Origin of the sequence: Virgisporangium ochraceum (assembly GCF_016863655.1) — a bacterium.
Taxonomy (GTDB): Bacteria; Actinomycetota; Actinomycetes; order Mycobacteriales; family Micromonosporaceae; genus Virgisporangium; species Virgisporangium ochraceum.
In genome coordinates, this window is record NZ_BOPH01000145.1 from 57,218 (window position 1) to 101,268 (window position 44,051).

The window sequence follows — 44,051 nt, forward strand, 5'->3', positions numbered from 1 at the left end:
GATGTCGCCGAAGCCGGTGTGTGCGCGGATGTCGAGGGTGTGACCGGGTGCCGGCTCGATCGCGTTCTGCACGCGTCCATGACCGGTCTTGAGGGTGAAGCGGGCGGCGGACCCGGCGGCGACGCCGATCTCCAGGTCCCCGGCGGACGTGCGCACCGTGACCGCGTCGCGCGCGACCTCGCCGATGCGGATGGTGCCGTTGGAGGTCTTCGCGTCCACGGCGGCCTCGGCCCGGCCGACCGAGATGTCGCCGTTGGACGACCGCACCCGCAGCGCGCCGGTGACGGTGCCGAGGTCGGTGGGCCCGTTGGCGTTCTCCACGACCGCGGCCCCGTCGATCTCGCTGATCCGCACCCGGCCGCTGCCGGTCGCGACCTCGGCGTCGCCGACGACCCGCTCGACGGTGACGTGGCCGGTCGTGTCGAGCCGGAGCCGGCCGGTCCGGCCGAGGTGGAAGTGTCCGGCGGAGGTCGTGAAGCGGTACTCCCCCAGCACGCCCGTGCTGCCGACGTCGCCGGCCGCCATCTCGCCGCGCACCGTCGAGCCGGTCGGCAGCTCGACGAGCACGGCGACCGAGTGCGTCCGCCGGGAGAGGTCGAGGGTCCGCGGCCCGCGGACGCTCAGGGTGCCGTCGACGAACTCGACCCGCGTGCGCTGCGCGGCCCGCACGTCGGAGTCGTCCGACGCGTTGCTCGGCCGCACCTCGACGACGGTGTCGGTGCGGTCACTCGCCGCGATCCGGACGTCGCCGACGGACAGGTCGATTCTGAGGGAGATCGGGTCGGGGGTGGTGAAGACCGGCATCGTGTGCTCCTGTTCTCGGTGGCAGGTTCTCGGTGACACGAGAACGATGGCCGGCGGCGCTGACACGGCACTGAGCGCGCGCAGACAGCGGCGGTGGCCGCCTGTCAGCGCGTGCCGGTCTGCGATCATGCGCGGGTGCGCGTTGAGCTTCTCGGTCCCCTCGCCGTCGTCGCCGACGACGCCGCGCCCGTGGACGTGCCCGGTGCCCGGCTGAAGATGCTGCTGGCGCGGCTCGCCCTGGAGGCGGGCCGCCCGGTACACCCCGACACGCTCGTCGACGATCTGTGGGGCGAGCAGGCGCCGTCCGGAACCGCGGCGGCGCTGCAGGCGCTGGTGTCGCGGCTGCGGCGGGTGCTGGGCGGCGCCGGCGCGGTGGAGCTCGCGGCGGGCGGCTACCGGCTCGCGGTGGAGGCCGCCGACGTCGACGCGCACCGGTTCGAGGAGCTGGCCGGCCGGGGACGACGGGAACTGGCCGCGGGCCGGCCGGAGGACGCCGCCGCCACGCTGGAGGCCGCGGCCCGGCTGTGGCGGGGTCCGGCGCTGTCCGACGTCCTCGACGCGACGTTCGCCCGCAACGCCGCCACCCGGCTGCAGGAGGTACGGGCGGGTGCGGACGAGGACCGGTTCGAGGCGGAGCTGCGGCTGGGCCGGCACGCGGAGGTCCTCGCCGACCTGGGCACAGCGGCCGCGGAGCGCCCGCTCGGCGAGCGGCTGGCCGCCCTGCGGATGCGGGCGCTGGCGGCGGCCGGGCGGCAGTCGGACGCCCTCGCCGTCTTCGAGGAGATGCGGGTGCGCCTCGGCGACGAGCTCGGCGTCGACCCGTCCCCCGAGCTGCGGGAGGTGCACCTGGGGCTGCTGCGCGGCGAGCTGGAGCGCCCCGCGGCCCGGCCCCTGCCGGCGCAGCCGAGCCGGCTGCCGGCGAGCGTCAGCACGTTCGTCGGGCGCGAGGAGGAGCTGACCACCCTGTCCCGTTTGATGTCCGGGTCACGCCTGGTGACGATCGTCGGGCCGGGCGGGGCCGGCAAGACCCGGCTGGCGCTCGAGGGCGCCCGGTCGGTCCCACGGGTGTGGTTCGTCCCGCTGGCCGGCCTGACCGAGCCCGGCGGGCTCGCCGACGCCGTCGTGGGTGTGGTGGGTTCCTCCGGCGGCCGGCTGTACGACGGAGGGCAACCGGCGTCGGCCGTCGACCGGCTGGCCGAGCTGCTCGACGTCGGCGACGCCCTGCTGCTGCTGGACAACTGCGAGCACCTCGTCGACGCGTCCGCCGCGCTGGCCGACGAGCTGCTGCGCCGCCTGCCGCAGCTGCGGATCCTGGCCACGAGCCGGGAGCCGCTCGCCATCACCGGCGAGGCGCTGTGCCACCTCGGTCCGCTGGCGCTGCCCACCGCCGAGCCGGACCTCGCGGAGGCGGGGCGGGCGGCGGCGGTGCGGCTGTTCGTCGACCGCGCGGCCGGGGTGCGCCCGGGTTTCGCCTTCGACGAGTCCACTGTGGACGACGTGGTGGAGGTCTGCCGGCGGCTCGACGGGATGCCGCTCGCCCTGGAGCTCGCCGCCGCGAAGCTGCGCTCGATGCGGATCGACCAGGTGGCGCGCCGGCTCGACGACCGGTTCCGGCTGCTCACCTCCGGCAGCCGGGCGGCCCTGCCCCGCCAGCGCACGCTGCTCGCGATGGTCGAGTGGAGCTGGGACCTGCTCGACGAGTCCGAGCGGACCCTGGCCCGCCGGCTGGCCGTGTTCCCCGGCGGGGCCGACCTGCCCGCGCTGGAGGCGGTGTGCGCAGACGTGTCGCTGCCGGCCGACGACGTGCTCTACGTGGTCGACGCCCTGGTGGAGAAGTCCATCGTGCAGCAGGTCGGCGACCGGTACCGGATGCTGGAGACCGTCCGCGCCTACATGGCCGGACACCGCACCGAGGACGTCTCGGGCCGGTTCGCCGCCTACTACCTGGACCTGGCCGAGCGGCACGAGCCGAGGCTGCGCACCCGGGAGCAGCTCGACGCGATCGCGGTCTTCGACGCCGAGCAGGACAACCTGGTCGCCGCGCTGCGCGTCACCCTCGACGCCCGCGACGCGGCGACGGCCTACCGGTTCGTGAAGGCGCTGTTCTGGTACTGGGCGAACCGTGGCCTGAACACCCAGCTGGAGACGTTCACCGGCGCGCTGCTGCAGCTCGGTGACGACGTGCCGCCGCAGGCCAGGCGCGCGTTCGAGCTGCTGCGGTCGGCGTCCGGCGCGCGCGAGGTCCACCCGGCGCGCCTGTTGTGGATCACGCAGCACGCCTTCTCCTCCCGGGCCGACGACCATGTCGAGCAGGCGCTGGACTCGCCCGACCCGTGGGTCCGCGCCACCGCGAACTGGGCGCACAACTTCACCCTGGTCGAGGCCGGCGACCTCGACGGCGGCCTGCGCGCCCGCGAGCTGGCGCTGCGGGGCTTCGAGGAGGTCGGCGACCGCTGGGGCATCGTCATGGGTCTCCTCGCGCAGGGTCGCGGCCCGTCGCTGCGCGGCGACTTCGCCACGTCGGTCGCGTTGTTCGAACGCGCCGTCGCGGTCAGTGCCGAACTGGGGACCGAGGACTACCTCTACTGGACCAGGAACCGCCTGGCCCGCGAGCGCATGCGCGCCGGCGACCTGGAGGGCTCGTGGCGCGACCTGAGCGCGATGCGCGAGCGGACGGCCGCGCTCGGCCACCGGCGCCGCGACGCGGGCCTGCTGTTCAGTGTCGCCAACTGGCAGCGCCGCGCGGGCGAGCTGGACGCGTCCGAGGCGAGCCTGGACTCGCTCGAGGCGCAGGTCCACCGGCTTCCGTACCCCGAGCACATGGCCCGCGACCTGATCGCCGGCACCAGGATGATGAACCGCCTCATGGACCGCGACGCGCCGGCGGCCCGGGCCCTGCTGCCGAACGCCGTCCGCCCGAACTTCACGCGTGCGCAGAGCAACGGCCTGGCGTGGGCCGCGGAGCAGGTGGGGGAACTGCTGGCCCTGGAGGACCGTCCGGCGGAGGCCGCCACCGCGCTGGGGCTGAGCGAGGCCATCCGGGGCGCGTTCGACCATGGTGAGCCGGTGCTGCGGGTCCTGGTGGAGTCCCTGGTCGACCGGCTCGGCGACGCCGGCTACCGGGAGGCGTACGCCCACGGCGCCGGCCTGGCGAGGCCGGTGGCCCTGGACCGCCTGGCCTCGCTGACCGGCCGGGCGTAGCGGGGTTTTCCCCACCCGGTACCGGGGATTTCCCCACCATGAGCCGGCTGCTGGCCGGATGGAGGCGGGCGCGCGTTCTTCGTAGCTTGAGGAAAACCTCATTCGAGCTGTTCGGGAGACGACATGTTCCGCACCGGGATCACGGTGACCACGTTGGCGAGCGCGTTGGCGAGTGCGTTGGTGGGTGCGGTGGCGAGTGCGGTGGCTCTGCTGCTGCTGACCGGAGGCGTCGCACACGCCACCGGCACCCGGCACCGCTACGACCAGGCGCAGTTGCAGCGCGACCTCGACGCCATCCACGACACCGGGGTCTCGGGCGTGCTCGCCGAGGTCACCATCGGGTCGCGCCGCCTGCGCGGTACCGCCGGCGTCGCCGACCTCGACGCGGGCGGGCCGGTCGCCGCCGACGGCTACTTCCGGATGGGCAGCAACACCAAGACGTTCGTGGCGGTGGTGGTGCTGCAACTGGTCGCGGAGGGCCGGCTCTCGCTCGACGACCCGGTCGAGCGCTGGCTTCCCGGTCTGGTCGCCGGCAACGGCAACGACGGCGCGGCCGTCACCGTCCGCCAGCTGCTCCAGCACACCAGCGGGCTCCACGACTACACCGACGACCTGCTCGCCCGGATCGGCTCGGTCGAGGACTACCAGCGGTTCCGGTACGAGAGGTTCACCCCGCACCAGCTGGTCGCCATGGCGATGGCGCACGGGCCCGACTTCGCACCCGGCCGGGGCTGGAAATACTCCAACACCAACTACGTCCTCGCCGGACTGGTCATCGGCAGGGTCACCGGCCGCGACTGGGCCCGCGAGGTCCGCGACCGCGTCGTCCGCCCGCTCGGTCTGCGGCACACCTACGCTCCCGGCGACGCCACCGACCTGCCCGGCCCGCACGCCGCCGCCTACCTCTACTTCGACCGCGACACGCCGATCGAGACCGCCGACGCCAGCGTGACGTGGGCCGACGCCGCCGGCGCGCTGGTGACCACCGCCTCCGACCTGAGCCGGTTCTGGTCCGCCGTCGGCCGGGGCACGCTCCTGCGGGCCGCGCAGGCGAAGCAGATGCGCACCACCGTCGCGGGCAGCACGTTCGAGGAGGAGCGGCCGGGCGGCCGCTACGGGCTGGGCATCGAGTGGGCACCGCTGTCGTGCGGTGGCGGCTACTGGAGCCACGCCGGCGACATGCCCGGCTTCAGTACCCGGACGGGCGTCAGCGCCGACGGACGCAGGACCGTCGTCATCTCCACGTCGACCTCCGCCGAGTCCCCGGTGGACCGGGCCGCGTTCGCGATGATCGACCACGCACTGTGCGGCATCGGATAGCCCGCACACCCACGAGCCATCCGAGCCACCCGACGACGCGAGGCCCTGGCGCCTCGCGTCGTCGGCCCACGCCCTACCCCGTCGGGCCCGTCGGCCGTGGTCGGGGGGTCGTCGGCTACCGGCCGGTGTCGGTGGGGGTAGCGGTGTCGGTGGGGGTAGCGGTGCCGGTGGGGGTAGCGGTGCCGGTGGGGGTAGCGGTGCCGGTGTCGGTGGGGGCAGCGGTGGCAGCGTCGGCCGCGTCGGGTGCCGGTGTGCGGGCCTTGTCGCGCCTGCGGTTGCGGGCCGACCGGAGCTTTCCCACCAGCGCGGCGCCGACGCCAGCCGCGACGGCGATCTTCAGGGCCGTCGCGGTCCACCCGAGGCCCTTGAGGGTGAGCCAGAGCGCGACCGGCGAGGGGCGGTTGTCGTGCCACCGGATCGAGATCACGAGAACCGTCACCGCCAGGGCGGTGCCGCCCAGCAGAAGCAACACACGGGCGATCGGAGTACCGCCGAGCTGTCGTATCGTTCGCATGGATACGACAGTGGGCGATGCACCCGGCCGGGTCGAGTGTGAGTCGGATTCCGGGCAGCACATCATTGTCCCACAACGGTTCCGGGCGCGATTCATCCACTGTGGACACACCGGTGGTGTCACAGGGCCGGGGGGATCGTGTGGGTGGTCGTGATGGTGTATTCGAAGCGGCCACTGCAGTCGTCGATGTCCAGGGTCCGGGAGACGGTCCGGGTTCCGGTGGGCGTGGGTAGCGTGGGCACGGTGCCACCCGGTCCCGTCGGTGGGTTGTAGAAGCCTCCGGGATCGTCCTCGTGCAACCAGAAGTCGGGACGGGTCATCCGGGCGTTGGCTCCGACGGCGGTCTCCTCGCGCGCGAACCGCGCGACGAGGATCGTCTCTCCGGCGAGCATGCGGCTGTCCCAGACGCCCGTTCCGCGGTCGTCGGTCCAGGCGAGCACCATCTCGCTGTCGAACACCGGGTCGCAGTCGTCGAGGAGGGTGAACCTCAGCGGGCTGTACTGCACCGTGTACCACGGCTCGATGGTCACCGGGACGGTGAACCGGTAATCCGGGGCGCCGGACCCGTCGGTCAGCAGCACGACGATCACCACTTCGCGGCGCGCGAAACCGGTCTCCACCGGATAGTCGAAGGCGAACGTGTCGCCGGCCGTGGACGAGTACGTCTGGCGCTGCGCCTGACCGTCGAACACGACCTCGATCTCGGTCCTGCGCGCCACCGGCACGCCGGACGGCACCTCCAGCACGGCCCGCGTGCTCCCGCTGTCCACCGTCATGTTCCTGGCGACAGCCGTCAGCTCGACGGCTCCGCCGGTGCAGCCCGGGCAGGCCGGGCGGCTGGGAGGTGCACGCGATCCCGCAGTCGACCACCTGCTGCGCGTCGCCGCGCGTGCCGCGGGCGGTGCGGCGGTCACGACGACCGCGACCGCCGCCACGGTGAGCATCGTCAACGCCGTCAAAGTCGAGATGGTGCGACGCATCAGGGTGGCTCCGATTCCACTGTGGACTCCCGATGGTGGCGGCCCGCCCGCGGCCGCTCCCGGAAATGCGCGGATCCCACGTCCGACCGGGGTCCCGTGCGGGAAATCCCCACCTTGCGGGACGGTCGGACAATGACGGCGTGACCGGGCCAGCCGACGAGTTCCCGTACGGCGGCTACTGGGGGATGAACGAGCGGCGCGCTGCCGGTGTACTTCGTGCCGGACGGCTCGCGGCGCTTCGCCGAGCTGCGTCGCGAACTCGGCTGACCGGGCGCGGGTCCGGCGCAGGGGCCGGAGGCGGCGCGGGGCCGGAGGGGGCGCGGGGCCGACGGGCGCCGCGTGATCAGGCCGGGGGCGGCCCGTCCCAGATCCGGTCGAACCTGTCGGCGACACCGGGCTGCTGCCACACCCGCCGCAGACCGTCCTCGACCGAGTCGAGCCCCTCGGCCGACGGCCCGGACACGACGAAGTCGTGCGGGATGACCCTGCCGGCGGCGTCCCTGCGCTCCAGCGGGTCCGGGAAGCGCAGCGCGACCCTGTCGCCGACGCGGCGGCAGACCTCCGGCTCGTCGCCGACGCCGGAGAACGTGGCCTCGTACTCGCCGAGCGGGTCGTCGTACCCGCCGTCGAGGAGGAAGCGGAAACCCCAGGCGCGCCCGCGGGTCGCCCAGATGAGGCTCACCGGCGGCTCCTCAGCAGGATCTGCTCCTCCTCGCCCCGGTCGAGGTCGAGCCGGAAACCCGTCAGCGTCGCGGTCAGGTACTCCTTCCTGGACATCGCGTCGGCGTTGGCCTTCGTCAGCTTGTCTCCCGCCAGCCTGGCCGCCTCGTTCACCAGACCGGGGCCGATGCCGCTGAGCAGCTGACCCACCGGCCCGGGCAGCTTCACCTTGCGTCCGATCAGCGCGATGGCCAGCGCTCCGGCGCCGCTCAGCAGGTTCTCGGCCACCTTCCCCGGGATCTGCTTCGCCTGCGCCCACCGGACGTGCCGCTCGAACGGGAGCATCGCGGCCAGCGGCAGGAGCAGCTCCAGGCCCACGCGCTCGGTCACCGTGATCCTGTTCGCCTCGAACTTCGCCGACGACAGCAGCACGAAGTCCTCGCCCACCGACAGCGCGTCGCTGGCCTCCACGAGTCCGGCGAGCACCTTGCGCAGCTCGTCGATGTCGTCGCAGGCCTTCTCGACGAGAAGGTCCCGGAAGGTGTAGACGGTCATGGCCGGCAGGAGGTCCGACTTCGACAGCGCCATGATCCAGATCCGCGGGAACTCGACCAGCGGCCTGCCGTCGCTCAGCAGCTCGTCCTTGAGCGACAGCAGCCCGTTGCGGAGATTGCCGAACAGCGACTTGAGGTACCGCTCCTCCTCGCCGGCGTTGTCGAGCAGCCGCTGGCCGTCCACCAGCAGCAGCGCGACGTCGGAACCGAGCAGCGACCGGAACGTGTCGGTGCGTCGCTGTGCCTCCTCCGGCCCGCTCACCTCCTGTTCGAACCACTCCCCGGGATAGTCGTGCCAGACGAGCCGCAGCGCGTCGAACGGCCTGGCCTTCGTCGACGCGTCGGCACCGTCCTTCAACCTGACCGAGAACGAGTAGGAGGTGGCGGAGAACTTCGTGGCCGCCGGCACCCGCGCGGAATCCCTCATCCCGAGATAGTTGCGGTGCAGCCGGGCGCCCTGACCAATATCGTCGGCGATGACATGGAACAGACTCTTCTGCAGGTACTGGGGCTCCTGCGTGGCTCCGTAGAAGGACGAGAGCAGGACGGTCTTGCCGCTGCCGCTCTCGCCGAAGACGGCGACCTGCTGCTCCAGCACTCTGCTCAGTCGCATGAAGGGACCTTACGCCGGAAATACAATGCCGCCGGTGACCTACGACCTGTATTTCTGGCCGTCCGGAGCGGCGGAGGACGTCGTCGAACTGGCCGACCGGCTCGCCGAGGAGGAGGCCGACGTCCTCGCTCCCGACCCGCGGGTTCTCGCCTTCCGCGCCGACCTGCTGCGCCGGTGGCCGGACCTCGCCGACAGGATCGAGCCGTGGCACGGCGACCTCGAATGGCGCCTACCCGCGGGACGCACCGACCTGGCCGAGCGGTACGTGCTGCTCACCCTGCCGTACGGCTGGCACGGCACCCACGACCTGCCCGTCCTGGCCGCCCGGTACGGGCTCGACTGCTACGACCCGCAAGGCGGGTGAACGACCCCAGGACTCACTGCTCGTGCGCCCTGGTGATGTCCAGCACCAGGCGGGCGCTCACGGCCGCGGTGACCAGCACCAGCGCCAGCTCCACCGTCCACAGTGGATAGGCGGCGTTCCGGGTGTCCCAACCGGTCCCGTGCAGCGGGCCGCTCGCTGCGACCGCGGTCGGGTACCAGCGCATCATGAGGTTCAACAGCAGGGTGACCAGCACAGCGGCCGTCCAGACCTGCCAGTGCGCGCCCGTCCAGCGGGGGATGCGCCGGATCCGGAGCAGCCAGGCGACGAAGGCGACGGCCGCGGCGAGCGCCGCCACGGTCCAGACCCGGTCGACCGTGAGGTGCATGTCGCGCGCGGAGACGCCGTCGACGGCCAGCTCGTAGAACAGCCGGGACGGCTCGAGGTCGGCGCCGTCGTGGCTCACGACGACGATCCGGTGCTCGTAGCGTCCGACGATGTAGTGCCAGTGCAGGCAGTCGACGGCCACCCATACGGCCAGCGCGGCGACCGCCGTACACGCCGTGAGCCATGGCGGCGGGGAGTCGTCGGTCACGTAGAGGAGACGGTCGCGGTCCGTCGTTCGGTCACACAGCCCCGCGGGGGACCAGCGTCAGCTCGACCTTTCCGCCGGAACGCAACGAGGCGGCCGGCCGGGGAGCCGGGATGCCCGGCGTGTGCACGCGGACCCGGAAGCGGCTGAGGACGGCGGCGACGATCAGCTGGGCCTCCAGGTAGAACAGGTGCTGACCGATGCACTTGTGCGGACCGCCACCGAACGGGTAGTGGGTGTACCGGTGCCGGCGCTCGGCCGGGCGGGCGGCGAACCGGTCGGGGCGGAACTCGGCCGGCCGGTCCCAGTACGCGTCCAGCCGTTGGGTGATGTACGGGCTCACCAGCAGCGTGGCGCCCTTCGGGATGGGAACGCCGTCGATGACGTCGTCGGCGGCGGCGACCCGCGGGATGAGCCACCCGATCGGGTACAGCCGCAGCATCTCGTCGAGGACCATCCGGGTGTAGGTCAGCCTCGCCAGGTGCGACCGGTCCGGCGTCGCGTCGCCGACGACGTCGTCGATCTCCCGGTACAGGGCGGCCGCGACGTCGGGGTGGGCCTTCAGGTGCGGCCAGAGGAACGTGAGGAGGCGGTAGCTGGTCTCGGTGGCCGAGGCGAACATCGAGACGGTGTCGTTGCGGATCTGCCGCTCGTCGATGTCGCGCCCGTCGGCCGTCTTCGCCCGGCTCAGCGTCGAGATGATGTCGTCGCCGCCGTCGGGTTGCGCGCGGGCCCGGCGCACGGCCGGCAGCAGGATGTCGTCGATCAGCGCGGCGTTGTCGCGGAACGCGCGGTCGCCCGGCATCGGGACCGAGTTCGGGACGAACGGCGCCAGCACCCGCGCCACGACCGAGGCGGAGATGGCGTCCTGCGCCGCGACGATCCGCACCGCGTCGTCGACGGACACCTTGTCGCCGAACAGCACCCGGACGACGGCCCGGCACACGATCCGGGACATCTCCGCACTGGCGTCGAGGACCCGGCCCGCCGGCACCTCGTCGACCGCCCGGTAGATCTCGTCGGCCATCACGTCGACCATTGCGTCGACGCGTTTCGCGGTGAACAGGGGCTGCAGGATCCGCCGGCTCTCCTGCCACACCTCGCCCTCGGCCATGATGCCCTCGCCGAACAGCCGCTTCACCGCTCCCCACAGCATTCCACTGCCGTCGCGGAGATAGATCGCGGAGTGGTCGCGCAGGACGTGTTGAACATGCGCCGGATTCGTCACCAGATACGGCCGCAGAAGACCGAGCCCGATCCGGACGACCGAGCCCCGGGACGCGTTGCCGAATGCGACGAGCGCACCGAGCGGATCGCGGGCGAGCGCGGGAAGTGCCCGGTAGGCGGGAATCGACGACACGGTGGCGGATGCGGGTCCGTCGGCGACGGAAATGGGATTCTCTGCTTCGGACAACTCGGGTGACCCCCTCGGCCAGAGTCGTCCGTACTGAACGAGCGTTCCGGCATTCGCGATCATCGCATCGGGCGTCAGCCGGACACCAGGGATCCAATTAGATGGATCTATGTCCCATTAGTGTGAAGGATCTCCATATAACGAATTCTTCTCACGCGATTCATTCATGTTCACGTGGATGACCTTGGTCACCGCAAATGAGATCGTATTGCCATGATCAGTGTCGGCCAGGACATCGCCGCCGAATTGCGTCACCCCTTCTACCTGGACGCCGACGGCGTCAACCGGCCCACCGGACCGGACAAGCACCCGTACTACGCGCGGTTCGCCGCCTCCGGGTCCGGGGTGGTGCGGGTGCTGCGCCAGGTCGGTGGCGAGACGGTTCCGGCGTTCCTGGTCTGCCGGTACGCCGACGTCCGGGAGGTGCTGCGCCGCCAGGAGGTGTTCTCCCGCGCCGCCGCCGCGCCCGCCGACCAGACCGACGTGTCGGGAACGATGCTCGGCATGGACGGCGCGGAGCACGCGCGGGTCCGCGGCGCGGTCAAGGACGCCTTCACGAAACCCGCGGTGGCCGACCTCAGCGACGTGGTGCGTGCCGCGGCCGACGCGCACGTGTCGGCGCTCCTCGCCCGCGGCCGGCCGGCCGACCTGGTGCGTGACTTCGCCATCCCGTTCAGCCTCGACGTCATCTGCGACATCCTGGGCCTGCCCCGCGACGACCGGATGCAGTTCCGTCGATGGGGCGACATGTTCCTCGGCGCGGGCGACCTCAGCCGCGACGACGCCGCCCGGTCGGCCATGGAGATGGGCGGCTACCTGTGGGGCCAGCTCGAGGCGCGGCGCGGGTGTCCCGCCGGCGACCTGTTGACGCGGATCGCCAACGGCGCCGCCGACCAGCCGATGGACATCCAGATCAAGCTGCCGATCGCGTTGGTGGTGGGCGGCTGGGAGACCGTGGCGAGCGGCATCACCACGTTCGTCCACGTCCTGTGCTCCCGTGGGTACGAGCCGGGCCGGACGGGGTGGGAGTACCTGCTCGACCACCCGGACAAGGTGGACTCCGCGGTCACCGAACTGGAGCGGCTGTTCTCCCCCACCAACGGCGACGACATGCCGCGCCGCGTGATGGCCGACGTGCGGCTGCCCAGCGGGCACCAACTGTCCGAAGGGGACATCGTCATCCCCTCGCACGACGCCGCCAACCGCGACCCGGAGGTCTTCCGCGACCCGGAGCGGATGGACTTCGACCGCGATCCCAACCCGCACCTGTCCTTCGGGTTCGGCGCGCACTACTGCATCGGTGCCCATCTGGGCGCCTTCGAGGTCCGCACCGCCATCAGGACACTGCTGCGGGAGCTTCCCGGTCTCCGCCTCGCGGTGCCGGCCGACGAGGTGTCGTGGAAGCCCGGGCACACCATCCTCGGCCCGGTCGCCCTGCCCGTCGACTGGTAGCGCCGCGCGTAGGATCAACGGGCATGTCCGACGACGTGGTGCCCTTCCGGATCGACATCGAACCCGAACGGATCGACGACCTTCGCCGCCGGCTGCGCGCCACCCGGTGGCCCGAACCGGAGACGGTCGGCGACTGGTCGCAGGGCGCGCCGTTGGCGTTCGTGCGGGAGCTGTGCCGGTACTGGGCCGGAGACTACGACTGGTGGCGGTGCCAGGCCGCGCTCAACGCGGTCCCCCAGTTCACGACCGACCTCGACGGCCTGGACATCCACTTTCTCCACGTGCGCTCGCCGCGACCCGACGCGCTGCCGCTGGTGATGACGCACGGCTGGCCCGGTTCGGTCGTGGAGTTCCTCAAAGTGCTCGGCCCGCTGAGCGAGACGTTCCACCTCGTGGTCCCGTCGCTGCCCGGCTACGGCTTCAGCGGACGGCCGACCGGAACCGGGTGGACGGTCGAGCGGATCGCCGACGCGTGGGCGCTCCTCATGGACCGGTTGGGCTACCCGCGGTACGGCGCACAGGGCCACGACTGGGGGACCAGCGTCAGCACCGCCCTGGCGCAGCGGCACCCCGGGCACGTGGCCTGCATCCACCTGGTCCCCCCGCTGGCCCCGCCGGACCCCGACACGTTCGACGACCTCACCGACGACGAACACCGCGCCCTGCGCGACCTCGAGAGGGCGGGCGAGTCCGAGGACGGCTACTCGCAGGAGCACGCCACGAAGCCGCAGACGATCGGGTACGGCCTCGTCGACTCCCCCGCCGCGCTGTGCGCCTGGATCATCGAGAAGTTCCACTCGTGGAGCGACTGCGGCGGCGACCTCGACAGCGTGTTCACGCGCGACGAACTCCTCGACAACCTGATGCTGTACTGGCTGCCCGGCACCGGCGCGTCGTCGGCGCGGCTGTACTGGGAGAGCATCCGGCAGGTGCAACGGATCTTCCGGTCGGGCGCGACCGACACGGTCGACGTGCCGACCGGGTGCTCGGTCTTCCCGAAGGAGAACCCGCGGCCCTCGCGGCGCTGGGCGGCGAAGCGGTTCGTCGACATCCGGTACTGGAACGAGCCGGCGAAGGGCGGCCACTTCGCCGCGTTCGAGCAGCCCGCTCTCTTCGTCGACGAGGTCAGGAACTGCTTCCGCGCCCTGGAATGAGTTCTAGGTGGGCACCGGGGTGATCTCGGCGCGGAAGCCGTTGCGGTGCAACCACACCGTGAAGTACGCCGTGCGGGTGCGCCACGGCCGCGTCGCGGACAGCAGAGAGCCCGCCGTGGGCGGGTCCGACAACGTCCAGCCCCCGGCGACCGCCAGCGCGCGGTAGTGCGCCGTCACGGCCGCCTCGCTGCCGGGTGGGACCCCCTCGATGGTGCTGGAGACGCCGCCGTCGGCTCCCCAGCAGGTCGTCTGCTGCGTGGTGGGAGCGTGCAGCGTCGCGCCGGGCGGCAGACCGGGCGGAACGGTGGTCATGAGCGGGTCCACGCTGAACTCCGTGACGAACGCCGGGTCGGGCGTCGTGCAGGGCAGGGCGGGTCGACGCCCCATCGCCCCATCGTCCGTGACCGCGGACCGGTCGGTGGAGCCCCCGCACACGATCCGCACACCACCTTCACGGGCGGCCGCTAGCGGATCACCCCGGCCTGCGTCGCCGCGTGGATCCAGGTGGGGAACTCCGACAGCAGCCTCGCGTACAGCTCGGCGTCGGTGAGGGTGTCGATGTCGTCGACCGCGAAGAACCCGGAGTTGTCGACCCGCCGGCCGGTGAGCCGGTCGAGGCGTTCCAGGACGCCGTAGCGTGCCCCGTCGACGCCGACGAACTGCCAGAACATCGGCCGGTCTGCGCTCCTGCGCACGATCGACTCGATCTGCTGACCGCGGGACACGCCACCGTCGGACAGGAACAGCACCAGCACCGGCGGCCCTGGCGGCAGCTCCGCCACCGTGCGGACGATGTCCTTCATCACCTTCCACTCCTCGTTTCCGTAGCCGAGCGCCTCCCCGTCGAGGGTGCCGTCGGGCCGGAACATCGGGGGGACCGACGTGAAGTCCTGGATCCGGCCGGGCCGCAGGAACCGGCGGGTCCACTCGGGCAGGTCGGCGACGGTGAGGTCGGGCAGCCGCGTCATCTCGCTGGCGAAGATCCAGGCGGAGAGGACCCCGTCGGGGGTCAGCTGGGCACCGACGGCGGCGAGCCGCTCCACGACCCGGGCCATCGTGCCGTCGTGGTAGGCGTGTTCCAGGGACCCGGACGCGTCGAGCACGAGGAACACCCGGGCCCGCGCCCCGGCCGCGTTCCGCTGGGCGAGCACCTCGCCGACGAGCCGCTTGCGCAGCGACAGCCGCTCGCGCATGTCGGCGGGCAGCCGCTCCTCGCCGGGCGTCGCCACGACGGTCACCGGGGTCGCGGGAGGCGGGAGAGGAACGAACGGCTCGTGCGGCGTGGGAGGCGCGGGAGAGAGGGCGGGAGCGCCGTCGGCGTCCGCCTCGACCGCGACGCCGTAGGTCCGGGCCAGCCCGGCGAGCCCGTCCGACCACCCCTGCCCGACGGCGCGGAACCGCCATCCCGTGCCGCGCCGGTACAGCTCGCCCAGCACGAGCGCCGACAGCCTCGCGGTGTCCGGCGGGTCGAAGCGCAGCATCGGATCGTGCCCGAGCTCCTGCACCACCAGGTGCAGCCCCTTCACCGCATCGACGGTGCCGCTGTCCACCGACACCGCCAGCGCGACCGTCGCCACCTCCGCGGGCACCGCCGGCAGGTCCACCTGGAGCCGGGCCGCACCCGTGTGCAGGCGGACCGCGCCGGAGGCGTGCCGCTGGTGGTTGTAGAACACCATGTCGCCGTCGCCGCCGGCCCGGCCGTCGGCGCCCAGGAGCAGCCCGATGAGGCTCACGCCGGGCGTGCCGGGCGCGGCCCAGTCCCATTTCGCCTCGACGCGGATCGTCGAGTCGGGCACGGGAACGGCGGCGCCGCTGGTCAGCGCGGTCGGTGTCACCGGGGCAGCATAGGGCGTGCGCCGGCCGCGCCGCCGCGGCCGGACGGGTGGGTCACGCCGGCTGGAGGTGCCGGACGAGCGTGTCGGTGCCCGCGCCGGTGAGGTGTTCGAGCCCGGCCGGGCGGCCGGTGATCACCAGCAGGATCGACACGATCGGGCCCCGGATCTCGGGCCCCTCGCCGACGGACCAGTCGGTGTCGGTGGCGGTGAACCGGTACCGACGGAACGGCACGGTACGGAACACGCGCAGCTTCCTCCGGTCGCGCCGGCTCTCCCCGTAGGACCACATCCGGCTCGCCGCGATGGCCGCCGCCCCGGGTGGCACCGGCAGGTCGCGCGCCAGCGGCACGGCCATGTCCGCGCCGTGCACGACGATGTCGATGAGGGCCTCCCGGTCCGTCAGGCCGGGGTTGGGCCGGTGGTCGCCGACCGTCGCCCGGATGCCCGCGACGAGCCGGTCGGTCGGTTCGGCGGCCCGGTCGCGCGCCGTCGCGTGGATCATGTGGTTGACGCTGCCCGGGTGCCGGAGGAGCCCGCGCAGCCCGGCGCCGAACGTGACCGGCTGCATCGCGAGGTGGCCGGCCACGTCCCGGACGGTCCATCCGGCGCACAGCGAGGGCTGGCGCCACTCCGCCGGGGTGAGCGTGTCGAGCAGGTCGGCGATGCGCCCGCGCTGCAGGTCGACCGTGGACCAGACGTCCATGTCGTTGTCCTTTCGAAAGTCAGCCGTAGGTGGGCGGCTCGGTGCGGGTCCGCTTCAGTTCGAAGAAGGCCGGCGAGCCCGCCAGCAGGCAGAGGCCGTCGAAGATCCGCAGGGCGTCGGCGCCGCGCGGTACCGCGTTGAGCACCGGCCCGAAGAACGCCGCACCGCCGAGGTGGACGATGGGCGTGCCGGCGTCGGCGCCGACCGGGCCGACCGCCGCCTCGTGGCTGCGCCGCAGCGCGTCGTCGTACCCGTCGGAGTCGGCCGCGTCGCCGAGGGTCTCCGGCAGGCCGGCGTCGACGAGCGCGGCCCGGGTCGCGGTGTCGTACTCGCCGCGGTCCGGCATGCGCCAGTGGTCGAAGATCCGCGACCCGAACGCGGTGTGCCAGGCGCGCAGGCGGTCCGGTCCGTGGCCGGTCAGGACGGCGGCCGCCACGCGGGACGGCCCGGTGGAGGCGTCGACGTTCGCCCGGTAGCCCGGGTCGACCACCTTGTGCTCGTTGAGCATCCGCAGGCTCATCACGTGGTACCGCAGGTCGAGGTCGCGCAGCGGCTCGACCTCCAGCAGCCAGCGCGACACGATCCACGTGTACGGGCAGACCGGGTCGATGTAGAGGTCGACCCGCGGCGTCGGTCCGCCGGTCGCGGCCCGCAGCGCGCGTCGGGCGTCGTCGGTGGCGGTCGGGTCACGGGACGCGGGGAGCGGCGCACCGGCGGCGGTGCGCTGGTACGCGGTCCACACCGAGGTCCACCGGTGCGGGTCGGGCTGTGTCATCGTCGGCTCCCCTCCCGGCGGCGCCTGGCGGCTCCCGGCTGGGATCACCTTCCGTCACAGGGGTGTCGCCCGGCATCGGCGGAACTACTCATCCGCCTACTCATCCCCGGTGGCGGGTCGCCCAGGCGGCGAGCTGGGCCCGGTTGGTCAGCGCCAGCTTGACGAAGATGTGCTGCACGTGGTTCTGGGCGGTCCGTTCGGAGATGACGAGCCGCCGCGCGATCTCCCGGTTGCTGAGCCCCTCGGCGACCAGGGCGGCGACCTCCCGCTCGCGGGCGGTCAGCACGGTCAGCGGGGTCAGCGGGGTCGGCTCGGAGGCCGTCGAGGGGGCGGGCGAGAGGGCGGCCGGCGGGGCGGCGGTCGAGGGGGTCGGCTCCGGGCCGGCCAGCGCCTCCAGCCGGGCCACCCACGGGCTCATCCCCAGTGCCCGGGCGAGCGGCAGGGTCCGGTCCGCCAGCGCCGCCCCGGCCGCGCGGTCGCCGCCGGCCGCCAGCGCCGCCGCGAGGTCGCAGTCCGCCTCGGCCCGGAACCCGGAGGCGCCGATCTCGCGGCACCGCTCACCCGCCGCGGCGAGCTCGTCGCGGGCCACGTCCCACCGGCCGAGCGCCGCCGCGCACTTGCCGAGCGTGAGGTCGACCGGGCCGAGGAAGTTCGTGGCACCGGCGCCGCCGGTGATGTAGCGCCCCCGGTACGGCAGCAGCGACTCCCGCAGGAAGGCGACGTCCTCTGTCAGGCCCAGCGCCGCGGTGACCTGCGCACCGATGCCCCACGCCACCAGGCGGCCGGAGACCGGGAAGAACCAGCGCCGGGGCGACCCGCAGCGGCTGTACATCGCGGCCGCCTCGTCCAGCCGGCCGCTGTCGGCCAGCGCGAACGCGCGTCCCAGCCGCGCGTACAGGTCCCACCGGCTGTCGGTGCCGAAGTTCCAGGTGTCCGTGGCCAGGAACCCGTCCGGGTGACCCCGGTGGTGGCCCAGCAGCAGCCGGAACGCGACCGACGCGCCGCGGGCGGCGGGGTGCCCGATCCGCCGGAACAGGTCCAGCCCCTCCTGGAGGAACGCGTCGGCCTCCTCGAACTCGGCCCGGGCGAACGCGAGCGCGGCGCGGGTGACGAGCAGGTGCCAGCGCGGGTCGGGCCCGTCGAGCCGGTCGACGCACCGTTGCAGCGCCGTCGTCTCGGTGGCGACCGCGGCGAGCCGGCCGGCGAACCAGTGGGTGTCGATCAGCCACAGCCGGCCCCACAGCTCCACCTGCGGGCGCCAGGACGCGGTGCCGATGGCGATCATGCGCTCGGCGAGCGTCGCGACCTCGGCGGTGTCGTCGGGTCCGCTGCGGACGAGCTGGCGCGCGGAGAGGGCGGCGACCGTCGCGTCCGGGTCGCCGCAGGCCTCGGCGAGGCGCAGCGCCTCGGCGCTGGTGCGCTCGGCCTCCTCGGCCGGGCCGCAGTACACCGCCGCCTGGGTCAGCCGGGCCAGCAGCCGCACCCGGGTGGCGTCGTCGGGGTCGGCGACGGCGAGGGCCTCGGTGCACCACCGGTGGATGTCGCCGTCCCACCCCGGCTCCCCGACCGGCTCCAGCGTGAGCGCCGCGTCGACGATCAGCGCCGGCAGGCCGAGCCGCCGGCCGGCGTCGACGGCCGCGCGGCAGCTCAGGTGGGCGTCGCGGAGCTCGCCGCACGCCACCGCGGCGGCCGCGAGCGCGGGCAGGAGACCGGCGTGCTCGGCCGGGTCGACGGCGTCCGCGTGGTCCCGCGCCACCCGGTACAGCCGCAGCGCGTCGGGGTGGGCGAGCCGGCGCATCGCGTCGTCGCCGGCGCGGCGGGCCGACCGGTACGCCTCGGCCGACGGCGCACCCGCCGCGGCGGCCGACCAGTGGTGGGTCAGCACGCCGAGCTCGTCGGTGACCCGGTCGCCGGCGAGCTCCCGGATGGCCCGCGCGGCGCGGCCGTGCAGCCGCACGCGGTCCACAATGGACATCGCGGCCGCGACCGACGCGCGGACCGCGGTGTGGTGGAACTCCGCGCGGCCGGAGGTCACCGACGCCGACAGCAGGTCCGACCGGACGAGCTCGTCGACCGCGCCGAGGCAGTCCGCGGCGGGCAGGTCCAGCATCCGCGCGACGGTGGCGATGCGGAACCGGTCACCGAGAACGGCGCCGGCGTCGAGGACGCGCCGGGCCGGCTCCGACAGCGCGCCGGTACGCGCGGCGACCACGTCGTCGAACGTGCGGGGCATCGGCGACGACGACCGGTCCGCCAGCCACCGGGCCAGTTCGACGACGTGCAACGGGTTTCCGCCGGTCGCCTCGGACACCCGCGCCACCACGTCGGCCGGTACCGGCCGGTTCGTCCGCGCCCGCAGCAGGAGCCCGACCGTGTCGCGGTCGAGCCCGCCGAGGGGCAGCGTGTGCGTCGCCGGTTCGGCCCGCAGATCGGTCCACGCGCGTCGCGCGTCGGCGCCGGACACGCAGATCAGCACCCGGGCCGACCGCAGCGAGCGGACCAGGCCGGGCAGCACGTCCACCGACGCGTCGTCGGCACCGTCGAGGTCGACGACCAGCACCACCCCGCGGTCCGCGCCGGCGCGGGTGAGCCGGTCGGCGAGCCGCTCGACCACGGTCGGCCGCTCGGCGCCGGTCTCGAACGGGTCCGGCAGGCCCGGAATGTGCCGCCACGACCAGTACGGCGGCGCGCCCGGCGAACCGAACGACGGCGCCCACAGCACCTCGACACCGGTGCCGGCGGCATCGTGCGTGAACCGCCGCAGCAGCGCCGTGCGGCCCACGCCCGGCTCGCCCGCGCACAGCACCACGCGCGGGCGTCCGGCGAGCGCGTCCTCGAGCAGCGCCGACAGCCGCGCGAGCTCCGTCGCGCGGCCCAGCAGCCGCACCGGTCGCGTGGCCATAGGCACTGTCCTACCGGGACGGCACCGCGACCGCAACGACCGGTCCGGCCGCTACGAGGCGTAAATAGAGAACTTCGCGTTCCAGCGGGTCGACGTGCCGAACGACGACGGCCAGGTGCCGAACGCGCGCGGCTGGCTCCACGCGCCCTGGTTGGCGGTTCCGGTGGCGTAGCTGAGGTTGTTGTCGCCGTTGGTGTTGTACACGAGCCAGTAGGCCGTGTTCGGCGCCAGGGTCGCGGCGACCGGCAGGCTGTTCCACGCGTTCGCGGTGAGCGTGCCCGACGCGCTCGACGCCACCAGCGTTCCCGGAGCGCCGTTCACGTCGGTGTAGATCGCCACCTGGTACTGGTTGCCCGGCGCCGCCTGCACCGTCCTCATGTACACGGAGATCCGGCTGACCGTGAGCGCGGTGGCGCCGTTGACGAACCGGGAGCCGTTCATGTAGTTCATGTCGCCGGCGTCCAGCGTCGGGCCCACCTGGTCGAAACCGAGGCGGGGCGCGCTCGGGTCCGCCGTGGTGAACGTGAACTGGTGGGTGGCCGCGAGCGCGTTGCCCGCCGCGTCGGTGACCCCCGTGCGGACCGTCGCCGTGTACTGCGTCGAGGCGGCCAGCGGCGCGGACGGCGTGATGGTGGCCGTCTGGGTGGCCGCGTCGTAGCCGACGGTCCGGCCGACCAGCGCGCCGCCGGGGCCGCGCAGTTCCAGGTTCGCCGCTGTGACGGTCGCCGCGGCCATGCTCTCGGTGAACCGCACGGTGACCGGCGCGGTCAGCCCGACCCCGACGGCGCCGTTGGCCGGGGTCGTGGCCGCGACCGTCGGCGCGGTGGTGTCGGGACCGGTGGTCGCGTAGATGGAGAACTTCGCGTTCCACCGGGTGGACCCGCCGAACGTCGCCGGCCACGTGCCGAACGCCGTGGACGCGCTCCACGCGCCCTGGTTGGCCGTTCCGGCGTCGTAGCTGAGGTTGTTGTCGCCGTTGGTGTTGTACATGAGCCAGTAGGCCGTGTCCGGCGCCAGCGCCGCGCTGATCGGCAGCGTGTTCCACGCGTTGGCCGTCAGCGTGCCCGTGGCGCTGGTGGCCACGCGCGCACCGGGCGAGCCGTTCGCGTCGGCGTAGATGGCGAGCTGGTACTGGTTGTTCGGCGCCGGCCGCACCGTCTTCATGTACACCGACATCGAGCTGACCGTCGTCGCGCCGGCACCGGTGACGAACCGCGAGCCGTTCATGTGGTTCTGGTCGCCGGTGTCCGTCGACGCGCCGATCTGCGCGTAGCCGATCCGCTGCGACGTCGGTGCCGTCGTGTAGGTCGCGGTGTAGGTCGTCGCCGCCGTGGGCGCGGTGACCACGTGGGTCGCCGCCCCGCCGTCGGACCACGTCGCGAACGTCGCGGACGCCTGCGGCGACGGCGCGGAGACCGAGTTGGTCGAGCCCTGGATCACCGTGCGGGTGAACGGTGTGGTGCCCGACGTCGAGCCGACGGTGAGCTGGAGCCCCGACGGCACGGTGGCGAACGTCAGGTCGACCGTCTTCGGGTCCAGGCGCCGCGTCGCCGTGTGCGCCAGGCCCTCCTGGTCGGTGGCGACGAGCTTCAGCTCCAGATAGGACGGGTACTCGTGGTCGGGTGCCACGAACGATCCCGACGCCACGCCGGTCCAGCCGCGGATCGCGTGTTCGTGGCAGGTGTCGGGCGCCGAGCAGTGGTGCATCACGAGGTCCCAGTTCAGCCGCGACGCGGGGAGGGTGCCCTGCTGCGGGTCGGTGGCGTGGCCGGAGAACGTCACCGTGTCGCCGACCTTCCAGGTCGTGCCCGCCGACGGGGTGTCGATGACCGCCGTCGGCGCGTCGTTGCCGGGTGTGACGGTCACCGTGCTCGCGTGCGTCGCGTTCAGCGTGTCGGTGACCGTCAGCCGCGCGGTGTACGAGCCCGCCGCGTTGTAGGTGAACGTCGCCGTGGGGGTGGTGGAGTCGGTGACCCCGTCGTTGGTGAAGTCCCAGGCGTAGCGCAGGCGGCCCGCGTCGGCCGGGTCGGGGTCGGTGGAGCCGGATCCGTCGAACGTCACGGTCAACGGCGTCGGGCCCTGCCTCGGCGTCGCCGCGACGACCGCGGTCGGCGGCTGGTTGCCCGGGAAGTACCGCACGCGGCGGATGGTGCCGCCCAGGTCGGCGTAGTACAGCTCACCGCCGGGGCCGACCTCGAGGTCCACCGGCCCGGCCGCGTCGGAGACGAACGTCTGCAGGTTGGCCGGGTCCGGAAGGCCGCCGGGGGTCGACGGCAGCGACGCCCAGATGCAGCGCCGCGAGTAGTCGGCGAAGAAGACCGCGCCGTTGTACGCGGCCGGGTACGGGCCGCCGGACGTCGGGTAGAACGCCACACCGGTCGACGACGAGCTACCGGTCGGGCAGGCCTCGCCCGCCACCAGCCGGCTGGCGTGGTTCCAGGCGACGAACGGCGGGGTGTGGGTGCCGGCCGGCGCGGTGTAGAGGGTCTCGCAGATCGGCAGGTTCGCGCTGTCGTATCCGGACTGCCGGGCGTTGCCCTCCCAGCACGGCCAGCCGAAGTTGGTGACGCCCGTGGTCGGGTCGGGCACCCGGTTGACCTCTTCCCAGGTGTTCCACCCGGTGTCGGAGATCCAGGTCTCGTTGGTGCCCGGGCGCATGGTGATCCGGTACGGGTTGCGCAGCCCGTGCGCGACGATCCGGCGGGTGTCCGGGTCGGCGGAGGCGGAGTTCGGGTTGCCGGGCGCGGCCGCGCCGGTCGCCGGGTCGAGCCGCAGCAGCGTGCCGTCGAGCTGGGTCTCGTCGCCGGGGGTGCGCAGGTCCTGCGACCGCAGCGCGCCGCCCTCGTTGGCCGGGTCTCCGCACGGGTTGGTCGGCGCGCCCGAGGGCAACTGTCCATAGTCGACGGCGTTGAAGCTCGCGCCGTCGCCGGCGGCGACGTAGAGCATGCCGTCGGCGCCGAAGGCGATGTCACCGATGGAGTGGCTCGGGAACTGCTGGCACCAGTCGTGCAGCAGCACCTGCTCGGTGCCGGTCATCGTGTTCCCGTTGGCCTGCAGGCGCGACAGTCGCCCGGTGACCACGCAGCGCCCGTCGTTCGCGTTGGCGCACACGTCGTTCCAGACCGGTGCGACCTGTCCGGGCGGCGCGTCGTACGTGTAGAGCACGTAGACGTACGGGTTCGTCGGGAAGTTGGGCGCCAGCACCATGCCGAGGAGACCCCGGTCCCACTGGTTGTGGACGTTGGCCGACAGGTCGGCGAACACCGTGGGGGTCGTGTCGGCGAGGTCGTCGAAGACCTTGATGCGGCCGCCCTTCTCGGCGACGAAGACGCGCCCGTCGGCCGCGAACTCCAGGTCGACCGGCGAGCTGAGTCCACTGAAGACGATCTGTTCCTGGAAGCCGCTCGGCAACGCGACCGCGGACGCCGGCCGCGGACCGACGAACGCCGACACCCCCACCACGGTCACGACCGCGACGAACCCACGCAGCGCACGCCGGAACACGGGCAGCCCCTCCCACTCGCGGAACCCCGTCGGAGCGGAACCCTCGAAAGTTCAGAAATGTTAACGGGATTCAGAATCCCCATATCGTCGGCTGTCCGACTCGACCGGTCGCCGACCGGACACACCTGCCCGTCCGTCCGGGGGATTGCCCGTCGATCGGTGCCGGCCGCCGCCCGGACGCCCGCTGGCGCCCCGGACCCGGAGGTGCTTGCATGCCCCGGTGATGCTCGCCGCGCTCGGCCGTTCGTGTGCCCGCTGGCGGTGGCCTGTGCTCGGCGTCTGGCTCGTCCTGCTCGTCGCCGGGCTGGTGCAGGGCGGCCGGGTCTTCGACCGGCTCACCACCACCGACAGCCTGCGGCCCGACGCCGAGTCGCAGCGCGCCGAGCGGCGGGTCGACCGGCTGCGGCCGGAGGGCCCGGTCGTCGTCGCCGTCGTCGGCGGGCGCGACGTGTACGACCAGGCGCTCGTCGCCGACGTCACGGCGGTGACCGCCGGCATCCGTGCCATGGACGGCGTCGCGGAGGTCGAGGACCTGTACAGCGCGCCCGGCGGACGGATCGGCGCCGACAACCGGAGCTCGCTGATCCGGGTCGAACTGCGGCCGGGCCTGCCGGACGGGCGGCGGGAACGGGTCGAGGACGCGGTCGTCGACGCGCTGCACCGCATCGACGCGCCCGAGGTGCTCGTCGGTGGCGAGACGCTCGCCGAGCGCGCGTTCGCCGACCGGGCCGTCGCCGACGCCGCGTTCGGCGAGTCGGTCGCGCTCGTCGTCCTCCTCGTCGTGCTGGTGTTCGTTCTCGGCGGTTTCGTGGCCGGCGCGGTCCCGCTCGTCGCGGCGCTCGCCACCGTGTCGGTGACGCTGCTCGGCCTGTTCGGGCTGACCGCGCTCACCGGGGTCAGCGAGTTCACCGTCAACGTCGTCACCATGCTCGGCATCGGGCTCGCCGTCGACTACGCGCTGCTCGTCACCGCCCGCTTCCGGGAGGAGCGCGACGCCGGTCCCGACGCGTCTGTCGCCGAACTGCTCGCCCGCACCAGCGCGACCGCCGGCCGCACCGTGCTCGTCTCCGGGCTCGCCGTCGCCGCGGCGATGGGCGGCCTGTCCGCGTTCGCCGAACCGCTTCTCGGCGCGATGGCGCTGGGCGGCGCGCTCGTCGTGCTGCTGGCCACCCTGGCCGGGCTCACCGCTGTCCCGGCGCTCATCGCCGCGACGCACCGCCGCATTCCGGCGGCGGGCGACCACAACCGGGTGCTCGCGCTGCGCCGCGCGGTCGCGGCCGCGGTGCGGGGAAAGGCCGATCCGGGACCGGGTGTGCTGGCGCGGCTCGCCGCGTTCGCGCAGCGCCGGCCGGGCCCGGTGACCCTCGCCGTGACGGCCGGTCTGCTGGCGCTGGCGCTGCCGTTCGTGTTCGGGGTGAACCTCGAGAACTCCGACGCCCGCGCGCTGCCGGCCTCCGCCGAGGCGCGCAGGGTGCAGGAGACCGTGCAGCGCGACTTCGGCAACGGCCGGGCCGACCCGGTCGTCGTGGTGGTCGACGCGGATCCGTCGCGTGCGGAGGTTCGCGACTTTCTCGACGCGCTCAACAGGCTCGACGGCGTGCTCCGGATGGAGCCGCGGCCCGACATCGCCGCGCCGGCGGCCGTTGTCGACGTCACCCCGGAGGGCCCGACCGCCGGGCGGACCTCGCGCGACGTCGTACGCGCGATCCGGGCGCTGGACCCGCCGTTCCCGGTTCTCGTGGGCGGCGCCGCCGCGGAGCTCGTCGACTACCGGGACTCGGTGGGCGGGCGGTTCCCGGTCGCGCTGCTCGTCATCCTGCTGGCGACGACGGTGCTGCTGTTCGTGCTGACCGGTTCGCTCGTGGTGCCGCTCAAGGCGTTGGCGATGAACGCGCTCACGCTGCTCGCCACGCTCGGCGTGCTCGTCGTCGTGTTCCAGTGGGGCGTCGGCGACGCGTTGCTCGGCGTCGAATCGTGGGGCGCGATCGACGTCACCACACCGGTTCTGCTGTTCGTGTTCGTGTTCGGGCTCTCGATGGACTACGAGGTGTTCCTGCTCGCCCGGATCAGGGAGGAGTGGGACGGCCGCCCGTCGACCGGTGACCGCGCCGTCCGCGCCGGCATCGCGAAGTCCGGGCCGGTGGTCACCGCCGCCGCGTTGTGCATCGGTGTGGTGTTCCTCGGGTTCCTGCTCGGTGAACTGGTCGCGGTCAAGGAGATCGGGTTCGCGATGGCGGTGGCGCTGCTGCTCGACGTCACGGTCGTGCGCGGGCTGCTGCTGCCGGCGTCGATGAGCCTGCTCGGCGGGTGGAACTGGTGGGCGCCGGCGCCGCTGCGCCGGTGGCACGACCGCCGGTTCGCGCCGCGCGCCGCCACGCCGGCCACCCGCCGGCGGGACCGCGCCCTCCGGTAGGGCTCCACCGGCCGCGCGTTCCGCGCTACGTGTCAGCGGCCGCCGCGACGCGACGCGAGGACCATGACGACGACCGGGAACACGACGCCGGCGAGCAGACCGACCCGCAGCCCCGAACCGCCGTCGTCCGGAAGCAGCCGCGCCACGTCGCGCAGGACGCCGTCGGAGCGGGTCGAGGCCTGCGCGACCGCGCCCGCGACCCACGGCCCGACCGCGCCGCCCGCGTCGCCGAACACGGCGAGGATGCCGAACATCGCCGCACCGCCGGCCGGGAAGCGCGCGGCGGCGAGGCTGAACGTGCCCGGCCACAGCAGGCTCACCGCCAGCCCGCACAACGCGCACCCGACCAGGCTCACGACCGCGTTGCCGGCCAGTGCCGCCACCAGGTAGCACACGGTCGCGAGCGCGCCGCAGCCGACGAGCGCCGGCGCCAGCGCGATCCGGGCGCCCCACACGCCGTAGGCGGCCCGGCCGGCGCCCATGAAGAGCGCGAACACGCACGGCCCGGCGAGGTCGCCCCACACCTTGGTGACCCCGAGGCCCTCCTCCGCGAACAGCGACGACCACTGCGACATCGTCAGTTCGGCGGCGCCCGCGCAGAGCATGAGCACCATCGCGGCGGCGAACGCCCGCGTGCCGAGCAGGGTCCGCACGGACGTGCGGTGCTCGTCGAGGACGGTCGCCGGCATCGGGACCCGGAGCAGAACGACCAGGTTCACCAGCGGTGCCAGCGCCCACAACAGCGGCAGCAGGTACCACCGGGACTGGTCGAGCAGCCCGAGGAGCAGCGTCGTGCCCACCACCACCGCGGCCTGGCCCCAGCAGTAGAACGAGTGCAGCAGGCTCATTTGGGCCGCCCTGCCGTTCGACGGCGCGGGCAGCGCGTCGACGACGGGGCTCACCAGCACCTCCAGCAGGCCCCCGCCCACCGCCGACACGGCGATCGCGATGCTCAGTCCGAGATACGGCGTCGGCAGGGTCACCGGCAGCACGGCCAGCAGCACCAGACCCGCCACCGACACCACGTGGGCGAGCACGAGCGGGCCGCGGTAGCCGACCCGGTCCACCACCCGCACCGCGACGAGGTCGGTCAGCAACTGCACGCCGAAGTTCAGCAGCACCAGCCGACCGAGCATCTCCAGCGGCACGTCGAACCGCGTCTGGAACACGATGAACAGCAACGGAGCGAGGTTGTTCACGATCGCCTGGGTGACGTACCCCGTGTAGCAGACCCGCCGGGTGGCGTCGAACGTCATGGCGTACGGCCGACGCGGGGCGTTCACCACCAGTCGACGCGGTCGTCGATCAGGTCGGCCACGCGGCGCCACGCGGCGGCGAGCGCACGGTGGTCGAACGCGCGCAGTTCGCGCCGCCCGCGGCCGAACGGGATGCGCCGCGCCACCCGCAGCGCGTCGTCGAGCCGGTCGAGCGGTGTGCCCTCGCCGAGCAGGGCGTAGGCCTCGTCGATGTCGAGCGCGTTGACCAGTTCCCGGGCGACGATGCCGGCCTCGACGACCACGTCGACGAGCCACTCCTTCGGGTGCCGTTCGAGGGTGACCGGCGGCAGGTCGAGCCGGTAACGGTTGCGCGGCAGCAGTGGCAGGAACGCGGTCGTCATCGTCTCGGCCAGCGACTCCCAGTGCAGCACCGCGGTCATCGCGTGGCCGTCGGTTCCGGCGGCGTGGTCGCCGGCCTGTTCCGGGCGGGCGAACAGCGGCAGGCGGTCACCCTCGTTCGCGAACACCGCGGTCCCGCCGTCGTCGGGGTAGGTCCGGACCGTGTAGCCGACCCGACCGCCGATCGTCAGCTCGACGAGGTGCACCGGGAAGTCGCTCGACACCACGCCGCGCGGCGGGATGCCCAGCACCGCCGGCCGCTGCGACGTCGTGGTCGCGGGGGTCGGGGTGGCCGGCGTCGGGGTGGGCCGTGTCGGGGTGGCGGGCGTCGTTCGTGGGACCGTCGGTGCCGCCGCGGGTCCCATCGCCGCAGGCGGAATCTCCGTCCCGGGGATGTGCAGGGCACCGTGCGCGACCACGAGCTCCGGCTGGTCGATGACCGTCGGCGCGATGCCGAGCCGTCGGTGCAGCAGCGCGGCGACCAACGGGATCCGGCTCGACCCGCCGACCAGGAACACGCCGGCCGTGCGTTCGCGGGTGACGCCGGCCGACCGCAGCATCTCCACCGTCGTCGCCACGGTGCGGTCGAGCAACGGCCGCGCGGCCGCCTCGAACTCGGCCCGCGTCACGTGCAGGTCCACGTCGACCAGCGGCACGTGCAGGTCGGCCTGTACGTGACGGGACAGCAGCTCCTTCGCCGCGCGGGCACCGAGCCACAGGTCCCGGCGGGCCCGCTGGTCGGCGGTGGTCTCCGGCCAGTCGAGCCGTGCCCACGCGTCGCGCGCCCGTTCCGTGAGCGACCGGGCGTGCGCCACGACAACGGCGTCGAGGTCAAGGCCGCCGATGTCGGACAGGCCGCCGGTGGCGACGACCTCGAACCCGTGCGCCTCCCGGCGGACGGCGCTGACGTCGAACGTGCCGGCCCCGAGGTCGTACACGACGAGGGCGTGACCCGGCGGCACCTCCCGGCCCAGGATCGCGGCGAAGTAGGCGGCCGCGGCGGCCGGCTCGGGCACCAGCGTCACCGGCGACATTCCGGCCCGCGCCGCCGCTTCGGTGAACACACCGAGCCGGGTGCGGCCCCAGACGGCCGGGTGGGTGAGCACGACGGCCGAGGGTGGGGCACCGCCGACCCGGCACGCCTCGGCCCACTCGCGCGACAGGACCGTCGCCACGAGGTCCACAATGGAGTGCTCCCGTTCACCGAGCCACGCCGTGCCGTCGTCGACGCGGCGCTTGGGGTGCGGCTCCAGGCCGTCGGGACGGGCGAGCGCGGCCCGTTCGGCGTCGGCACCGGTGAGGACGGCCGCGTCCGGTCCGGCGTGCACCGCCGACGACAGCAGCGGCGAGGAGTCGAACAGCAGTGGCGTGACGGACCGGTCCGGCCGCTGCAGCATCCCGACGGTGTTCGATGTCCCGAAGTCAACACCGAGCCGCACGTCGAGCGCACCTCCCGTACCCTGTCCGCATGTCCCCGCAGGAACCGGCGCCAGGATACCCACAGCCCGTCGCTCCAGCGGAACTCGGATACGTGCCGGAAGGCTATCTTCCGCCGCCCGCGCCCAGGCCGGCCCGCCGCCGGTGGTGGTTGTGGCTGACGCTCGGCGTCGTGCTCATCGCGGTGGTCGCCGCCGGCGCGACGGCCCTGTTCCTCACCCGCGGCTGGGACGGGCGTCCCGTCGAGGGAGACGTCGCGATCACCGTGCGGCTGTCCGGTCCCGACGGCGGGCAACCCGCGGCGGCCGCGCTCGACCAGACCTTGAAGATCCTGACCTCGCGGATGAAGGAGCTGGATCTGGCCCGGCCGACGGTCACCGCGATCGGCGCCGAGACCCTGCTGGTCACCGCCGCCCGCGGCGACACCGAGCGGGTCAAGGCCCTGCTGGTGCCGGGAAACCTCACGTTCCGCCGGGTTCTCGGCAGCACGTCCGGCCAGCCCGGCGACGGCTGCGGCCCCGACCCGCAGGAGCGCACCGACCGGGCGGCGGCGCTCGCTTCGGCCAGGGCCAAGCTGGGACCGGTCTACGACGCCGCGGCCGCCGTCCGCGACCCGTCCACCCCCGCCGCGACGGCATTGACCGGCTTCGACGCCCTGACCTGTGCGGAGATCGCCGCTCTGCCACACACGATGCAGTACGCGGTACCGGCGGTCACCTGCACGATGCTCAACCAACGCCCGCCGGGAGCGCTCGACGACAGCGCCGGGGCGACGGCCTGCGACCGCGCCGGTGAGGCGAAGTACCTGCTCGACACGGCCAAGGTGGTCGGCGCCGACCTGGCCGACGCGGAGACGAAGATCGACCAGGGTGCGTGGACCGTCAACCTGCGCTTCACCGGGTCGGGCCAGCCGAAGTGGACCGCGCTCACCACCGAGATCGTGGACGCCGGCCAGGGCACCGAGGGACAGGTGGCGGTGGCGCTCGACAACATCGTGATCGTCGCCCCGGCGATCACCGCGGTCATCCCGGGCGACGCCGTCATCTCCGGCAACCTGGGCCGCGCCGAAGCCGAGGAACTGACGGCCCTGATCGGCAACGGCGTCCTGCCCCTGCGCCTGGTGATCGCGTCGGTGGAGACCGTGCGCTGAGCCGTCCGTACCGCTCTGACCTGGGCATATGCGCCTCCCCAGTTCGTGCCAACCGCGATGGGACGCGCCGCGGCGCCGCGACCGCCGCCGGTACGGTCCCGGCCAGGAAAGCACACGGGGACCTAGGAGGACGCGGTGACCCAGGTGCAGCAACCCCCCACGACGACCCCGCCGAACCCTGACGCCGCGTTGCAGAAGCTCCTCGTCCAGGCCGTCGACGGCGGCCTCGCGTTCCTGCGCAAGAGCGACCCGGACGCCGCGGCGGACCTCGACAAGGTGCGTCGCCGTGACGTCAGCCGCCCTTCGATCGTGGTCGTCGGCGAGACCAAGCGCGGCAAGAGCTCTCTGGTGAACATGCTGATCGGGGTGCCGGACCTGTCACCGGTCGACACCGCGGTGGCGACCTCCTCGTTCATCGAGTTCCGCCACTCGACCGGCCACGGCGCCCGCGCGTACCTGCCCGGCCTGGAGAATCCCGTCCCGCTCAGCCACGGCGACCTCCGCGACTGGGCGACGGTGGCCGGCCGGCTCCCGAGCGGGCTGCGGCCGCCCCGACGCATCGAGGTGCAGCACTCGGCGCCGCTGCTGCAGTACCTGACGCTCGTCGACACGCCCGGCGTCGGCGGCCTCGACCCGTCGCACGCGCAGATCACCCTCGACGCGGTCGAGCGGGCCACCGCGCTGCTGTTCGTCGTCGACGCGTCGTCGCCGTTCACCAGGCCCGAGCTGGACTTCCTCATCGAGGCCAGCATGCGGGTCAACTTCGTTCTGTTCGCGCTGACCAAGTGCGACGCGTACCCGGGCTGGCGCACGATCCTCGCCGACAACCGGGGGCAGCTGCAGGCGCACGCGCCGCGGTTCGGGTCCGCCCCGTGGTTCCCGGTGTCCGCGCGGCTTGCCGAGACGGCGATGTCGATGCCCGAGGGGACGCGGGAGGAGCTGATCCGGGAGTCGCGGATCGCCGACCTGCAGCACGCGCTGATCGACCTGGCCGCCAAGGGCCGCTCGGTGCAGCTGGCCAACGTGCTGCGCTCGGTGCGCAGCGAGGTGATCGGGCTCGACCGCCAGCTCGGCGAGCGGATGAAGGCGACCGACCCGGACCCGGCCGACGTCCAGCGGGCCAGGGACGAACGCGCGAAGGTCGCCGCGCGCAAGCGCACCGAGTCGCGGCAGTGGTCGCTGGCCCTCAACACGGAGACGCAGCGGGCCCGGGTCGAGGCGACCGCCCGGCTTCGGCAGTACGTCACGAAGGTGCAGGAGGACTACCTCGACCGGATCGACAAGGCGGGCAGCGGTGAGCTGAAAGCCCTTCCGCAGGAGCTGGACCGGTCGCTGCACGCGTTGAGCGTGCGGCTCTCGCACGACCTGGAGCAGTGCTTCCGCGCGGTCGGCGAGCGGGCGCTGGCGCAGGTGTTCCGGCCCGACGAGCTGCGGTACGTGCTGCGGCACCTGAACGCCCGGCTGCGGCACGCCCTGCAGTCCAGGCCCCGTCGGCACAGTTCCGGTGACGGCGCGATGGTGGCGATGTCCAGCGCCGGTGTCGCGTTCATGGCCGGCCGGGCCGGCACGTACGGCGCGGGTCTCGGCGCCAGCCTGCTCCAGATCTCCGGCCCGGCCAACCTCGTGCTGCCCGGCATCGGCATCGCGATCGGCCTGGCGGCCGGCGCCTACATGATCTTCAAGCGGAAGTCGATGACCGACCGGCAGGGCGCCAAGCAGTGGCTACGGGAGGTCCTCGGCGACGCGCGTGCGGCGCTGTCCGACGAGATCATGCGGCGCTTCACCGATCTGCAGTACGCGCTGACGCTCGCGCTGGACGAGGCGATCGAACGCCGTCTCCAGCAGCTCGACGCGCACATCGCGACCATCGACAAGGCGCTGGCCGACGACAAGGCCGAGCGGACGAAGCGCAGGAACGCCCTCGTCCAGGAGCGGGACGGGGTGCGGGCCCGGATCCGCCAGCTCGACGAGGTCCTCGTCCGGGTGCGGTCGCTGGCGCCCACCGCACCACCGGTGGAAGACCCGCTGTGAAGTCCACACGAACTCTCCACAGGTTCCACCCATGGACGGCCTGTGGGCCTTCGTCCTGGGCGGGCTGGGTGGTGCTCGTCGGGGTCGAACTGGCCCTGGTGTTCGCCGCGCATCCGCGCAGCGGGCGGACGCGCCGCGCGGTACTGGGGACGATCGCGCTGGTGCTGTCGGCGGTGCTCGCGGTGTGGCTGCCCATCAACGTCGCGTTGATCTGCGGCTGATCGCGGCGGTCGTCGTTCGCGGTGCCGGGCCGGCCGGGGGAACGGGCTCAGCTCGTCGCCGGTGCGGGCATACGCGGCGCGGGCGGGGCCTCGTCCAGGGCCCGCCGGCGCACGCCGCGGACCAGCAGGTAGCCGACCATCCAGAACTCGCCCACCGACGCGGGATACGCCAGCGCCTCGACGACGACGTGCGCGTCGGGGACGAGGTACCTGAGGAACGCGCTGAGCACGTACCCGGCGCCGCCGACGACGAGGATCCAGCCCAGGGCGCGGGGCATCCAGCCCGAGCGCAGCACGCACCAGCCCATGGGAACGAGCCACAGGCCGAAGAACAGCGCGCCCACGCCCCAGAGGTTGTCGCTCACCAGGTACAGGATCTGCACGTTGGCGGCGGCGTCACCGATCCCGTCGACCGACACCTGCAGCGCCGTCGCCAGCGCGGCGGCGCTCACCAGACCCACGATCGCGTTGACCAGACCGAACGCGGCGATCCCGCCCGCGGCAACGGGTCGCACCGTGCGGAAGAGGCGGTAGAACCAGACCGCGGTGAGGGTCTGGGTGACGACCATGCCCAGTTCGAGGGCGATGCCGGCGCGGGCGAGCGACCCGTGCGTCACCAGGTTGGCGAGCGTCTCGTCGGGGTCGTCGGCGGCGAAGAGCATCGGGCGGACGACGAGGTACCCGAGGAGACCGGTGATGGCGACTCCCAGGTAGAACAGCCCGGTCGTGCGGGCGGTACGGGTCAGCGTGTGCATCGTGGCTCCCGTGTATAGAAAACTTGACATGTTGAAGGTAAAGAAGTCCAGACATCGTGTCAAGAATCTTTAACCCAGGACGCTCAGTGGTTGCCTACGTCCGCGGCCGGTGCTTGTATGCCGCCGATGGGCTACACCGCCGCCGACGGCACCGGGCTGCCGATGCTGGTCTTCGATCCGCCCGCGGGCGTGCGACCCGCCGCCGGCGTCGTGCTGTTCCACGGCGGTGCGCTGCGCAAGGGTTCGCCCGACGACCTGGCCGGGCACTGCCGTCGCCTCGCGTCGCACGGCGTCTTCGCCGTCTCGGCCGGATACCGGCTGCTCGGCCGGGGAGCCGCGGGCATCGACGACTGCGTCGACGACGTCCGGCGGGCGGTGGAGCGGTTCCGCGCGCTGGCGGCGTCGCGCGGGGTCACGCGCCCGGCGTCGGGCGGCAGCTCCGCCGGCGCGCACCTCGCGCTCGTCGCGGCGATGACCGGACCGACGGACGGTGGCGCGGTGGTGGCCTTCAACCCGGCCGGCCTGGACCTGCTCGCCTTCCCCGCCGACGTCCGTCGCGGGATCGAGCGGAACGCCGGGATCGGCGCGGGTCGGGCGTCGGAGTACTCGGTCGTCGAGCTCGTACGGCCGGGCGGCCCGTCGACGCTGATCCACCACGGCACCGCCGACGAGGTCGAGCCGATCGACCACGTGCGCCGGTTCCGGGACGCGATGACGCGGGCCGGCAACCCGTGCACCCTGATCGAGTACGGGAACGCCCGGCACGCGTTCCACTACGGTGACGAACACCTCGCCGACGTCGTCGACGCCACCGCCCGGTTCCTGCTGGACCTCGCCGTCCGATGACTTTGGCCCAACGGGTCCCTGGCTGATTGGCCCTTCTCCGGTCGCGCCGGCGGTTCTTGGATGGAGGCCTACCGACCGGGAGGCCGTGCGTGACCGTCACCGACATGTGGTTCGACCCGAAGTGCCCGTGGGCGTGGAACACGTCCAGGTGGCTGTTGGAGGTGGAGTCCGTCCGGGACGTGACCGTGCGCTTCCACGTGATGAGCCTGTGGTTGCTCAACCGCGGCCGCACCGGGCTCGAGGCCTGGTACGAGGAGTGGCTCACCGACACGCTCGGGCCGGTGCGCGTCCTCATCGCCGCCGAACAGAAATATGGGACCCCGGTACTGCGCGACCTGTACACCGCGCTGGGCAACCGCATCCACCACGGGAAGCAGCCGATCGGCGCGGACCTGTACCGGTCGGCACTCATCGAGACCGGGCTCGACACCGACCTGGCGCTGGCCGCCGACCGCGAGGACCACGACGACGCGCTGCGGTCGAGCCACCACGCCGGCCTCGACCCGGTCGGCGAGGACCTCGGTACGCCCGCGATCCACGTCGACGGCGCGGCGTTCTTCGGGCCGGTGGTCAGCCCGGTGCCGCGCGGGGAAGCGGCCGGCCGGCTGTGGGACGGCGTCCTGCTCGCCGCCACCACACCCGGCTTCTTCGAGCTCAAGCGCGGCCGAACGGAGTCACCGCGCGTCGACTGACCCGCGACGGCTCAACAGGCCACCAGGTCGATGCCGTCGAACTCGCTGCGGCGCCACAGCGCGTTGCCGTTCGGATGGTCGTCTTCGATGTCGAGGTACCCCGAGGAGTTGACACCCAGGAAGTAGTCGTTGGGCGTGAAGCTGATCTCGACCCACTTCGCGTCGAGAGCGCACACGTACCAGGTGTCCCAGCCGGGTTCGAAACCGGCGGCGTGGATCCTCCTGACGATCTGTCCGGACGGCCCCCGCTCCGCGGTCAGGTTCCCGTTGGCGTTCGAGTCGAACCTTATCCGGGTCTTGCCACTCGTCGACGTTTGCACACAGAACAGGAACAGGTGGTAGCCGTTGGTAGCGGTTCCCAGTCGCACGTGCCACGGTGCGCCGGGCTCCACCACGGCGTGTCGTCCGCTGTCCCCGAACTGGAGTGTCCGCCACGTGGTGGTGCAGGTCTCCGCGGCGGCGGCCGGTGACACCGGCAACACCGCCGCCACCACCGCCATCGCCACCGTGCCCAGGACCGCCGTCACGGTTCTCCTCATTGACATTCGCTCTCCCCCTGCTGGTCGAATGAACCGATGGGGAGAAGCCTCGCCGAACGCCACGTCCGGGCGCGAGGAAAGCCGCCGGCAAATGGGTGTTGCCTGTCGGTCAGCCGATCCGGGCGAGCCCGCGCGCGTCGCGCCGGGCCGCGCCGCGCGAGACCCGCAGCGGGTCCCACCGGTCGTCGCGGTCGGGCAGCCGCGCGGTGTCGGCCAGCACCTCACCGCCGTGCACCGCGGGGATGAGACGGCGTTCGAGGATCTGACCGGCACACGCGATGCCGCCGACGGCGACGCCGGTGATGCCGCTGCCGTACCGCGTGCTCGCGCCCACCACGTACAGACCGTCCACTGTGGTCCGGGTGTCGGGACGGCTGCCACCGGTTCCCCAGCGGGCGAGCCCGAACGGCGTGCCGCCGGTCGACCACGTGTACCGCTCGTGGGTCAGCGGGGTGGCGAGTTCGCGGTGCACGACCGAGTCGCGCAGCGGTCCCAGGACGGACTCGGCGGCGTCGAGCATCGCGTCGGTGAGCCGGCCCTTGCCGTCCAGGTAGCCGCGGTCGCGGCGGTACCGGCCGCTCGCGGCGGCGTCACCGTCGGCCCGCCAGGCGTCGTGCCGCGGCGGGCAGAGCGTCATCACCTGGAAGTTGCTGTGCCCCGGCGGGCACACCGTCGCCGAGTCCGGGTCCTTCACCGACGCGAACGACATGAACAGGAACGGCACCTCGCCGTTCCAGTCGCCGGCGAGGCTCTCGTAGTAGGCGTCGATGTCGGTGGTGTCGTACCACCAGATGTTCGCGTTCGGCAGGCCGGCGATCTCGCGGTCGAGGGCCAGGTACAGGGTCGCGAACGGCATTCCCATCGTCGCGGTCGTGGTCTTGCGGACGAGGCTGCCCGGCAGGTGCTCCGCGCCGACCAGGTCGAGCATGGTCCGCCGGTAGTCGGCGTTGGAGACCACGACCGGGGCGCTCGCCACCGTCCCGTCGGCCAGGCCGACCCCGCGCACCTTCCCGCCCTCGACCAGGATGCGCTCCACGCACGTCCGGGTGCGGATCTCGCCGCCGTGGCTCTCGATCGCCTCGACCAGCGACGCCGCGAGCACCTGCCCGCCGCCCACGGGGTAGTACGCGCCGCGCAGGTAGTGGTCGGTGACGGTGGCGTGCATCGACACGGTCGCCTCGGCCGGTCCCATGCCGTAGTTGGGCGACTGGGCGGCGAGCACGGTCCGCGCCGCGGCCGACAGTCCACAGTGGTCGAACAGTTGGGTCAGGGTGCGCCGGCCCCAGCGCAGCGACACCGGGGTGCGTTCGAGCAGCGCCGCGGCGGTGACCTCCACAGTGGACAGCAGGCTGTCGCGCGCCTCCCGGCCGATCGCCTCGCACACGTCGACGAACGTGTCGATGCCCTCGGCGTCGTCCGGAAGCGCGGCCAGCAGCCGGCTCCGGTAGGCGTCCCAGCCGACCGGCATGTCGAGCCGGTACCCGGGAAGCATGATGCGGTCGAAGCCGTCCGGATCCATCGACCGGAACGCGATCCGGTCGCGCAGGCCGACACCGGCGAAGATGGCCGGCAGCACGCCGTCGGGCCCGCAGTCGCCGAGGTAGTGCACCCCCACGTCGAACTCGTACCGCCGGCGCCGCCGGAAGACGTGGCTGTTGCCGCCGGCGACGTCGTGCTGTTCGAGCACGAGCACCGACCGTCCGCTGGCCGCCAGGTACGCCGCGCAGACCAGGCCGCCGAGGCCAGACCCGATGACGACGGCGTCCCAGCTCTCCCGCCCCTCCATCGCCGGTCAGCCGCATCCGCCGGCCGGGCCGGCGTCGGCGCCCGCGGCGCTGAACGCCGGTACCGCGGTCAGGTCGGTCCACGCGGCCGGTTCGCCGGCGAACGGCTCGCCGCGGACGGCGCTCGCGAACGCGGTCAGCCGGTCGTGGCCGAAGAACCGGTTCCGGGCCTGCGCGAAGAACGGCACGCCGAACAGCCCGTCGTGGAACGACTCGGTCAGGCACGCGACGCCGCGGCGGCGCAGGTCCGGATCGTCGGCCGCGTCGGCGAGCCCGGCGACGCGCAGTTCGTCGCCGATCGCGCCGATCGTCTGCCGGTCGACGATGTCCCTGCCCTCCTGCCAGCGGGCCCGGTAGACGCGGTCGACGAACTCGCGGCCGCGGCCGGCGTCGTCGGCCGCCAGGTAGGCCAGGTGCGGCACCTCCCAGACCGGGTCGCGGTCGATCGGCCACGTCATCGTCCAGCCGCGGGCCTGTGCCATGCGGCGGGTGTCCTGCAGGATGTAGAAGTTCTTGGCCCGCGACATGGCGACGATCGGCAGCCGCACGTCGGCCTCGTCGAGGGCGGCCGAGGTCGCGGCATCCGGTTCCCAGAACGGGATCCACCGCGACGCGGCGGCGACGTCCGGGTAGCGTTCGGTCAGGTCGCGGTAGGCGAACCACGAGTACGGGCTGCGCAGCGAGAAGTAGAAGCGTGGCGGCTTGGGGGCCATGTCAGCGCTCTCCTAAGGTCAGATCGTGATGCCGCCGTCGACGTGGAGGACGGATCCGGTGATGTAGCCGGCCCGGTCGCTGGCGAGGTAGGAGACGAGATCGGCGACCTCGTCGGCCTGCCCCAGGCGGCGCAGCGGGATGGACTCCAGGGCGCGCTTGCGGACCTGGTCGGACAGGCCGGCTGTCATGTCGGTCTCGATGTAGCCGGGCGCCACGGCGTTGACCCGGATGCCGTACCGGCCGACCTCCTTGGCCAGCGAGCGGGTGAACCCGATGATGCCGGCCTTCGCCGCGGAGTAGTTGGTCTGCGTCGCGTTGCCGTACACGCCGGCGACCGAGGAGATCGTGACGATGCTGCCCGACTTCCGCTTCATCATCTCGAAGATGACCGCGCGGCTGACGTGGTACACGCCGTCGAGGTTGGTGTCGAGCACGGCGTGCCAGTCGGCGTCCTCGCTGAGCACCAGCGGGTTGTCGCGGGTGATGCCGGCGGAGGTGACGACGACGTCGACCGGTCCGAGTTCGGCGACCGTGCCGTCGACGAAGGCGCGTACCGCGTCGCGGTCGGCGACGTCGGCGGCGAAGGCGACGACCGGTCCACCCAGCTCCTCCGCCTCCTTCACCAGCGCCCGCGCGGTGTCGTCGGCCGAGCGGTAGCAGAAGGACACCGCGTAGCCGTCACGGACCAGTCGCAGGACCACGGCGCGGCCGATGCCGCGCGATCCCCCGGTGACCAGAGCCACCTTCTGTTCGGGGTGTGCTTTCACGGGTTTCCATCCTTCGGAGAGTCCAGTGCGCCGGCCGGCCGGAATGCCATGACCATGCGGGCGAGCGTCATCACGACGTCGCCGTCGACGGTGCTCTCGCCGGCGAAGATGACCGTGTCGCTGAAGACCCGCTCGACCCGCACCTCGTGGCGCACGAGCGTCCCCGGCGTCACGGGGCCGTGGAACGCGATCCCGGTCATCGCGCCGGCGAGCATCACCTGGCCGGCGAGGGAGTCCGGGTCGGGATGCGAGAGCATCGCCAGGATCCCGGCGGCCTGCCCCCACGACTCGACGAGGAGCGTCGGCGGGTAGTCGAAGACCGCGTCGTCGGGCAGGCCCGCGAAGCACGGTTCGTTGACGGTGACGGCCTTCACCGCGCCCAGCCGCCGGCCGGGCTCCACGTCGACCACCCGGTCGACGAGCAGCATCGGGTACCGGTGCGGCAGCAGTCGGCGGAGCTCCGCGACCGACAGCAGGGCCGGAAGTAGGGCCGGCAGCACGTGCGCGGGTACCTGGACGGTGGTGGACATGTCATCGCAGCTTCGCGGCGACCAGGTCGTACGCCTGGTCGAGGCTGGTCACCTGGCGCAGCTCGGTCTCGGCGAACCGCACACCGAACCGCTTCTCCAGCACCACCACGATCTCCAGCGCCATCAGCGAGTCGACGCCGAGGTCGTCGATGAAGCTCGCGTCGTCGGTGACGTCGTCGGGTTCGAGGTCGAGCACCTCGGCGACGATGGCGCGCAGGCGCTCACGGTCCAGGAGTCCGGTGGTGGTCATGAGAGTTCTCCTTCGGGGTGGTGGGAGGTCGTCAGCGGAGGCGGAGAACCGCGCAGCCGAACACGCCTTCGGGGTCGACCGACGTCAGGACCGCCGGCCGTCCGCGCGAGGACGCGTCGTCGGACGCCATGCTGAGCAGCGCCACGAGTTGGAAGGCCGCCGTCGCGCCGGCGGTGTCACCGATCAGGCCGATCTCGCCCGGTCGCACGGGGCGGTGCGCGCCGTACACGTCCGCCAGCACCGCTGCCTCCGCGGCGCCGGCCGGACCGGACGGCTCGCTCGCCGACACCGCCCAGACCTCGTCGGCGCTCACGCCGGCCCGGCGCATGGTCGCGCGCAGGCAGCGGTCCAGTACCGCCGGCGCCTGTGCGGCGTCACCGAGGAGACCGGAGCCGGTGGCGAGAACGTCGGCCAGACCGTCCGGAGCGCCGGCCGCCTCGACGCGGATCATCGCGCAGCCCTCGCCGGGTGGCGTGGACGGTTCGGCGCCGTCGCGGCCGTGCCAGTCCCACCACGACCGGGCGGTGGAGTACTCCTCGGCGGCTCCACACAGGACGGTCCGCGCCCGGCCCGCGGCGAGCAGCCGCCGGGCGTAGGTGAGCGCGGAGACGCCCGAGGCGCGGCCGGCGGCGACCGTGGCGTTCGGACCGCGTAGCTGGTACCAGATCGCGCACTGTGCCGCCGCGCTGTTCATGATGGCGTTCGGGATCTGCGCGGCCTCGATGTAGAACGGCTTGTCGTGGATCAGCGTGTCGCGGGTGATGTCGGTCATGCTCTGCTGGCTGCCGGTGGTCGTTCCCAGCACCACGGCGGAGCCCTCGTCGTCGTCGATGCCGGTCACCAGCTGGCCGACCGCCGTCACGGCGAGGCCCGTCAGGCGGTCCATCGCCCGGGTGTTCTTCTTCCCCAGCACCTCGCGCGGGCTGAAGTCGGGCACGATGCCGGCGACGCGGTCGGCGACCTGCCACCGGTCGGTGTCGACCGCCCGGACCGCCGGCCGCCGGTCGCGGAGACCGGCCGCGAAGTCGCCGGACCGGTACCCGAGGGCCGACACCGCCGACCATCCGGTGATGACCGGACCCGCGGGTGCCACCGTCGTCATGCCGTCGCCGCTCCGTGCAGAGCGCGCTGTACCCGCTCGTCGAAGGTGACCAGTTGGCCGTCGCAGCCGTTGTCCACCGTGCCGTAGGCGTGCGTGATCGACCCGGTGGCGGTGTGGACGAGGACACCGTCGCGGACGACGTAACAGTCCATTGTGGACGTGTATAGGAGGTCCTTGAAGACGTCGCTCACCGAGTAGATGGTGTAGAGCTCCTCCTCCATCAGCGTCTCGCCGAGAATGCGCACGTGTGAGCGGGTCACCGCGGGGATCCAGTTCCGCTCGTCGAGCAGCTGCTTGATGGCGAGGCCCCGGTCGGCGAGGAACAGGTCGACGACCTCCTCCATCTGCCGCAGGTAGCCCGACATCTGCATGCGCTCGAAGAAGTGGCAGTAGAAGTACGGGATCCGGTACTTCCACCCGTAGGCGTTACGGCCCTCGGTGAGCGCGGCGATGACGGCGTCGCCGTCCTTGCCGGCCATGTGGATGGCCGGGTCGATCGCCGGCACCGCCTGGCCGGTCGCGGTGATCCGGTCGATCACCAGGGGACGCAGCGCGTCCGGCAACGGCCTGCGGGCGGACCCGCGCTCGTCGGCACGCAGCGCGACCCGCGCCTTCGACGTGACCGCCTTCTTCGGCGCCCCGTCGCGCTCGACGTGCAGGGCGACGGCGAACCGGATGCCGGTGTCGTCGGCACCCTTCGGCGTGACCTCCGCCTCGACGACGTCGTCGACGATCAGGGCGGTCTGCAGCCGGCTGTCGAGCTCCACCACGTCGAACCCGACGCCGTAGTCCTCGTACATGCGGCCGGCCGGCGCTCCGGCGGCGCGGAAGTGGTCCAGGATCGCCTGTTCCACCAGATAGTTGACGTGCTTGAAGCCGATGATGGTGCCGATGTTCGCGCCCTCGTAGGACGGTCGCAGCGACGTGACGGTCGTCGTACCCAGCAGCCGGTCGACGTCGATCATTTCTACACTCCCGCGGGTGTCGGTGTGGCGGTCGAGGTGGTCAGTTGGACGCAGAACCGGGTGAGGACCCGCACGAACCGGTCCGGCTGGGTGCTCATCGGGAAGTGGCCGCTGTCCGGTGCGATGTCGAGGAAGCCCAGCGGCAGGTCGGCCGCGAGCGCGGCACTCTCGTGGCAGGCGCCGTCGCGGGCGCCGGTGGCGACGAGCACCGGCACCGGGATCGCGCCCACGCGCAGCCACGGGGTGCGCAGGTACGTCTCGTAGAACCGGATCCAGCCGTAAGGGCCGACCCGCTCGCACACCCGCTCGGCCAGTTCGCTCTCCCGCACCGGGTCCAGCGGACGGCGTGAGCGCAGCCGGACGCCCTCGGCCATGATGCCGCGGAAGCCCGCCCGGGGATCGTCGAGCAGCGAGGTGTCGAAGTGCCCGGGTGCCCGCCGGTAGAACGGCGCGACGAGGACCAGGCCGTCGATGCCGTAGTGCCGGAACGGGTCGCGGCCCCGTTCGAGCTCCGTGCTCAGCAGCTGTAGGAGGAGGTTCGCGGAGAAGGAGTGGGCGAGCACCAGGCCCGCACCACCCGGAACCGCGCCCAGCGCCTGCGCCACCCAGCCGACCGGGTCGGGGTCGTGGCTCCACTCGGGCGGTCCGTCGGCCCGCCAGGGCAGGTCGGCGGTGACGCACTCGAGCCAGTCCGGGCGGCGGTCGAGCAACGGCGTCCAGACGGCGCTGGAGTTGGCCAGCCCGTGCAGCAGCAGCATCCGCCGGGACGGCGCGACGGCCGCACCGTGGTGCTGCAGGATCACGTGTTCCATGCCGGTCCCCCGGGTGCGTGGAGGACCATGCCGGCACTCGCGTCGTCCTCGTCGCCGCCCGCGACCGCGTACACCGGTGCGCCGTCGGCCGCATCGCTCAGGTCGGCGACCGCGGTGACGCACTGCAGCACGCCGAGGGCGCCCGACGCGGGGCCCCACCGCTCGGCGAGGTCGCGCCGGCGCACGCCGGGGAACAGGTCCGCGGGCAGGCTCCGGTCGGTCTCCGGGACGTAGAAGGCGGCCGGGACACCCGGCGCGGTCGGTTCGGACGCGAGCCGGTCCACGCAGTCGCGGACGCTGCCGCCGCGGGCGAAGCCGCCCAGCCGCAGGCGTTGCGGCGCACCGCGTTCCGCCGCGACCGCGGCCGGCTCGACCACGACGGCCGCCGCGCCGTCGAGGACCCGGGGCGCGCCGAGCATCCGGCGGGTGGTCTCGTCGTCCGGCTCCACGCCGACGACGAGGACGTGGCGGGCCCGCCGGCCCGTCAGCAGGACGGTGGCCCACCGCAGCGCGTCGACGCCGGACGTCGGACCGCTGCAGAGCATCATGTTCGGGCCGCGCAGCCCGAAGCGCAGGGCGATGGCGGACGCGGGCACGTTGCTGGAGGCGTTCGGCGTGTCCATCGGGCTGAGGCCCTTGGTGCCGTCCTCCTCGACGATCGTGGAGACGACCTTGCACACCGTCGCCAGGTTGCCGAGGTTCGACGACACGATGACCGCCACGTCGCCGGCAGGCACGAGAAGCTCGTCGACGAGCAGCCCGGCGTCGGTCAGGGCCGCTTTCGCCGCGCAGTAGCCGAGCTGCGTCGCGCGGTCGCGGTAGCGCAGGCCCTTCCGGCCCATGATCGCGGCCGGGTCGACGGGTGGCGCGTCGTCGGGGGGACCGGTGACCAGCGCGTCGAGCGAGTCGGCGCCCGGCAGGGCCAGCCCGACGCCCGTCACGACGGGGCTCATCGCGCCACGCCCCTCTCCACCACCGCGACGGCGTTGACGCCGCCGAAGCCGAACCCGTTCACCTGCGACCGGCGGATGGTGGCGTCGACGGCCTCCCGCCGGACGAACCGGAAGTCCCGGGCCGTCTCGACCGGATCGTCGAGCCGGGTCATCGGGGGGACCACGCCGTCGCGCATGGCGAGCATCGCCACGATCAGGCTCAACAGGCCCGACGCGCCGGACGTGTGCCCGGTCGCGGACTTGAGCCCGGTGATCAGCGGCTCGGTGACCCGGTCGCCGTACACCTCGCGCAGCGCGGCCGCCTCGGCCTCGTCGTTGAGCGGTGTTCCGGTGCCGTGCGCCATCACCAGGTCGATGGTGGCGGTGTCGACGTCCGACCGCCGCAGCGCGTCACGCATCGCCGCGGCGACGCTCACCGTGTCCGGAGCCGTCAGGTGGAACGCGTCGCAGTTGATACCGACCTGCCGGACGTGACCGTGCGCCGGCGTCCCCTCGCCGGTGGCGCGCAGCACGACGGCGGCGGCGCCCTCGCCGAGGATGGTGCCGCGCCGGGCGCTGTCGAACGGCGCCACCTGACCCGGCGGTTGCGGCTGCACCCGGTCGGACAGGCCGAACATGCTCTCGGTGATGACGTCGACGCCCGCCACGATCACGGTGTCGGTCGTGCCGGCGTCGAGCAGGTCGACGGCGAGCGCGAGGGCGTACAGCGACGCCGAGCACGCGTTCGCGATGGTGTGCGTGTCGTAGGTGCCGAACCGGCGCCGCAGCGCCGATCCGAAATGCAGGTCGTTGTGGTCGACCGGAACCCCGTCGCGCCACCACAGCTCGACCGAGCGGAGCTCGCGGAGCCCGGTGCCGACGAGCACGGGCACGTCGGGGAAGGACCCACCCAGTCCGGCGTCGGCGGCCGCCTGCGCGACCGCGTCGAGCAGCAGGCCCGTGGCCCGGCGGGGCTGGTCGGCGCCGGACCGTGGCCGGTTGTCGACCTCGAACAGGTGGCCGGCCTTGTACCAGTGCGGGGTGAAGCCCCGCATCGGAGCCAGCCCGTCGACACCGGCGCACAGGTTGCGGTAGATCTCCTCGGCGTCGCGTCCGATGCTCGCCACCGCGCCGATGCCGGTGACGGGCCAGCCGGTCGGGGCGTTCACCGGCACTCCCCGCCGGACACGTATTTT

Annotated in this window: 38 protein-coding genes (1 of these 38 cut by a window edge); 11 read left to right on the top strand and 27 right to left on the bottom strand. The window is 73.0% G+C overall.

Translation table 11 applies throughout. From position 1 onward, the window contains the following. Positions 1 to 804, bottom strand: partial view of a DUF4097 family beta strand repeat-containing protein gene (locus Voc01_RS48960; protein WP_203934663.1) — the 5' portion only. 30 nt of this gene lie to the left of the window's left edge; the window shows 804 of its 834 coding nt (coding positions 1-804); it begins with the start codon at positions 802 to 804; its stop codon lies off the left edge, out of view. 135 nt (positions 805 to 939) lie between these two features. On the opposite strand from Voc01_RS48960, the gene Voc01_RS48965 reads away from it, so the two are divergent. Beyond that, the gene (locus Voc01_RS48965) at positions 940 to 4,005 is read left to right on the top strand and encodes an AfsR/SARP family transcriptional regulator (RefSeq protein WP_203934664.1); all 3,066 of its coding nucleotides are present in this window, start codon (positions 940 to 942) and stop codon (positions 4,003 to 4,005) included. A 123-nt stretch (positions 4,006 to 4,128) separates the two neighbouring features. Further along, a complete protein-coding gene (locus tag Voc01_RS48970; protein WP_203934665.1) occupies positions 4,129 to 5,325 on the top strand; it encodes a serine hydrolase domain-containing protein in 1,197 nt (398 codons plus the stop codon). A 115-nt stretch (positions 5,326 to 5,440) separates the two neighbouring features. Here the strand turns inward: Voc01_RS48970 and Voc01_RS48975 are convergent, their stop codons facing one another. From Voc01_RS48975 to Voc01_RS48990, 4 genes are all read right to left on the bottom strand, one after another. After that, positions 5,441 to 5,797, bottom strand: coding sequence for a hypothetical protein (locus Voc01_RS48975; protein WP_203934666.1), 357 nt, complete (start codon positions 5,795 to 5,797; stop codon positions 5,441 to 5,443). A 161-nt stretch (positions 5,798 to 5,958) separates the two neighbouring features. Then, complete coding sequence (locus tag Voc01_RS48980; RefSeq protein ID WP_203934667.1) at positions 5,959 to 6,819, bottom strand: hypothetical protein; 861 nt, start codon at positions 6,817 to 6,819, stop codon at positions 5,959 to 5,961. A 343-nt stretch (positions 6,820 to 7,162) separates the two neighbouring features. Further along, positions 7,163 to 7,501 (bottom strand): hypothetical protein, encoded by a 339-nt coding sequence (locus tag Voc01_RS48985; RefSeq protein WP_203934668.1) that lies wholly within the window; start codon positions 7,499 to 7,501, stop codon positions 7,163 to 7,165. Continuing rightward, complete coding sequence (locus tag Voc01_RS48990; RefSeq protein ID WP_203934669.1) at positions 7,498 to 8,646, bottom strand: TRAFAC clade GTPase domain-containing protein; 1,149 nt, start codon at positions 8,644 to 8,646, stop codon at positions 7,498 to 7,500. The genes Voc01_RS48985 and Voc01_RS48990 overlap by 4 nt, the downstream gene beginning before the upstream one ends. A gap of 34 nt (positions 8,647 to 8,680) precedes the next feature. Between Voc01_RS48990 and Voc01_RS48995 the strand changes: the two genes are divergently transcribed. Beyond that, the gene (locus Voc01_RS48995; protein WP_203934670.1) at positions 8,681 to 9,010 is read left to right on the top strand and encodes a hypothetical protein; all 330 of its coding nucleotides are present in this window, start codon (positions 8,681 to 8,683) and stop codon (positions 9,008 to 9,010) included. A gap of 13 nt (positions 9,011 to 9,023) precedes the next feature. Here the strand turns inward: Voc01_RS48995 and Voc01_RS49000 are convergent, their stop codons facing one another. Both Voc01_RS49000 and Voc01_RS49005 read right to left on the bottom strand, forming a co-directional pair. After that, positions 9,024 to 9,563 carry a hypothetical protein gene (locus tag Voc01_RS49000; RefSeq protein WP_203934671.1) on the bottom strand — a complete coding sequence of 180 codons (540 nt, stop codon included), beginning with the start codon at positions 9,561 to 9,563 and terminating at the stop codon, positions 9,024 to 9,026. A 31-nt stretch (positions 9,564 to 9,594) separates the two neighbouring features. Further along, the gene (locus tag Voc01_RS49005) at positions 9,595 to 10,911 is read right to left on the bottom strand and encodes a cytochrome P450 (RefSeq protein WP_373873973.1); all 1,317 of its coding nucleotides are present in this window, start codon (positions 10,909 to 10,911) and stop codon (positions 9,595 to 9,597) included. 276 nt (positions 10,912 to 11,187) lie between these two features. Between Voc01_RS49005 and Voc01_RS49010 the strand changes: the two genes are divergently transcribed. Continuing rightward, on the top strand, positions 11,188 to 12,426 hold the full coding sequence (locus Voc01_RS49010) for a cytochrome P450 (RefSeq protein ID WP_203934673.1): 1,239 nt from the start codon (positions 11,188 to 11,190) through the stop codon (positions 12,424 to 12,426). Between the two features lie 23 nt (positions 12,427 to 12,449). After that, entirely contained in the window at positions 12,450 to 13,580 is a 1,131-nt protein-coding gene (locus Voc01_RS49015) for an epoxide hydrolase family protein (protein WP_203934674.1), read from the top strand. Positions 13,581 to 13,583: 3 nt separating this feature from the next. On the opposite strand, the gene Voc01_RS49020 is transcribed toward Voc01_RS49015, so the two are convergent. From Voc01_RS49020 to Voc01_RS49045, 6 genes are all read right to left on the bottom strand, one after another. Then, positions 13,584 to 13,967 (bottom strand): hypothetical protein, encoded by a 384-nt coding sequence (locus Voc01_RS49020; RefSeq protein ID WP_203934675.1) that lies wholly within the window; start codon positions 13,965 to 13,967, stop codon positions 13,584 to 13,586. A gap of 77 nt (positions 13,968 to 14,044) precedes the next feature. After that, entirely contained in the window at positions 14,045 to 15,415 is a 1,371-nt protein-coding gene (locus Voc01_RS49025; protein WP_203934676.1) for a VWA domain-containing protein, read from the bottom strand. Between the two features lie 52 nt (positions 15,416 to 15,467). Further along, a complete protein-coding gene (locus tag Voc01_RS49030) occupies positions 15,468 to 16,118 on the bottom strand; it encodes a maleylpyruvate isomerase family mycothiol-dependent enzyme (protein WP_203934677.1) in 651 nt (216 codons plus the stop codon). A 19-nt stretch (positions 16,119 to 16,137) separates the two neighbouring features. Beyond that, complete coding sequence (locus tag Voc01_RS49035) at positions 16,138 to 16,893, bottom strand: mycothiol-dependent nitroreductase Rv2466c family protein (protein WP_307781623.1); 756 nt, start codon at positions 16,891 to 16,893, stop codon at positions 16,138 to 16,140. Between the two features lie 100 nt (positions 16,894 to 16,993). Beyond that, positions 16,994 to 19,795, bottom strand: coding sequence for a helix-turn-helix transcriptional regulator (locus tag Voc01_RS49040; RefSeq protein WP_203934678.1), 2,802 nt, complete (start codon positions 19,793 to 19,795; stop codon positions 16,994 to 16,996). Between the two features lie 51 nt (positions 19,796 to 19,846). Continuing rightward, positions 19,847 to 23,299 (bottom strand): PQQ-dependent sugar dehydrogenase, encoded by a 3,453-nt coding sequence (locus Voc01_RS49045; protein WP_239161048.1) that lies wholly within the window; start codon positions 23,297 to 23,299, stop codon positions 19,847 to 19,849. A gap of 223 nt (positions 23,300 to 23,522) precedes the next feature. On the opposite strand from Voc01_RS49045, the gene Voc01_RS49050 reads away from it, so the two are divergent. Continuing rightward, positions 23,523 to 25,712, top strand: coding sequence for an MMPL family transporter (locus tag Voc01_RS49050; protein ID WP_203934699.1), 2,190 nt, complete (start codon positions 23,523 to 23,525; stop codon positions 25,710 to 25,712). Positions 25,713 to 25,744: 32 nt separating this feature from the next. On the opposite strand, the gene Voc01_RS49055 is transcribed toward Voc01_RS49050, so the two are convergent. Together Voc01_RS49055 and Voc01_RS49060 are read right to left on the bottom strand one after the other, a co-directional pair. Beyond that, positions 25,745 to 26,995 carry an MFS transporter gene (locus Voc01_RS49055; protein ID WP_203934679.1) on the bottom strand — a complete coding sequence of 417 codons (1,251 nt, stop codon included), beginning with the start codon at positions 26,993 to 26,995 and terminating at the stop codon, positions 25,745 to 25,747. After that, positions 26,992 to 28,767: an Hsp70 family protein gene (locus Voc01_RS49060; protein WP_203934680.1), complete on the bottom strand. Its 1,776-nt coding sequence runs from the start codon at positions 28,765 to 28,767 to the stop codon at positions 26,992 to 26,994. The genes Voc01_RS49055 and Voc01_RS49060 overlap by 4 nt, the downstream gene beginning before the upstream one ends. A gap of 92 nt (positions 28,768 to 28,859) precedes the next feature. Between Voc01_RS49060 and Voc01_RS49065 the strand changes: the two genes are divergently transcribed. From Voc01_RS49065 to Voc01_RS49075, 3 genes are all read left to right on the top strand, one after another. Beyond that, on the top strand, positions 28,860 to 29,915 hold the full coding sequence (locus tag Voc01_RS49065; RefSeq protein ID WP_203934681.1) for a SecDF P1 head subdomain-containing protein: 1,056 nt from the start codon (positions 28,860 to 28,862) through the stop codon (positions 29,913 to 29,915). Positions 29,916 to 30,050: 135 nt separating this feature from the next. Beyond that, positions 30,051 to 31,946, top strand: a complete 1,896-nt coding sequence (locus Voc01_RS49070; RefSeq protein WP_239161049.1) for a dynamin family protein — start codon at positions 30,051 to 30,053, stop codon at positions 31,944 to 31,946. A 68-nt stretch (positions 31,947 to 32,014) separates the two neighbouring features. Beyond that, complete coding sequence (locus tag Voc01_RS49075) at positions 32,015 to 32,167, top strand: hypothetical protein (protein ID WP_203934682.1); 153 nt, start codon at positions 32,015 to 32,017, stop codon at positions 32,165 to 32,167. Positions 32,168 to 32,214: 47 nt separating this feature from the next. Here the strand turns inward: Voc01_RS49075 and Voc01_RS49080 are convergent, their stop codons facing one another. Then, a complete protein-coding gene (locus Voc01_RS49080; RefSeq protein WP_239161050.1) occupies positions 32,215 to 32,952 on the bottom strand; it encodes a DUF4386 domain-containing protein in 738 nt (245 codons plus the stop codon). Between the two features lie 96 nt (positions 32,953 to 33,048). Here Voc01_RS49080 and Voc01_RS49085 point away from each other — a divergent pair, with 96 nt between their 5' ends. Beyond that, positions 33,049 to 33,768, top strand: a complete 720-nt coding sequence (locus Voc01_RS49085; protein ID WP_203934683.1) for an alpha/beta hydrolase — start codon at positions 33,049 to 33,051, stop codon at positions 33,766 to 33,768. A gap of 104 nt (positions 33,769 to 33,872) precedes the next feature. Further along, on the top strand, positions 33,873 to 34,460 hold the full coding sequence (locus Voc01_RS49090; protein WP_203934702.1) for a mycothiol-dependent nitroreductase Rv2466c family protein: 588 nt from the start codon (positions 33,873 to 33,875) through the stop codon (positions 34,458 to 34,460). An 11-nt stretch (positions 34,461 to 34,471) separates the two neighbouring features. Here the strand turns inward: Voc01_RS49090 and Voc01_RS49095 are convergent, their stop codons facing one another. The 11 genes from Voc01_RS49095 to Voc01_RS49145 form a co-directional block, all read right to left on the bottom strand. Then, a complete protein-coding gene (locus Voc01_RS49095) occupies positions 34,472 to 34,987 on the bottom strand; it encodes a hypothetical protein (protein WP_203934684.1) in 516 nt (171 codons plus the stop codon). Positions 34,988 to 35,108: 121 nt separating this feature from the next. Beyond that, the gene (locus Voc01_RS49100) at positions 35,109 to 36,785 is read right to left on the bottom strand and encodes a phytoene desaturase family protein (RefSeq protein WP_203934685.1); all 1,677 of its coding nucleotides are present in this window, start codon (positions 36,783 to 36,785) and stop codon (positions 35,109 to 35,111) included. Positions 36,786 to 36,791: 6 nt separating this feature from the next. Next, positions 36,792 to 37,496, bottom strand: a complete 705-nt coding sequence (locus tag Voc01_RS49105; RefSeq protein WP_203934686.1) for a DsbA family protein — start codon at positions 37,494 to 37,496, stop codon at positions 36,792 to 36,794. Between the two features lie 18 nt (positions 37,497 to 37,514). Beyond that, positions 37,515 to 38,264, bottom strand: coding sequence for a 3-oxoacyl-[acyl-carrier-protein] reductase (fabG, locus tag Voc01_RS49110; protein WP_203934687.1), 750 nt, complete (start codon positions 38,262 to 38,264; stop codon positions 37,515 to 37,517). Further along, positions 38,261 to 38,794, bottom strand: a complete 534-nt coding sequence (locus Voc01_RS49115; RefSeq protein ID WP_203934688.1) for a 3-hydroxyacyl-ACP dehydratase FabZ family protein — start codon at positions 38,792 to 38,794, stop codon at positions 38,261 to 38,263. The genes fabG and Voc01_RS49115 overlap by 4 nt, the downstream gene beginning before the upstream one ends. Position 38,795: 1 nt before the next feature. Continuing rightward, positions 38,796 to 39,044, bottom strand: a complete 249-nt coding sequence (locus Voc01_RS49120) for an acyl carrier protein (protein ID WP_203934689.1) — start codon at positions 39,042 to 39,044, stop codon at positions 38,796 to 38,798. Positions 39,045 to 39,075: 31 nt separating this feature from the next. Continuing rightward, positions 39,076 to 40,146, bottom strand: coding sequence for a beta-ketoacyl synthase N-terminal-like domain-containing protein (locus Voc01_RS49125; protein WP_203934690.1), 1,071 nt, complete (start codon positions 40,144 to 40,146; stop codon positions 39,076 to 39,078). Beyond that, positions 40,143 to 41,111 carry an acyl-CoA thioesterase family protein gene (locus Voc01_RS49130; protein ID WP_203934691.1) on the bottom strand — a complete coding sequence of 323 codons (969 nt, stop codon included), beginning with the start codon at positions 41,109 to 41,111 and terminating at the stop codon, positions 40,143 to 40,145. The genes Voc01_RS49125 and Voc01_RS49130 overlap by 4 nt, the downstream gene beginning before the upstream one ends. Before the next feature lie 2 nt (positions 41,112 to 41,113). Further along, positions 41,114 to 41,923 carry an alpha/beta fold hydrolase gene (locus Voc01_RS49135; protein ID WP_203934692.1) on the bottom strand — a complete coding sequence of 270 codons (810 nt, stop codon included), beginning with the start codon at positions 41,921 to 41,923 and terminating at the stop codon, positions 41,114 to 41,116. Next, entirely contained in the window at positions 41,911 to 42,876 is a 966-nt protein-coding gene (locus Voc01_RS49140) for a beta-ketoacyl synthase N-terminal-like domain-containing protein (protein WP_203934693.1), read from the bottom strand. Before Voc01_RS49140 ends, Voc01_RS49135 begins: the two co-directional genes overlap by 13 nt. Next, on the bottom strand, positions 42,873 to 44,051 hold a 1,179-nt coding region (locus tag Voc01_RS49145), incomplete at its 5' end, for a beta-ketoacyl synthase N-terminal-like domain-containing protein (RefSeq protein ID WP_203934694.1). The genes Voc01_RS49145 and Voc01_RS49140, both read right to left, overlap by 4 nt.

Coding starts and splice junctions, on each gene's coding strand:
- Voc01_RS48970 (WP_203934665.1), top strand. CDS start 4,129: ATGTTCCGCACCGGGATCACGGTGACCACGTTGGCGAGCGCGTTGGCG.
- Voc01_RS48980 (WP_203934667.1), bottom strand. CDS start 6,819: ATGCGTCGCACCATCTCGACTTTGACGGCGTTGACGATGCTCACCGTG.
- Voc01_RS48990 (WP_203934669.1), bottom strand. CDS start 8,646: ATGCGACTGAGCAGAGTGCTGGAGCAGCAGGTCGCCGTCTTCGGCGAG.
- Voc01_RS49010 (WP_203934673.1), top strand. CDS start 11,188: ATGATCAGTGTCGGCCAGGACATCGCCGCCGAATTGCGTCACCCCTTC.
- Voc01_RS49015 (WP_203934674.1), top strand. CDS start 12,450: ATGTCCGACGACGTGGTGCCCTTCCGGATCGACATCGAACCCGAACGG.
- Voc01_RS49020 (WP_203934675.1), bottom strand. CDS start 13,967: ATGGGGCGTCGACCCGCCCTGCCCTGCACGACGCCCGACCCGGCGTTC.
- Voc01_RS49030 (WP_203934677.1), bottom strand. CDS start 16,118: ATGGACGTCTGGTCCACGGTCGACCTGCAGCGCGGGCGCATCGCCGAC.
- Voc01_RS49035 (WP_307781623.1), bottom strand. CDS start 16,893: ATGACACAGCCCGACCCGCACCGGTGGACCTCGGTGTGGACCGCGTAC.
- Voc01_RS49040 (WP_203934678.1), bottom strand. CDS start 19,795: ATGGCCACGCGACCGGTGCGGCTGCTGGGCCGCGCGACGGAGCTCGCG.
- Voc01_RS49050 (WP_203934699.1), top strand. CDS start 23,523: ATGCTCGCCGCGCTCGGCCGTTCGTGTGCCCGCTGGCGGTGGCCTGTG.
- Voc01_RS49080 (WP_239161050.1), bottom strand. CDS start 32,952: ATGTCAAGTTTTCTATACACGGGAGCCACGATGCACACGCTGACCCGT.
- Voc01_RS49085 (WP_203934683.1), top strand. CDS start 33,049: ATGGGCTACACCGCCGCCGACGGCACCGGGCTGCCGATGCTGGTCTTC.
- Voc01_RS49090 (WP_203934702.1), top strand. CDS start 33,873: ATGTGGTTCGACCCGAAGTGCCCGTGGGCGTGGAACACGTCCAGGTGG.
- Voc01_RS49100 (WP_203934685.1), bottom strand. CDS start 36,785: ATGGAGGGGCGGGAGAGCTGGGACGCCGTCGTCATCGGGTCTGGCCTC.
- Voc01_RS49105 (WP_203934686.1), bottom strand. CDS start 37,496: ATGGCCCCCAAGCCGCCACGCTTCTACTTCTCGCTGCGCAGCCCGTAC.
- Voc01_RS49115 (WP_203934688.1), bottom strand. CDS start 38,794: ATGTCCACCACCGTCCAGGTACCCGCGCACGTGCTGCCGGCCCTACTT.
- Voc01_RS49120 (WP_203934689.1), bottom strand. CDS start 39,044: ATGACCACCACCGGACTCCTGGACCGTGAGCGCCTGCGCGCCATCGTC.
- Voc01_RS49125 (WP_203934690.1), bottom strand. CDS start 40,146: ATGACGACGGTGGCACCCGCGGGTCCGGTCATCACCGGATGGTCGGCG.
- Voc01_RS49130 (WP_203934691.1), bottom strand. CDS start 41,111: ATGATCGACGTCGACCGGCTGCTGGGTACGACGACCGTCACGTCGCTG.
- Voc01_RS49135 (WP_203934692.1), bottom strand. CDS start 41,923: ATGGAACACGTGATCCTGCAGCACCACGGTGCGGCCGTCGCGCCGTCC.
- Voc01_RS49140 (WP_203934693.1), bottom strand. CDS start 42,876: ATGAGCCCCGTCGTGACGGGCGTCGGGCTGGCCCTGCCGGGCGCCGAC.